49 protein-coding genes and 3 tRNA genes (1 of these 52 only partly in view) are annotated in these 57507 nt (G+C 64.0%); 35 read left to right on the top strand and 17 right to left on the bottom strand.

All coding sequences use genetic code 11. The features are described from left to right. Positions 1-1165, bottom strand: partial view of a chromosomal replication initiator protein DnaA gene (gene dnaA, locus U858_RS0127910; RefSeq protein ID WP_025140408.1) — the 5' portion only. It extends 296 nt beyond the left edge of the window; 1165 of the gene's 1461 nt are visible here — the first part of the coding sequence; the start codon lies at positions 1163-1165; the stop codon falls past the left edge of the window. A gap of 403 nt (positions 1166-1568) precedes the next feature. Between dnaA and rpmH the strand changes: the two genes are divergently transcribed. From rpmH to U858_RS0127885, 5 genes are all read left to right on the top strand, one after another. Beyond that, positions 1569-1703 (top strand): 50S ribosomal protein L34, encoded by a 135-nt coding sequence (gene rpmH / locus U858_RS0127905; RefSeq protein ID WP_006228069.1) that lies wholly within the window; start codon positions 1569-1571, stop codon positions 1701-1703. Positions 1704-1818: 115 nt separating this feature from the next. Continuing rightward, positions 1819-2190, top strand: coding sequence for a ribonuclease P protein component (locus tag U858_RS0127900; protein WP_025140407.1), 372 nt, complete (start codon positions 1819-1821; stop codon positions 2188-2190). Further along, positions 2187-2510, top strand: coding sequence for a membrane protein insertion efficiency factor YidD (yidD, locus tag U858_RS35105; protein WP_081821741.1), 324 nt, complete (start codon positions 2187-2189; stop codon positions 2508-2510). The genes U858_RS0127900 and yidD overlap by 4 nt, the downstream gene beginning before the upstream one ends. Before the next feature lie 48 nt (positions 2511-2558). Next, positions 2559-4247, top strand: coding sequence for a membrane protein insertase YidC (yidC, locus tag U858_RS0127890; RefSeq protein ID WP_025140405.1), 1689 nt, complete (start codon positions 2559-2561; stop codon positions 4245-4247). Positions 4248-4518: 271 nt separating this feature from the next. Then, complete coding sequence (locus U858_RS0127885; RefSeq protein WP_025140404.1) at positions 4519-5967, top strand: catalase; 1449 nt, start codon at positions 4519-4521, stop codon at positions 5965-5967. A gap of 263 nt (positions 5968-6230) precedes the next feature. Here U858_RS0127885 and U858_RS0127880 read toward each other — a convergent pair whose 3' ends face one another. Beyond that, entirely contained in the window at positions 6231-7157 is a 927-nt protein-coding gene (locus U858_RS0127880) for a PLP-dependent cysteine synthase family protein (RefSeq protein ID WP_025140403.1), read from the bottom strand. A 198-nt stretch (positions 7158-7355) separates the two neighbouring features. Here U858_RS0127880 and U858_RS0127875 point away from each other — a divergent pair, with 198 nt between their 5' ends. The 3 genes from U858_RS0127875 to U858_RS0127865 all read left to right on the top strand — a co-directional run bounded on the left by U858_RS0127875 (position 7356) and on the right by U858_RS0127865 (position 11632). After that, entirely contained in the window at positions 7356-7910 is a 555-nt protein-coding gene (locus tag U858_RS0127875) for a sigma-70 family RNA polymerase sigma factor (RefSeq protein WP_025140402.1), read from the top strand. Positions 7911-7914: 4 nt separating this feature from the next. Beyond that, positions 7915-8946 carry a FecR domain-containing protein gene (locus U858_RS0127870; RefSeq protein ID WP_232786614.1) on the top strand — a complete coding sequence of 344 codons (1032 nt, stop codon included), beginning with the start codon at positions 7915-7917 and terminating at the stop codon, positions 8944-8946. A gap of 202 nt (positions 8947-9148) precedes the next feature. After that, entirely contained in the window at positions 9149-11632 is a 2484-nt protein-coding gene (locus U858_RS0127865) for a TonB-dependent siderophore receptor (protein WP_025140400.1), read from the top strand. A 57-nt stretch (positions 11633-11689) separates the two neighbouring features. On the opposite strand, the gene U858_RS36025 is transcribed toward U858_RS0127865, so the two are convergent. The 8 genes from U858_RS36025 to U858_RS0127830 all read right to left on the bottom strand — a co-directional run bounded on the left by U858_RS36025 (position 11690) and on the right by U858_RS0127830 (position 19926). Continuing rightward, a complete protein-coding gene (locus U858_RS36025) occupies positions 11690-11860 on the bottom strand; it encodes a hypothetical protein (RefSeq protein WP_198529763.1) in 171 nt (56 codons plus the stop codon). A gap of 44 nt (positions 11861-11904) precedes the next feature. Further along, on the bottom strand, positions 11905-12813 hold the full coding sequence (locus U858_RS0127860; protein ID WP_025140399.1) for a TauD/TfdA family dioxygenase: 909 nt from the start codon (positions 12811-12813) through the stop codon (positions 11905-11907). Positions 12814-13065: 252 nt separating this feature from the next. Further along, positions 13066-14268 (bottom strand): M20 aminoacylase family protein, encoded by a 1203-nt coding sequence (locus U858_RS0127855; RefSeq protein ID WP_025140398.1) that lies wholly within the window; start codon positions 14266-14268, stop codon positions 13066-13068. Between the two features lie 119 nt (positions 14269-14387). Beyond that, positions 14388-15407, bottom strand: a complete 1020-nt coding sequence (locus tag U858_RS0127850) for an ABC transporter ATP-binding protein (RefSeq protein WP_025140397.1) — start codon at positions 15405-15407, stop codon at positions 14388-14390. Continuing rightward, positions 15404-16414 (bottom strand): ABC transporter ATP-binding protein, encoded by a 1011-nt coding sequence (locus U858_RS0127845; protein ID WP_025140396.1) that lies wholly within the window; start codon positions 16412-16414, stop codon positions 15404-15406. Before U858_RS0127845 ends, U858_RS0127850 begins: the two co-directional genes overlap by 4 nt. A gap of 11 nt (positions 16415-16425) precedes the next feature. Next, positions 16426-17346: an ABC transporter permease gene (locus U858_RS0127840; protein WP_025140395.1), complete on the bottom strand. Its 921-nt coding sequence runs from the start codon at positions 17344-17346 to the stop codon at positions 16426-16428. Beyond that, entirely contained in the window at positions 17343-18317 is a 975-nt protein-coding gene (locus U858_RS0127835) for an ABC transporter permease (protein ID WP_025140394.1), read from the bottom strand. The genes U858_RS0127840 and U858_RS0127835 overlap by 4 nt, the downstream gene beginning before the upstream one ends. Before the next feature lie 22 nt (positions 18318-18339). Further along, the gene (locus U858_RS0127830; RefSeq protein ID WP_025140393.1) at positions 18340-19926 is read right to left on the bottom strand and encodes an ABC transporter substrate-binding protein; all 1587 of its coding nucleotides are present in this window, start codon (positions 19924-19926) and stop codon (positions 18340-18342) included. 115 nt (positions 19927-20041) lie between these two features. Between U858_RS0127830 and mnmE the strand changes: the two genes are divergently transcribed. The 3 genes from mnmE to U858_RS0127815 all read left to right on the top strand — a co-directional run bounded on the left by mnmE (position 20042) and on the right by U858_RS0127815 (position 22533). Continuing rightward, entirely contained in the window at positions 20042-21394 is a 1353-nt protein-coding gene (gene mnmE / locus U858_RS0127825; protein ID WP_025140392.1) for a tRNA uridine-5-carboxymethylaminomethyl(34) synthesis GTPase MnmE, read from the top strand. A 136-nt stretch (positions 21395-21530) separates the two neighbouring features. Beyond that, entirely contained in the window at positions 21531-22016 is a 486-nt protein-coding gene (locus tag U858_RS0127820; protein WP_025140391.1) for a hypothetical protein, read from the top strand. A gap of 43 nt (positions 22017-22059) precedes the next feature. Next, on the top strand, positions 22060-22533 hold the full coding sequence (locus U858_RS0127815; protein ID WP_025140390.1) for a GNAT family N-acetyltransferase: 474 nt from the start codon (positions 22060-22062) through the stop codon (positions 22531-22533). A gap of 228 nt (positions 22534-22761) precedes the next feature. On the opposite strand, the gene U858_RS0127810 is transcribed toward U858_RS0127815, so the two are convergent. Next, complete coding sequence (locus U858_RS0127810; RefSeq protein ID WP_025140389.1) at positions 22762-24153, bottom strand: ClcB-like voltage-gated chloride channel protein; 1392 nt, start codon at positions 24151-24153, stop codon at positions 22762-22764. Positions 24154-24645: 492 nt separating this feature from the next. On the opposite strand from U858_RS0127810, the gene U858_RS0127805 reads away from it, so the two are divergent. The 5 genes from U858_RS0127805 to U858_RS0127785 all read left to right on the top strand — a co-directional run bounded on the left by U858_RS0127805 (position 24646) and on the right by U858_RS0127785 (position 29981). Then, a complete protein-coding gene (locus tag U858_RS0127805; protein ID WP_025140388.1) occupies positions 24646-25323 on the top strand; it encodes a response regulator in 678 nt (225 codons plus the stop codon). A 97-nt stretch (positions 25324-25420) separates the two neighbouring features. Then, positions 25421-26797, top strand: coding sequence for a sensor histidine kinase (locus tag U858_RS0127800; protein WP_051593701.1), 1377 nt, complete (start codon positions 25421-25423; stop codon positions 26795-26797). 110 nt (positions 26798-26907) lie between these two features. After that, positions 26908-27906: a tripartite tricarboxylate transporter substrate binding protein gene (locus U858_RS0127795; RefSeq protein ID WP_025140386.1), complete on the top strand. Its 999-nt coding sequence runs from the start codon at positions 26908-26910 to the stop codon at positions 27904-27906. Positions 27907-28020: 114 nt separating this feature from the next. Continuing rightward, a complete protein-coding gene (locus U858_RS0127790; protein WP_025140385.1) occupies positions 28021-28458 on the top strand; it encodes a tripartite tricarboxylate transporter TctB family protein in 438 nt (145 codons plus the stop codon). Next, a complete protein-coding gene (locus U858_RS0127785; RefSeq protein ID WP_025140384.1) occupies positions 28455-29981 on the top strand; it encodes a tripartite tricarboxylate transporter permease in 1527 nt (508 codons plus the stop codon). Before U858_RS0127790 ends, U858_RS0127785 begins: the two co-directional genes overlap by 4 nt. Before the next feature lie 54 nt (positions 29982-30035). Here U858_RS0127785 and U858_RS0127780 read toward each other — a convergent pair whose 3' ends face one another. Further along, positions 30036-31202 (bottom strand): pyridoxal phosphate-dependent aminotransferase, encoded by a 1167-nt coding sequence (locus U858_RS0127780; protein ID WP_025140383.1) that lies wholly within the window; start codon positions 31200-31202, stop codon positions 30036-30038. 114 nt (positions 31203-31316) lie between these two features. Here U858_RS0127780 and U858_RS0127775 point away from each other — a divergent pair, with 114 nt between their 5' ends. The 8 genes from U858_RS0127775 to U858_RS0127740 all read left to right on the top strand — a co-directional run bounded on the left by U858_RS0127775 (position 31317) and on the right by U858_RS0127740 (position 41721). Beyond that, positions 31317-32351 (top strand): AbrB family transcriptional regulator, encoded by a 1035-nt coding sequence (locus U858_RS0127775; RefSeq protein ID WP_029954370.1) that lies wholly within the window; start codon positions 31317-31319, stop codon positions 32349-32351. 234 nt (positions 32352-32585) lie between these two features. Next, positions 32586-32792, top strand: coding sequence for a cold-shock protein (locus U858_RS0127770; RefSeq protein WP_025140381.1), 207 nt, complete (start codon positions 32586-32588; stop codon positions 32790-32792). A 2736-nt stretch (positions 32793-35528) separates the two neighbouring features. Next, entirely contained in the window at positions 35529-37448 is a 1920-nt protein-coding gene (gene mnmG, locus U858_RS0127765; protein WP_025140380.1) for a tRNA uridine-5-carboxymethylaminomethyl(34) synthesis enzyme MnmG, read from the top strand. Then, positions 37445-38134, top strand: a complete 690-nt coding sequence (gene rsmG, locus U858_RS0127760) for a 16S rRNA (guanine(527)-N(7))-methyltransferase RsmG (protein WP_025140379.1) — start codon at positions 37445-37447, stop codon at positions 38132-38134. The genes mnmG and rsmG overlap by 4 nt, the downstream gene beginning before the upstream one ends. Continuing rightward, on the top strand, positions 38131-38931 hold the full coding sequence (locus tag U858_RS0127755; RefSeq protein WP_025140378.1) for a ParA family protein: 801 nt from the start codon (positions 38131-38133) through the stop codon (positions 38929-38931). The genes rsmG and U858_RS0127755 overlap by 4 nt, the downstream gene beginning before the upstream one ends. A 10-nt stretch (positions 38932-38941) precedes the next feature. Further along, positions 38942-39763 (top strand): GNAT family N-acetyltransferase, encoded by an 822-nt coding sequence (locus tag U858_RS0127750; RefSeq protein ID WP_025140377.1) that lies wholly within the window; start codon positions 38942-38944, stop codon positions 39761-39763. Positions 39764-39806: 43 nt separating this feature from the next. Then, the gene (locus U858_RS0127745) at positions 39807-40724 is read left to right on the top strand and encodes a ParB/RepB/Spo0J family partition protein (protein WP_025140376.1); all 918 of its coding nucleotides are present in this window, start codon (positions 39807-39809) and stop codon (positions 40722-40724) included. After that, positions 40717-41721 carry an asparaginase gene (locus tag U858_RS0127740; protein WP_025140375.1) on the top strand — a complete coding sequence of 335 codons (1005 nt, stop codon included), beginning with the start codon at positions 40717-40719 and terminating at the stop codon, positions 41719-41721. The genes U858_RS0127745 and U858_RS0127740 overlap by 8 nt, the downstream gene beginning before the upstream one ends. On the opposite strand, the gene U858_RS0127735 is transcribed toward U858_RS0127740, so the two are convergent. Continuing rightward, positions 41715-42608 carry a LysR substrate-binding domain-containing protein gene (locus U858_RS0127735; protein WP_025140374.1) on the bottom strand — a complete coding sequence of 298 codons (894 nt, stop codon included), beginning with the start codon at positions 42606-42608 and terminating at the stop codon, positions 41715-41717. The genes U858_RS0127740 and U858_RS0127735 overlap by 7 nt on opposite strands. A 121-nt stretch (positions 42609-42729) precedes the next feature. Between U858_RS0127735 and U858_RS0127730 the strand changes: the two genes are divergently transcribed. The 4 genes from U858_RS0127730 to U858_RS0127715 all read left to right on the top strand — a co-directional run bounded on the left by U858_RS0127730 (position 42730) and on the right by U858_RS0127715 (position 47281). Continuing rightward, positions 42730-43317, top strand: coding sequence for a hypothetical protein (locus tag U858_RS0127730; protein WP_025140373.1), 588 nt, complete (start codon positions 42730-42732; stop codon positions 43315-43317). A gap of 2 nt (positions 43318-43319) precedes the next feature. Further along, positions 43320-44495 (top strand): cystathionine beta-lyase, encoded by a 1176-nt coding sequence (gene metC, locus U858_RS0127725; RefSeq protein WP_025140372.1) that lies wholly within the window; start codon positions 43320-43322, stop codon positions 44493-44495. 41 nt (positions 44496-44536) lie between these two features. Further along, positions 44537-46132: a rhodanese-like domain-containing protein gene (locus U858_RS0127720; protein WP_025140371.1), complete on the top strand. Its 1596-nt coding sequence runs from the start codon at positions 44537-44539 to the stop codon at positions 46130-46132. A gap of 147 nt (positions 46133-46279) precedes the next feature. Next, entirely contained in the window at positions 46280-47281 is a 1002-nt protein-coding gene (locus U858_RS0127715) for a tripartite tricarboxylate transporter substrate binding protein (protein WP_025140370.1), read from the top strand. Between the two features lie 7 nt (positions 47282-47288). Here the strand turns inward: U858_RS0127715 and U858_RS0127710 are convergent, their stop codons facing one another. The 4 genes from U858_RS0127710 to U858_RS0127695 are packed head-to-tail and all read right to left on the bottom strand — an operon-like array spanning position 47289 to position 51853. Further along, the gene (locus U858_RS0127710) at positions 47289-48050 is read right to left on the bottom strand and encodes a DeoR/GlpR family DNA-binding transcription regulator (RefSeq protein WP_025140369.1); all 762 of its coding nucleotides are present in this window, start codon (positions 48048-48050) and stop codon (positions 47289-47291) included. Between the two features lie 17 nt (positions 48051-48067). After that, on the bottom strand, positions 48068-49735 hold the full coding sequence (locus U858_RS0127705) for an ABC transporter permease subunit (RefSeq protein ID WP_029954369.1): 1668 nt from the start codon (positions 49733-49735) through the stop codon (positions 48068-48070). A 52-nt stretch (positions 49736-49787) separates the two neighbouring features. Further along, complete coding sequence (locus U858_RS0127700) at positions 49788-50795, bottom strand: ABC transporter ATP-binding protein (protein WP_025140367.1); 1008 nt, start codon at positions 50793-50795, stop codon at positions 49788-49790. Positions 50796-50842: 47 nt separating this feature from the next. Then, positions 50843-51853, bottom strand: a complete 1011-nt coding sequence (locus tag U858_RS0127695) for an ABC transporter substrate-binding protein (protein ID WP_025140366.1) — start codon at positions 51851-51853, stop codon at positions 50843-50845. Positions 51854-52038: 185 nt separating this feature from the next. Between U858_RS0127695 and hisN the strand changes: the two genes are divergently transcribed. The 7 genes from hisN to U858_RS0127660 all read left to right on the top strand — a co-directional run bounded on the left by hisN (position 52039) and on the right by U858_RS0127660 (position 57430). Then, positions 52039-52845 (top strand): histidinol-phosphatase, encoded by an 807-nt coding sequence (hisN, locus tag U858_RS0127690; protein ID WP_025140365.1) that lies wholly within the window; start codon positions 52039-52041, stop codon positions 52843-52845. 64 nt (positions 52846-52909) lie between these two features. Then, positions 52910-54295 (top strand): glutamine synthetase family protein, encoded by a 1386-nt coding sequence (locus U858_RS0127685; RefSeq protein ID WP_025140364.1) that lies wholly within the window; start codon positions 52910-52912, stop codon positions 54293-54295. A 51-nt stretch (positions 54296-54346) separates the two neighbouring features. Further along, entirely contained in the window at positions 54347-55738 is a 1392-nt protein-coding gene (locus U858_RS0127680; protein WP_025140363.1) for an aldehyde dehydrogenase family protein, read from the top strand. A 22-nt stretch (positions 55739-55760) separates the two neighbouring features. Beyond that, positions 55761-56924: an iron-containing alcohol dehydrogenase gene (locus U858_RS0127675; protein ID WP_025140362.1), complete on the top strand. Its 1164-nt coding sequence runs from the start codon at positions 55761-55763 to the stop codon at positions 56922-56924. 115 nt (positions 56925-57039) lie between these two features. Further along, positions 57040-57126, top strand: a tRNA-Tyr gene (locus tag U858_RS0127670). Between the two features lie 145 nt (positions 57127-57271). Further along, positions 57272-57345: transfer RNA gene (locus U858_RS0127665), tRNA-Gly, on the top strand. 10 nt (positions 57346-57355) lie between these two features. Next, positions 57356-57430: transfer RNA gene (locus tag U858_RS0127660), tRNA-Thr, on the top strand. Positions 57431-57507: the final 77 nt, after the last annotated feature.

Genomic DNA, 57507 nt, shown 5'->3' with positions numbered 1-57507 from the left:
ACACGGACAGCAGATCCTTCAGGGCTTCCTTGCAGACGTCCACCGTCAGCACGTCGCGGCCATGGAAGCGGGCGTAGGCCAGCACCTTGCGCAACGCGCCTTCAAGTTCGCGCACATTGCTGCGCAGGTGCTTGGCGATGAAGAACGCCACTTCCTCGGGCATGGGCACGCCTTCGGACTCGGCCTTGCGCAGCAGGATCGCCACGCGCATCTCGAGTTCAGGCGGCTCGATCGCGACTGTCAGGCCGGAATCGAAGCGCGAGATCAGGCGGCTGTCGATGCCCGACAGTTCCTTCGGGTACGTGTCGCTGGTGATGATGATCTGCTTGCGCTGCGCGACCATCGCCTCGAACGCATAGAAGAATTCTTCCTGCGTGCGGTTCTTGCCGGAGAAGAACTGGATATCGTCGATCAGCAGCAGGTCCAGCGAGTGGTAGTAGCGCTTGAAATCGTCGAACGCCTTGCGCTGGTACGCCTTGACCACGTCGGACACGTATTGGTCGGCATGCACGTAGCGCACACGCACCCCGGTGCCGGCCGCCACCATGGCGTTGCCGATGGCGTGGATCAAGTGGGTCTTGCCGAGGCCCACGCCGCCATACAGGAACAGCGGGTTGTAGGACGTACCCGGGTTCTCGGCCACCTGCAGCGCGGCAGCGCGCGCCAGCTGGTTGGCCTTACCCGTCACGAAGTTCTCGAACGTCAGGTCGGTGTTCAGGCGCGAGCGCTCGTACACGATGTTCGCGGCATCCGCGTTGACGGCAGCCGCGCCCGCACTGGGTGCGGGGGCTGCCGGCGCGGCGGGCTGCGCGGCCATGCCGGGCGGCGGCGCACCGCCTGACGGCGTGGCACCGGACAGTGGCGTATGCGCGGGCTGCTGGGCGCGCACGGGCGCGACAGGCATGCGCGGCGTCGCGCCCTGCGAGGGCAACTCGAACAAAACCTGTACCGGACGCTCGAACCACTCCGCGGCCAACGCTTCGATCTGGTGGGAGAAGTTCTTGCGCACCCAGTCCAGCTTGAACCGGTTGGGGGCGGCAACGCGCAGCACCGCCTGCGTCTCGTCATACGCAAGCGGGACCAGCGGTCGTATCCACGCGCTGATTTGTTGGGGGGGGAGTTCCTGCTCAAGACGACTGACGCAGGTCTGCCAGAATTCTTTCATGTCGCTCTTATTCAAACCTCGATTCTACCTTGCCTGGGCATGGGTTATCCACAGGGTAGGGCATAAGCTTGCACATGCCGCCAGCTTAACTGTTTGACAAGACAGGGAAAACTTGCTGAAATGGTGGGCTTTTCCGAATTCTGTCTGTCAGAAGGTTTCGCAGAAGGCCCAGTATCAACGTGAGCGCTACACTAGCGTTCGCCTGGAATCCTGGCCTTGCTGAATAGGTCGCCCGGGGAATCCCCGGCCCCCAAGCCCCGTCTACAAGTCTGATTTTGCTGGCGTTTTTGCACCTTGGTGCCATGACGCGGCGCAATCGCTTACTAGATACCCGCTTTGGATCCGCGACCAGGAACCCTCCGGGCAGGTCCCTTCTGACTTTTGTTCTTTTTGTGGATCGTCCATGAAACGTACCTACCAACCTTCCGTTACCCGCCGCAAGCGCACCCATGGCTTTCGCGTGCGCATGAAAACCCGCGCTGGCCGCGCCATCCTGAGCGCCCGCCGCGCCAAGGGCCGCAAGCGTCTGGCCGTCTAAGTCCCGCGTTTCCGGTCTTTTGCCGGAAGCCTGACTTTTTTTGCACGGACCGGCCATATTGCAAGACCTCTCGCAATCCCGTCCCGGTTCCGCGCAAACGCCTGACCCGCAGTCCATGCCGCGCTCCACGCTTCCCCCGGAGGCGCGGCTGCATCGCCCCTCCGAGTTCGCCGCCGCCCTCAAAGGCCGGCGTCTTGCCCGAGGGGCGTTTTTCGTTGTGAGCGCCGCTCCCAACGATCTGCCTCCCGGCCAGGACGCCTGTGCCCGCCTGGGCCTGGTGATCGCCAAGCGGTTCGCCGCCCATGCCACCACACGCAACGCCTTGAAGCGGGTCATCCGCGAGGCGTTCCGTCACCGGCGCCTGGCGCTCCCGGCAAAAGACTACGTCGTGCGGCTGCACTGCAAGGTGGCGCCCGCCACGCTCACCGCGCTTAAACGCGCGGCCAGAGCCGAAGCGGACGCTCACTTCGAGCGGATCGCGCGATGAACGGCCCATCCCCCCGGCAGGCAAGCCGTCCGCGACGCGGGCGTTCCGTGGGGGCCGCAATACTCATTGCCCCGATCCGGTTCTACAGGTTCTTCCTGAGCCCCTGGATCGGCCGGCAGTGCCGCTTTACCCCGACCTGCTCGGCGTACGCGATCGAGGCGATCGAACGCCACGGTCCCTGGCGCGGCTTCTGGCTGATGGTCCGGCGCATCGGCCGTTGCCATCCCTGGACGCCTGGCGGCTGGGACCCGGTTCCGCCGGCCAAGGGAACCAACGGCGGCGCTTGCTGCTCCCATGGCCACCGCACCGAGCACGATTGACGCTAAACTGGCGGGCTTTGCTGGCCCGTATTCACTTCAGTAGGCACCATGGATATCCGACGAACCGTCCTCTGGATGATTTTTTCCTTCTCGCTGTTGCTCCTTTGGAACAACTGGCAGATCCATAACGGCAAGCCGTCGTTGTTCGGGGGCCCCACGCCCGCGGCCAGCACGAACGCCAACGGCACGCCGGCCGCCGCGAACAACGCGACGCCTTCGGTGCCCAATGCGCCCACGGCCGCCAGCGCGCCTGCGCCCTCGGCCGTGCCGGGCGCCGCCACGCCGGCCCCGACGCGCTCGGAAGAAGTCGTCATCACCACCGACGTGCTGCGCCTGACGTTCGACACGCTGGGCGCCCAGCTGGTGCGCGCCGAGCTGCTGAAGTACCCGGCCACCGGCCAACCCGACAAGCCCACCGTGCTGCTCGATCGCGCTGCCGGCCTGAACTACGTCGCGCAGACGGGCGTGGTCGGTGCAGGCAACGGCCAGAGCTTCCCGACGCACCAGACGCCTTTCCGCGTCGTCTCGACCGATCGCCAGCTGACCGGCGACAACCTGGACGTGACGTTCGAAGCCGAGTCCGGCGGCGTCAAGGTCACCAAGACCTTCACGCTGCATCGCGGCCGCTACGACATCGACGTGCGCCACGACCTGGCCAACGTCGGCGCCGCCCCCGTGACGCCCGCGCTGTACCTGCAGCTCGAGCGCGACGGCAACGACCCGGCCGATACCTCCAGCTTCTATCACACGTTCACCGGCATGGCCGTCTACTCGGAACAGGACAAGTTCCAGAAGATGACCTTCGCCGACATCGAAAAGAAGAAGGCCAACTACATCAAGCAGACGGACAACGGCTGGATCGCCGTGGTCCAGCACTACTTCGCCACCGCCTGGGTGCCGCCGCAAGGCAAGCCGCGCAGCAACGAAGTGCTGGAAGTGCAGAAGAACCTGTACGCCGCCCGCACCATCGAAGCTGTCGGCGAGATCGCCCCGGGCGCCGCTGCCCGCGTCGATTCACACCTGTGGGTCGGCCCGCAAGACCAGAAGGCCATGGCGGCGCTTGCCCCCGGCCTGGAACTGGTGGTCGACTACGGCTGGCTGACCATCATCGCCAAGCCGCTGTTCACCCTGATGACCTGGCTGCATTCCATCCTGGGCAACTGGGGCTGGACCATCGTCGCCCTGACCGTGCTGATCAAGGCCCTGTTCTACCCCCTGGCCGCCGCCAGCTACCGCTCGATGGCCCGCATGAAGCAGGTCGCCCCGCGCCTGCAGGCCCTGAAGGAAAAGTACGGCGACGACAAGCAGAAGCTCAATGCGGCCATGATGGAGATGTACCGCACCGAAAAGATCAACCCGCTGGGCGGCTGCTTGCCGATGGTGGTGCAGATCCCGGTGTTCATCTCGCTGTACTGGGTGCTGCTGGCCAGCGTGGAAATGCGCGGCGCGCCCTGGATCCTGTGGGTCCACGACCTGTCGATCCGCGACCCGTTCTTCATTCTGCCCGCCATCATGATGGCCACCATGTTCCTGCAGATCAAACTGAACCCGACGCCCCCGGACCCCGTCCAGGCCAAGGTCATGATGATCATGCCGCTGGTGTTCGGCGGGATGATGTTCTTCTTCCCGGCCGGCCTGGTGCTCTACTGGTGCGTCAACAACACCCTGTCGATCGCCCAGCAGTGGTCCATCACCCGCGCCATGCAGCGCAAGGCAGAAGCCGCGGCCAGCCGCTGATTGCTTCGCGCCACGAAAAACCGGCCTCTTGGGGCCGGTTTTTTTTCGCCTGCGTTCCGGGATGGTTGGGCGGCGATGGGCGTCATGTCGCACCATCGATAGTTATTTTTAATCAAATTTACTAGTTCAATCAACTTCACAGTGGAAACATAGACCCCTATGATGTGTCGGAGATATTCCCCGGCCGGCTATGTCCGGGGCGGTATCCATCACGTTGCGCGGCCCGGCCCAGGCGCCGCGCATTCCAGGAATTACGTAGGGAGTGTGTGCCATGACCGACAAGAAGCAGCATCTGACCACCGCCTCTGGCGCCCCGGTGGCCGACAACAACAACACGCTGACCGCGGGCCCTCGCGGTCCCGCGCTGTTGCAGGACTTCTGGCTGATTGAAAAGCTCGCCCATTTCGACCGTGAACGCATCCCCGAACGCGTCGTGCACGCCAAGGGCTCGGGCGCCTACGGTACGTTGACCATCACCCACGACATCTCGCGCTACACCCGCGCCAGCATCTTCTCCAAAGTCGGCAAGCAGACCCCGCTGTTCCTGCGCTTTTCGACCGTGGCCGGCGAACGCGGCGCGGCCGACGCCGAACGCGACGTGCGCGGCTTCGCCATCAAGTTCTACACGGACGAAGGCAACTGGGACCTGGTGGGTAACAACACGCCGGTGTTCTTCATCCGCGACCCGCTCAAGTTCCCCGACTTCATCCACACCCAGAAGCGCGACCCCAAGACCAACCTGCGCAGCGCCACCGCCGCCTGGGACTTCTGGTCGCTCAGCCCCGAATCGCTGCACCAGGTCACCATTCTGATGAGCGACCGCGGCATTCCCGCCAACCTGCGCCAACAGCATGGCTTCGGTTCGCATACCTTCAGCTTCGTCAACGCCAACAACGAACGCTTCTACGTGAAGTTCCACTTCAAGTCGCAGCAGGGCATTGCCTGTCTGAGCGACGAGGAAGCGGCGCAAGTGGTCGCTCACGACCGCGAAAGCTCGCAGCGTGACCTGTTCAACAACATCGAACGGGGCAACTTCCCGAAGTGGTCGCTGAAGGTGCAGATCATGCCCGAGGCCGAAGCCGAGACCTACCACATCAACCCGTTCGACCTCACCAAGGTATGGCCGCATGGCGACTACCCGCTGATCGACGTGGGCGTGCTGGAACTGAACAAGAACCCCGAGAACTACTTCGCCGAAGTCGAGCAGGCCGCCTTCACGCCAGCCAACGTGGTGCCGGGCATCGACTTCTCGCCGGACAAGATGCTGCAGGGCCGCCTGTTCTCGTATGGCGACACGCACCGCTACCGCCTGGGCATCAACCACCACCAGATTCCGGTGAACGCGCCGCGCTGCCCGTTCCACAGCTACCACCGCGATGGCGCATCGCGCGTGGACGGCAATGCCGGCGGCACGCTGAACTACGAGCCCAACAGCGCCGGTGAATGGAAGGAAACCCCGTCGGCCGGCGAACCGCCGCTGGCGCTGGACGGCCAGGCCGCGGCCCGTTGGAACCACCGCGTGGACGACGACTACTACTCGCAGCCGGGCGCCTTGTTCCGCCTGATGACGCCGGCACAGCAAGAGCTGCTGTTCGGCAACATCGGCCGCCACATGGCGGACGTGCCCGAGGAAATCCAGCGCCGCCAGCTGGAACACTTCCGCAAGGCCGACCCGGCCTATGCCGCGGGCGTGGCCAAGGCGCTGGGCCTGAAGCTGTAACGCACCAGCACGAATGCCGCGCGGTATTGACCGCGTGGGCCTGGCGGGCGGCCTTCGGGCCGCCCGTTTTCATTGCGGCCGTGCCCTTTGGTGCCGAAAGACTCCGAAAAGCCCTTCCAGCGACTTATCCCCAGAGGGTGGGATGGAAAGTTATTCTTTTTTATCCACAAGCCTTTCACAGGCAATCCACAGGACTTTCACAGGGATATCCACAGCTTCGCCCGCTTTTGACCCGATTTTGCGTCGGGACGGGTGTCCCGGGCCTAATACTTCAAGCCGGTGTCGCACAACACGGTGGCCACCGTCGCATCCGGCCGCAGCCGCCCGGACTGCAACAGCTTCGCCGCCGCGCACACGTTGGCCGCGGCCGAAAACCCCACGTACAACCCCTCGCGCACGGCCAGCAGGCGGCGCCAGTCCTCGGCCTCGTAGTCGGTTACTGCCAGGCTCAGGTCCATCAGCGTGGCATCCCAGTGGGACGGCACGGCGCCGTAGCTGGTGCCCTGGATCACGTGGCGGGCCTTCATGACGGGCGCGCCGGCCAGCACTTCGCTGCCCTGCGGCTCGACCGCCGCGCACACGGTCGCCGGATTGGCCGCCTTCAATGCGCGCGCCACGCCCATGAATGTGCAGCCCGTGCCTACGGCTGCGACCCAGCCATCCGGCGCACTACCCAATTGATCCAGGATTTCCCGGCCCGTGCCCGCTTCGTGCGCCGCAATGCATTCGACGGCATTGAACTGGTCGACATAGAAGCCGCCGCGTTCGGCGGCGATGCGAGCCGCGACATCAGCGGCGGCCTGCACGTCGGCGCCGGTGACCTGCCCAGGCGCGCCATCCACTTGCGCCACCAGCACCACCTCGGCGCCCAGGCCTTCCAGCATGCGGGCGCGGGCAGGGCTGTTGCCGGCGGACATCGTCACCACCAGCGGATGCCCCAGCGCGGCGCAGGCCACGGCCAGGCCCGCCCCCATGTTGCCGCTGGTCATCTCCACCACCGGCATCCCGGGCCACAGCCGGCCGTCCGCCCTGGCGGCCAGCAGGATCGCGCGGGCAGCGCGGTCTTTGACGCTGCCGCCGGGTTGCAGGAATTCCGCCTTGGCGACGATGCGCCCGGGGCCGTCGTGGATACGGCCGAGCGTCACCAGCGGGGTATTGCCGATCAGGTCGATGGAAGAGGTTGCAAGCATGTCGGTCCAGGAGAGCCCGCCGCGGCAGCCCGGCGGGAATGCCAGACGGCGGGGGAGCAGGCGTCCCGTCATTGTAGGGAGGTGAGGTCGACGCCATTGACAGCGATGGGCGCCGGTATCAATAATGATTACTATTCATTACCCATCGCCTGCTGCCCGTCCGGGCCCAGGGCGCAGCCACCGCCATCGAGCCGGACCGTGAACCCGCAGGGATATCCCTCAACGCCTTCCATCGAAACCCTGTACCAGGACCACCACGGCTGGCTGCGGGGATGGTTGCATCGGCGCCTGGGCAACGCCGCCGACGCAGCCGACCTGGCCCACGATTCCTTCCTGCGCCTGATCCTCAAGCCGGCGCCGCGCGGGTTTGGCAGCCCCGGCGAGGCCCGGGCCTACCTGCGCGCCATGGCGCAGGGCATGTGCATCAACCTGTGGCATCGGCGCGAAATCGAACAAGCCTGGCTCGACACGCTGGCCGCCAGCCCCGAAGCCTGCGCCCCGTCGGCCGAGCGGCAGGCCATCGTGCTGGAAGCCTTGCAGGAGATTGGCGCCTTGCTGCGGGATCTGCCGCCCAAGGCGGCACAGGCATTCCTGATGGCTGCGGTGTGCGACGTGCCCACCTGCGACGTCGCTTCGGAGCTCGGCATCTCGCCCCGCATGGTCCGCAAGTATGTTGCTCAGGTGATGCTGCGCTGCATGCTGACCGAGGCCAGCGCCACCGCTGCCGCCCTGCAAGACCCGTCCTTCGCCTGACGCCATGGCCACCTTGCCTATCGGCGGCGCCCGCCCCCTTGCATCCGCCAGCCTGCCGCATGACGTCATGGAGCAGGCCGCCGAATGGTATGCGCTGTTGATCTCCACGGACGCCGTGGCCGCTGACCGCCAGCGTTGGCATGTCTGGCTGGACGCCCATCCCAGCCACCGCCAGGCCTGGACCTATGTGGAACAGGTCAGCCAACGCATCCTGGCGCCGCTGCGCGACACGCCCGACCCGCGTCTGACCACCGACACCCTGCACGCGGCCGCCCAACGCGTCATGCGGCGCCGCCGCGCCCTGGCGCGCGTGGCCACGCTGGCAGGAGTGGGGCTGTTCGGCTGGCTGGGATGGCGGCAAACGCCGCTGGGCGGACTGGCCGCGGCGTGGCGCGCCGACTATCGCGCAGCCACCGGCGAGATCCGCAGCGCCACACTGTCCGACGGAACCCGCGTCTGGCTCAACACGGCCAGCGGCTTCAACCAGGCTTATCAGCCCGACCTGCGCCGGCTGCAGCTGGTGCAAGGCGAGATCCTGATCGAAACCGGGCCAGATCACTCTCGGCCGTTCGTGGTCGATACCGCCCAAGGGCGCTTGTGCGCGCTGGGCACCCGCTTCACGGTGCGCCAGGAGCAGGGCGCCACCTTGCTGGCGGTGTATCAGGGGGCGGTGGAAATCCGGCCATCCGCCGCCGCGTCGTCGGTCATCATCACAGCCGGCCAGCAGACCCGCTACACCACCACCACGGTGGCGCCTGCCACGGCCGCCGACCCGGCACGCGAAGCCTGGAGCCGCGGCGACCTGGTGGCCGCAGACCTGTCGCTGCAAGAGGTCGTGGATGAGCTGGGCCGCTACACCCTGGGCCATATCGGCGTGGCGCCGGAAATCGCCCAGCGGCGCGTCTTCGGCACCTTCCCGCTGCGCGATGTGGACGCCGCCCTGGCCATGCTGGCGCAAGCGGCCCGGGCGCAAGTGCGACGCCCCTTGCCGTGGTGGACGACGCTGGCCGCCGATGAGCGCGCCCGGCCGCATTGAAACGGGCCGCCAAGGACGCAGCGGGTCCGATCAAGACTGCCGTTACAAATTTTCTGCCGCCAATCGGGGCCGCCAGGTTCCGTTTTCGGCCACTCGATTGATTCAGGAGGTGAAAGCACATGGCATCGATGGCCGACGGCCGGCGGACCCGTCGATGGACATGCGCTGACGACACCCGAACCTCCCGCAAGGATTGAACGCCATGTCCCCCCGCTTGTTCCATTCCCGCTTCGCCGTTGCCGGCGTGCGCCGCGCGCGCCAACCCCGAAGCGGACGGCCCGCCGTGCTGGCCCTGCATATCGCCGTCGCCGCCGCCCTGGCCGGCAGCGCCGCTGCGGTACACGCCCAGGCCGCTTCCGGCCGCGCTGCGCCAGCCCCTGCTGCCCGCAGCTACGACATCCCGGCAGGCCCGCTGCAACCCGCCCTGATTCGGTTCTCGGCCGAGGCGGGCATCTATCTTGCCGGATCCACCGACCTGGCCAGCGGCAAGCGCAGCCCGGGTCTGAAAGGCCGCTTCGGCGCCCCGGAAGGCCTGGCCGCGCTGCTGGCCGGCACGGGGCTGCAAGCGGTAGCCAACGAACAGGGGCAGTACGTGCTGAAAGAAGCGCCTGCGGCCGGCGTCGCCACGTTGCCGGCCATCGCCGTCACCGGCGCCGAGATCGATCCCGTCGCCCAGCGGCTCAATCCGCAGACCAGCGTCGCCTCGAAGATTCCGCTCGCGCAGCGTGAAATCCCGCAGACTGTCAGCGTGGTCACGCAACAGCAGATCCAGGAACAGAACCTGCAATCGCTGGACGAAGCCATGAAGCGCACCCCGGGCGTGATGGTGCTGCAAAGCGACGCCGACCGCGTTCAATACTATGCGCGCGGCTTCCCGATCAGCTCGATGGTGGTGGATGGCTTGCCGGTCGTGATGAATTCCGACATGTCTTCCACCGCCGGCACCAACGCGCCCAGCCTGGCCATGTACGACCGCGTGGAAGTTCTGGATGGCCCCGCCGGCCTGTATGGCGGCTTCGGCAGCGTCGGCGGCGTCATCAGCCTGGTGCGCAAACGCGCGCCGTCGGAATTCTCGACGCAGTTGAGCACCACGGTGGGCACCCGCGACAACTTCGCCGGCCAGGCCGACATCGGCGGCCCGCTGAACGACGCCGGCACGCTGCGCGGACGCTTCGTCGCATCCGCCCAGCGCAAGGACCTGGAACCCGATTCCACCTGGCGCAAGGACCAGTCGTACTACGGCACCCTGGAAGCCGACCTGGCGCCGGGCACGTTGCTGCGCACCGGCGTGAGCTACAGCCAACGCGATTCCAATGTCGGCTGGGCCGACAAGGTGCCGCTCTACGGCGACCTCACGCTGGCGGGTGGCCGGTCGGACTTCTTCGGCGCGCCCTGGAACCACGACCGCTACGCCAACACCAATGTGTTCGCCAGCCTGGAGCACAAGCTGGCCCAGGACTGGAAGGTCACGCTCGCCGGCAGCTTCGACCACAACACCGCGCGGGTGTTGTCAGGCGAAACCTTCGGCAGCGTCGACAAGGCCACCAACGAAGCCACCTTCGGCACCACCAACACCGACTACTACGAAAACAATCAAAGCTACGACTTGAACCTGACCGGCAAATACGCGCTGCTGGGCCGCCAGCACGACCTGGTGATCGGCGCGAACTACAGCCGCATGTACAACGACGGCACCAGCTATTACGGCACCGACGACCTGTTCAATTTCCAGACGGTCAACATCAAGGATTATTCCTACGCCAAACCCACCTGGAGCGGCCTGCCCGAGCACACCTCGAAAGGCGCCGTCGAACAAAGCCAGTACGGCATTTACGGCAACACGCGCTACCACCTGACCGACGCATTGACCGCCATCGTCGGTGCGCGTGTGTCGTGGAGGGATACCCGCTACAAGCAGGACACGACCTACAACCCGTTCAACAACCAGTCCAGCAGCGATACCTACAAGAAGAAGGTCACGCCGTATGCCGGCCTGATCGCCGACATCGACGACGCGCATTCGGTCTATGCCAGCTATTCCACCATCTTCCAGCCGCAGGCCCTGCGCACGCCTTCGGGCGAACTGCTCAAGCCGATGGAAGGCGAGCAATATGAAGTGGGGGTGAAGGGCAGCTACCTGGACGGCAGGCTGCAGACGTCGGCCGCGCTGTACCAGGTCACGCAGACCAACCGCGCGCTGCCCACCGACGATACGTCGCAGTACTTCGAAGCGGCGGGCAAGGCCCGTTCACGCGGACTGGACTTGCGCGCATCGGGTCAGATCACGCCCGGCTGGACCGTGATGGCCGGCTACACCTACAACGACAGCAAGCTGCTGGACGAGGCCAGCCTGGATACCAGCGCGTCCGCGTTCTCGCAGATCGCGCCGCGCCATCTGTTCAGGGTCTGGAGCAACTATCGCTTGCCGGGCGATCTGAGCCGTTGGGAAGTCGGCGGCGGCATCAATGCCACCAGCACGCTGTACGGCGGCACCAATGACGCCAAGATCACGCAGGGCGGCTTCTACACGGCCGATGCGCGGCTGGCCTACAAGATCGACGAACACATGACCGTGGCACTCAATGCCACCAACCTGTTCGACCGGCGCTACATCACGCCGATGACCCAGGGTGCGCTGTTCGGCGAAGGGCGCCGGGTGGCGCTGACGCTGCGCGCCAACTTCTGAGCGTTGGCATTGTCCCGGGCCAGCAGGTTATCCCCAGCCCCGGCCCGGGCAGTCGGATTACTTCGTCACCGATGCGGCGCTGTGCGGTTGCGATGCAACCGCCTGGCCGGCTTGCGCCGCGACGGACGGCGTGGGCGAAGCCAGTGCAACGAGGCCTAGCGCCAATGCCAGGCCAGCACCGGTCGCGGTGCGAACCAGGCGTTCACGTAGTTCAGAGGAAAGACGCATGGCGGTCCTTGTGGATAAGTACGGGGGCGGCGAATGAACCGGCGTCAGACCGGCACATCGCCTTCAATCGTGGTGCGGTAAAGCTTGCGGCGCAGATGGTCGGGCGTGCCGTCGGCCAGGTGGATCAGCGAACGGTTGTCCCAGAACACCAGATCATGCGGCTGCCAACGGTGGCGGTACAGGTGTTCCGGCCGAATGCTGTGTACGAACAGTTCGTCCAGCAACTGGCGGCTTTCGTCTTCCGGCAAGCCTTCGATGCGGGTCGTGAATCCCTCGCTGACGAACAGCGCGCGGCGTCCGTTCTCCGGGTGCGTACGCACCACCGGATGCACCACTTCCTGCACCTGCGCCACCTGCTGCGCGCTCAGGTTGGGGCGCCAGTTGCCTTCCTTCTGCAGCTGGCCGTACTTGGCCAGGTAGGAATGCACCGCGCGCTTGCCTTCAATGGCGCTGCGCAGCGCCGCGGGCAGGGTGTCGTAGGCCAGGTGCATGTTGGCGAACAGCGTGTCGCCGCCTTCGGCGGGCAGCTCCTGCGCATGCAGCAGCGACCCCAGGCTGGGCAGTTCCTTGTACGAGATGTCCGAATGCCAATACTTGCCGGCATCGCCCAGACCGACAGGCTTGCCGTCTTCGACGATGTTGGACACGATCAGGATTTCAGGGTGCCCGGCCAGATGGAACTGGTGCAGCACGTGAATCATCAGGCGGCCAAAGCGACGGCTGAAATCGATGTGCTGCTGCGGCGTGATGCGCTGGTCGCGAAACACCAGCAGATGGTGATCCAGGTGCGCCTGGTGCACCCGCGAGAAGTCGGCCGACGTCAGCTCGCGCGACAGATCCAGGCCGATGATCTCCGCGCCCACCGGGCCGGCCAACGGCTGCAGCTCGAACGTCTGCGATTGGGGGGCGGTGGCGCCAGCCTCCACACGCCGCACGGCATTGCTCTGGGACATCGATCGCTCCGGTTCGCGTGGCGGCAATGCCGCCTGCGCTGGCTCTGCGATCCACCCACGGGCGGATCAGGAATGATCGATTATGGAAAGCGCGCCTTGTATCTCAAACGAAGATATCGGCGTTTGAACAAAGCTTCCCGTCATATAGAAAAGCCGCCCGGGGGAGCCGGGCGGCTTCATGTGCTGCATGCATAAGCTAATAGCGCTTATGACTGAAGGGCGGTGCGAATCCGAGGCCAGAACGCCAAGGAATCACTTCTGCGCGGGCAGGAAGGCCTCGACCAGCTTGACCCAATACGTCGCGCCCACCGGCAGTAACGCATCGTTGAAATCGTAGTTGGGGTTGTGCAGCTGGCACGGCCCCATGCCGTGATAACTTTCCATGCGATGGTCGCCGTCGCCGTTGCCCAGGAACAGGTACGTACCCGGCAACGCTTCCAGGAAGAAGGAAAAATCTTCCGCCCCCATGAACGGCGGCATCTCGCGCACCACGTTCTCGGCGCCAAAGGCGTCTTCGGCCACCTGCGCGGCAAACGCGGTTTCTTTTTCCCAGTTCACCAGCGGCGGATAGGCCCGCACGAAATCCAGCGTGCCAGTGCCGCCATATACCTGCGGCAGCGTCGTGGCGATACGCCGCATGTCGGCTTCGATCTTGTCCAGCACCGCCACCGAATAGGTACGCACGGTGCCGCGCAGCACGGCTTCACCGGGAATCACGTTGTAGGCATCGCCCGCGTGAATCTGCGTGATCGACAGCACGGCCTGCTCCAGCGGGTCTTTGCTGCGCGAGATGACGGTCTGCAGCGCATGCACCATGTCGGCGGCCACGATGATCGGGTCGACCGACGCGTGCGGCTGCGCGGCATGGCCGCCCACACCCTTGATGACGATGTCCCAGCGATTGCTGGACGCCATGGTGGGGCCGGTACGGAAACCGAACTGGTTCACCGGCATGCCCGGCATGTTGTGAATGCCGAACACGGCATCGCACGGGAATCTGTCGAACAGGCCGTCCTGCATCATCGCCCGCGCGCCGGCATTGCCGCCTTCTTCAGCGGGCTGGAAGATGAACACCACCGTGCCGTCGAAATTGCGATGCCTGGACAAGTACTGGGCCGCGCCCAGCAGCATCGTGGTGTGGCCATCGTGGCCACAGCCATGCATGCGGCCGCTGATGGTCGACTTGTGCGCGAAACGGTTGTGTTCGGGCATGGGCAGCGCATCCATGTCGGCGCGCAGGCCCACCGTCTTGTCGCCGTTGCCGCCGCGCAATACGCCGACCACGCCGGTTTTCCCCAGGCCGGTGTGCACTTCCAGCCCCCATTCGCGCAGGCGCTCGGCCACCAGGTTCGACGTACGCGTTTCCTGGAAGGCCAGTTCGGGGTGGGCGTGGATATCGCGGCGCAGGGCGGTCAGATCGCCGTGGGCGCGTTCGATTTCGGCTAGGGTTTTCATGGCTGTGGATAAGCGGTCGGTAGAGGTTCGGATCGAAAAGGCAACGTCTGCATAAACGGACTATCGCAGGAATTCTCGCGCTCGCCACCCGCCGCGTCCAGCCCTGTTACGGATGAAGGTCAGGCCGCGTCGTTCAAATGGCAGGCGCTGAATTGCCCTGGCGCAATCTCGCGCAGCAGTGGCCGCTCGGTCTTGCAGCGCGCCATCGCCTGTGGACAACGCGGGTGAAACGCACAGCCGCTGGGCGGGTCCAGCGGCGACGGCAACTCGCCCTTGATGGGCTGGTAACTGCGACGCCCCGGCGTCAACGTCGGCAGCTCTTTGAGCAGCGCCTGCGTGTACGGATGGTTGGCGCGCTGGAACACCATGTCGGTGGGTGCCAGCTCGACCACGCGCCCCAGGTACATGATGGCGACGCGATCCGAAATATGGCTGACCACGCTCAGGTTGTGGCTGATGAACAGGTACGTCAGGTCCAGATCGTCGCGCAGTTGCTCGAACAGGTTCAGCACCTGCGCCTGGATGGACACATCCAGCGCAGCCACGGCCTCGTCGCAGACGATCACCGATGGCTTGAGCGCCAATGCCCGCGCGATACCGATGCGCTGGCGCTGGCCACCCGAGAATTGATGCGGATAGCGCTGCGCAAAGCTTGGGTCCAGCCCGACCTGGCGCATCAGGCCCGCCACGTACTCGGCCTTGTCGCGGGCCCGTATCAAGCCGTGCGCCACCGGCGCCTCGCCGATGATCTCGCGCACCCGCATGCGCGGATTGAGCGAGGCATACGGGTCCTGGAAGATCATCTGCACGCCCAGCTCGTAGGCGCGTCGCGCGGGCCCCGCCATGGCCTTCACGGCCTGGCCCTGGTAGTGCACTTCGCCGGAAGAGGGCGGCAAGATGCCGGACACGATGCGGCCCAGCGTCGACTTGCCGCAGCCCGATTCGCCAACGATGCCGATGACCTCGCCCGGCTGCACGTCCAGGTCGACGCCGGCCACCGCATGTACCACCTGCGTCTTCAGGCCCGCCCCCAACAGGTTGGCGATGCGGCCGGCCAGGTCCACGGGCTGCGTGAATCGCAACTCCACACCGCGCAGGGACAGGATGGGGGCGGCAACGCCGCGTTCTGCTGCGGTCATTTGATGTCAGGGTCTCCGGCATGCCAGCAACGCACCCATTGCGCCGGGCGGACTTCCACGGGCTGCGGTTCGACCAGACAGGCGTCGGTCGCACGCGGACACCGCCCGCGAAACGCACAGCCTTGCGGCAGGTTCAGCAGCGACGGCGTCATGCCGGGAATCGGCACCAGCGGCCGACCACGCGATTCAGGCGTAGGAATCGACGCGATCAGGCCATGGGTATACGGGTGCATCGGGTGACTGATCACGTCCTGCGTGCTGCCCGTTTCCACCACGCGGCCGGCATACATCACCGACACGCGATCGGCCAGGCCCGCCACCACCGCCAGATCATGCGTGATCCAGATCAGGCCCGTGCCGGTCTCGCGGCACAGCTTCTGCACTTCGAACAGGATCTGCCCCTGGATGGTCACATCCAGCGCCGTGGTGGGCTCGTCGGCAATGATCAGGCGCGGCGAATTCAATAACGCAATGGCGATCGCCACGCGCTGGCGCATGCCGCCGGACAACTGGTGCGGATACGCACGCAGCCGTTCCTGCGGCGACGGAATACCGACCATCGTCAAGGTCTGCAACGCCCGGTCGCGCGCTTGGTCGCGCGACACCTTGTGATGGGCCTGCACCGCCTCGATCATCTGTGTATCGACGCGCAGCACCGGGTTCAGCGTCATCATCGGATCCTGGAAGATCATGGCGATCTCCTGGCCGCGCAACTGGCGCCAGCGCGCGGGCGATGCGCCGCGCAGGTCTTCGCCATTCAAGCGCAATTCACCGTCGACGATGCGGCCCGGTTCGTCCAGCAGGCCCATCAACGAAAAGCCCGTGATGCTCTTGCCCGACCCCGACTCGCCCACCAGCCCCAGGATCTCGCCTTCGGCCAAGGTCAGGTCGACGCCATCCACCGCCTTCACCACGCCGTTGCGCGTGAAGAAGTGCGTCTTCAGTCCGTGCACCTGCAGCACGGGTCCTGGCGTGGCCAGCGGCTTTTCCACAGCTTGGGTCTGCATCGCGTCCGCCCTCAATTCGCGTGGCGCGGGTTGAGCACATCGCGCAGGTGGTCGCCCACCAGGTTGATGGCGATGATGGCCAACGCCAGCGCAATACCGGGAAAGAACGAAATCCAGTATTGGCCCGACAGCAGGTATTCGAAGCCGTTGTAGATCAGCATGCCCAACGACGGCTCGGTCACCGGCACGCCCACCCCCAGGAACGACAGCGTCGCTTCCAGCGCGATGGCGTGCGCCAGGTCGATCGTGGCGATCACGATGAGCGGCGGCATACAGTTGGGCAACACGTGGCGAAACAGCACCCGTCCCCAAGACAAGGACATGCAGCGCGCCGCCTCGACGTATTCCTTGCCGCGCTCGACCAGCGCCGCGCCGCGGGCCGCGCGGGCAAAGTAAGCCCACTGCACCACGATCAGCGCGATGATCACCTTATCCACACCTTTGCCCAGAATCGCCAGCAGCATCAACGCCACCAGGATCGCGGGAAACGACAGCTGGATATCCACAATCCGCATCAGCAGGGCGTCGATGCGGCCGCCAAAGTACGCGGCGATCAGCCCCACCGTGGCGCCGATGCCGAAGGCCGCCAGCACCGACACCGTTGCCACCATCAGGCTGGTGCGCATGCCATACAGAATGGCCGACAGCAGATCGCGCGCCTGGCCATCCGTGCCCAGCCAATAGCGCATGGCGCCATCGCCGCTCTCGCTGCCGGGCTTGAGCTTGGAATCCATGATGTCCAGCGACGCCAGGTCGTACGGATTCTGCGGCGCGATCCACGGCGCCAGCAGCGCCGCGCCGACGATCACCACCAGCATCACCAGGCCCAGCGTGGCCAGCTTGCTGGCAAAGAAGTCCGCCACAAAGCGGCGCCAGGGCGTCTGCTCCTTGGCCGCGGCGGGCGGCGCGCTTGCGGTCGCGGGCGTATTCATCGGCGGCTATCCAGGCGTACGCGGGGGTCCAGCACCGTATAGATGATGTCCACCACGAGGTTCAGCATGACAAGGAAAAACACGATCAACAGCAGATACGCCACCACTACCGGGCGGTCCAGGTTGATGATGGAATCGATCAGCAGCTTGCCCATGCCCGGCCACGAAAAGACGGTCTCGGTCACCACGGCAAACGCCATCACCTGGCCGAATTCCAGGCCTGCCACCGTCACCACGGGAATCAGGATGTTCTTGAGCAGGTGCACGCCCAGCACACGCTTTTCCGACAGCCCCTTGGCGCGCGCGAACTTGATGTAATCCATCGGCAGGGCTTCACGCGTGGCCGCCCGCGTCACGCGGATGATCATGGCGCACTTGGCGAATGCGATGGTGGCCGCCGGCAGCGCCAGGCTCAACCAGCCATTCAGCGTCAGCACGCTCAGTTGCAATGACCCGATGCTGACCGTCTGCCCGCGACCGCCGGCCGGCACCCAGCCCAGCATCACGGCGAACACCATGATCAGCATCAGGCCGACCCAGAAGTTGGGCAAGGAAAAGCCCAGCACCGAACCCGTCATGATGGCGCGTGAGCCCGGCGCCTTGGGCTTGAGCCCGGCCAGGATGCCCAGCGGCACGCCAATCAGCACCGACAGCAGCATGGCCACACAGGCCAGCTCGACGGTGGCCGGCATGCGCTCGAGAATCAAGTGCATGGCCGGCTCGCCAGTCAGGAAGCTATTGCCGAAATCACCGCGCACCGCCTGGCCCATGAAGATCAGGTACTGCCGCCAGAGCGGCAGGTCCAGGCCCAGCGATGCGCGTATCGCGGCGCGTTGCGCTTCGGTGGCCTCCGGACTGGCCAGCATCGATACCGGATCGCCCACCATGTAGATGCCGGCGAAGACCAACGCCGACATCACCAGCATGACGACGATGGTTTGCAGCAGCCTTCGTACGATTGTCGCTAGCACGGGAACCTGCCCAACGACTGCATTACTTCTTCAGCGTCGCGAACTGCGCCAGCGTCACCTGGTCAGGACGGCCCTGGTAGCGGATGTCGTTCTTCATCGCCCACACCGACAGTTCGAAGTGCACCGGCAGCATCGCGTAGTCGTCCATGGCGATATTGCTGGCCTGCGACAGCAGTTCGGCGCGCTTGGCATCATCCATGGTGGACGAGGCTTCCTTCACCAGCTCGTCCATCTTCGGATTCGAATAGCGGCTGCGGTTGGTGGTGCCCAGGCCCGCTTCGGGATTGCGCGTCACCAGCAACGACGTCAACGCATTGGACATCTCGCCGCTGGTCACCGACCAGCCTGCCAAATAGGCCGAGAACGCATAGCTGTCGCGGTTCTTGAAGAACACCGGCGGCGCCATCGCATCCACGCTGGTCTTCACGCCGATGCGCGTCCACATCGACGCAATGGCCTGCGCCACTTTCGAATCGTTGACGTAGCGGCCCGACGGGGAGCCCAGCGTGATCGAGAAGCCGTTGGGATAACCCGCTTCCTTCAGCAGCGCTTTTGCCTTTTCGACGTCAGCCTTGGGCGCCTTGGAATGTTCCTTGCTGGATCCGAACATGGGGTAGGGCAGCAGGTTGCCGGCAGGCAATGCCACGCCCCCCATCACGCGTTCCACCAACGCATCGCGGTTGATCGCCAGGGACAGCGCCTCGCGCACGCGCTTGTCCTTCATTGGATTCTTGTCGGTGCCCTGGATGCCGGGCGAGGGCTCGGCATATTGATCCAGCGCCACGTACACCACGCGCACCGACGGCGTCTCTTCGACGTACAGCTTCTTGTCGCCCTTCAGCTTGGGCAGATCATCGGTGGGGGGATCTTCGATCATGTCGACGTCCCCGGCCAACAGGGCCGCCACGCGCGCCGCGGCATTGCTGATCGGGCGGTAGATCACCTTGTCCCAGGTCGGTTTCTTGCCCCAGTAGTTGTCATTGCGCGCCAGCACGAATTCGGCACCGCGCTTCCACGACACGAACTTGTACGGGCCGGTACCCACCAGGCCATCGCCGCTGTTGAGTTCCGTCGTCGTCTTGCCTTCGGCCGCAGGGCCGGATGCGGCCTTCTTGGACATGATCGGCAATTGCGCCAGGTTCACCAGCAAGTTGGGCGCGACTTCTTTGGTGGTCACGCGCAGCGTCATCGGATCCACGGCTTCCGTCTTGGCGACTGACCCCAGATACAGCGTGAATGGCGACGGGCTGTTCGGTACCTTGGGTACGCGGTCGTACGTGAACACCACGTCTTCGGCGGTGAACGGCGTGCCATCCGAGAATTTCACCCCGGGGCGCAGCTTGAACGTCCACACCTTGCCATCCACGGTCCAGGATTCGGCCAGCGCCGGCACGGGCTTGAGCTGGGCGTCGGTCGCGACCAGCGTATCGAAGATGGTCTGGGAGATCTGCGTATTCGGCGTCAGCGCGTGGTACTGCGGATCCATCGACGACGGCTCGGTTTTCAGGGCAATCACCAGATCGCGCGCCAGCGCCGAACTGAAGGTGCCGAAAGCCAGCATTACCGCGGCCGAACCACAGGCCAACGCACGCGAAAACCGATATGCCATCGTGATCTCCCTGAGCTGTTTTGGGTTTTAAACCTCGGGGCCACCTTAACCAGCAAACAAGCCGCCGCGCAACAGTTATATTCCCCTATTGTTCTCGCTTAGCCTTGTCCCTGATATGTCTGTCCACGCCCCCATCGCCGCCATTGCAACCGCTCCCGGAAGAGGCGGCATCGGCGTCGTGCGCGTTTCTGGTGCGGACCTGTCCGAATTGGTGCGCCGCCTGTTCCAGCGCGACCTCACGCCGCGCCACGCCCACTACCTGCCGTTCAAATCGCAGGACGGCGAACTGCTCGACGAAGGCATCGCGCTGTACTTTCGCGCGCCGCACTCCTATACCGGCGAAGACGTGCTGGAACTGCAGGGCCACGGCGGCCCGGCCGTGCTGCGCCGCGTGCTGGAAAGCTGCCTGGCCGCGGGCCGCGACCTAGGCGCGCGCCTGGCCGAGCCTGGTGAATTCACGCGCCGCGCGTTCCTCAATGACCGCATGGACCTGGCCCAGGCCGAAGCCGTCGCCGATCTGATTGAAGCCTCGTCGGTAGCGGCTGCCCGCGGCGCCATGGCCTCGCTGTCCGGCGAATTCTCGGCCCACGTCAACGATCTGTCCGACCGCATCATCCACCTGCGCATGCTGGTCGAGGCCACGCTGGATTTCCCAGAAGAAGAAATCGACTTCCTCGATAAATACCAGGCCCGGCCCACCCTGGAGAAGCTGGCCGACGACCTGAACCGCCTGATCGCCCAGGCCCGCCAGGGTGTCATCCTGCGCGAAGGCCTGCACGTGGTGCTGGCCGGCCAGCCCAACGTGGGCAAGTCCAGCCTGCTCAACGCCCTGGCCGGCGACGATATCGCCATCGTCACGCCCATTGCCGGCACCACACGCGACAAAGTGGTGCAACAGATCCATATCGACGGCGTGCCGCTGCACATCGTCGACACCGCCGGCCTGCGCGAAACCGACGACACCGTCGAAAGCATCGGCATCGCCCGCACCTGGCAGGAAATCGAGCGCGCCGACGTCATCCTGCACCTTCAGGACGCCACCGCCCCCGGCGACGAACTCGATGCCCAGATCACCGCACGCCTGCCGCCGCGCACGCCGGTGCTGAAGGTTTTCAACAAGGTCGACCTGTTATCCACAGCTTTCGCACCCGGCCCGGGCGAACTTGGCATCTCGGCCAAGCGCGGCGCCGGCCTGGACGCGCTACGCGCCGAACTGCTGCAGATCGCCGGCTGGAACCCCGGCGCCGAATCGCCCTGGCTGGCCCGCGAACGCCATCTGCACGCCCTGCAGGACGCCGCGGAACACCTGGCCCTGGCCGCAGAACATGCCGAGCAAGACGACCGGGTGCTGGACCTGTTCGCAGAAGAATTGCGGCTGGCGCATGACAGCCTGTCGAGCATCACCGGAAAATTCACCAGCGACGATCTGCTGGGGGAGATCTTTTCCAGCTTCTGTATTGGCAAATAGCGCAACAAAAAGTCGCATTTGCCGATTTTTCCTACAGTCGATGAGCCCCGCCGACACGCACAATGCGTGTTTTCGGCGTGATGCAGGGCTGCCTGCATACGTAGGTCTATCTGAACATAGGGCTCATCACCAGACCATGACGCGACCGTCCTTGAAAAGAGCCGAGGCCTTGAGGGCCATCGGCGTGCAAGACGAGATCGTCTACTTATTGTCTCCACAGAAAGACCCCATCATTACGGCATTTCGAGACCACTGGAACAAGCACTGCGACGAGTGGATTCAAGAGATGGATGCGGGCAAAGTGTCTGCCGCGACTTTGACAAGTGGCATGATGCAGTCATTGCGGGAAGGCCCATCCGTTTTCTCCCGGGCTATCCCACCGAAAGATCGCTATTCGTTCAACATGGCGTACAGAGCCATCGTGATCGCTACCTACCCCGATTTTTACGAGCAGGATGAGAGGAAGCTTGATGCGATCATCAAGCGCGGCAAGATCAGGAATGACGATGAGTTCTATCTCGTCGGGTTCTTTTTCGAGCAACAGCAAGAGATCGACCCTGGTAGCCCCGAAAGCGCGGTATTGCGCCGACTCATGGACGATTTCGAGTTCGGTGAGCGCTGAAATTTGCTAGAGTCGATCTGCACGAAAATTGCATGGAGAAATCGTGTCTTCGACGCCCACGACCCGTCAACACCGCATCCGCCAAGCCACTGCTGCCGACCTGGCCGCCATCGAGCGCATCGTCCACGACGCGTATTGCCACTACATTGACCGCATCGGCGCGACGCCGGGCCCGATGCGTGACGACTACCGCCAACGCATCTCGCAAGGCCAGACGCAAGTGCTGGAAGACGACGCCGGCGTACAGGCCGTGCTGGTGTTGGTGCGCGAGCCGGACTGCTTGCTGCTGGACAACGTAGCCGTTTCTCCCGCCGCGCAAGGCAAGGGATATGGACGCGAACTCATGCAGTGGGCCGAGATTCAGGCGCGCCAGGCGGGCTATCGGCAGATACGGCTTTACACGCAGGAATCGATGACCGAGAACATTGGCATCTATCAACGCTATGGCTACGTTGAAACGCATCGCGCCGAAGAGATTGGTTTGAAGCGCGTTTTCATGACTAAGTCTCTGCGATGAGACCCCTTTCAATAAAGTGAGTAATTACTCATTTTATTGAAGATCACGAACGCGCATGAATCATGCGCGCCCCAACGCCATATTCAACTCTGAAATCCAAGAAAAATGGCGATGAATTCGACGATGTCGCTTTCATCATTTCTTGGGCAACAAGAACAATATGAGCTTTTACTCATAAACAATAAAAGGGGATTCCTTATGCAAAACCCCTTTATTCAAGCACTTTTCTCAAGAGCTCCCTGGCTTGTCGGCGTGCAATGACGGCACTGCACGGATCTGCTCCCGCGCGATCCGGTTGCTGGCCAACGACTTGGCATACACCGAATCCGGCCGGATTTTCTGCGCAATGACAAAGCCCGTGATGCAGGCGAGCATCAACGGCAGCATGACCTCGTAGCTCAACGTCATCTCGAAGATCATCAGTATCGACATCAGCGGCGCATACGTCGTGGCAGCGAGCAGCGCCCCCATGCCCACCACGGCGTAGCTGGACACGGCGGACAGGTCACCCGCAGGAAACAGTGCATGCAACCCGCTGCCATAGAGGGCGCCGACCGCCGCCCCCACGAACAGCGTTGGCGTGAACACGCCGCCAATCGCCCCCGAGCCCACGCTGGCGCCGGTTGCCACGATCTTGAACAGCAGCACCGCCGCCACCGCCTGCCAGGCCCACTCGCTGTGCAACATGCTGTTCACCACGCTGTAGCCGTTGCCCCAGACTTCGGGCTTGAACACCGACAACGCCCCCACCACCAGTCCACCTGCCGCCATCCGGGTCCACAATGGCAACGGTATGCGCCGAAACAGTGCCTTCGACGCATCCAGAAAACGCAGGAATTGCGGCGCCACCAGGCCGGCGATCAGCCCCAGACCCAGATAATTGACCACTTCCCAGCCCGATACGAAGTCGAACGGCGGCATATGGAAAACCGCGTCGTAGTGCAGGATCTGGCGGGTCACGATATTGGCGACCACCGACGACACCACCAGCGGAACCAGGGTGGCCGAGGAAATCGCGCCGTAGACGATCTCGGAAATGAACAAGGCGCCGGCAATCGGCGCGTTGTACGCCGCGGTGATCCCGGCCGTGGCGCCGCAGGCCACCAGCAAGCGCAGATGGCGCGGCGGCAACACCAGGTAGCGGCCCGACAATGAAGAGAACATCGCAGCCAGCTGCACCATGGGGCCTTCGCGGCCGATGGATGCGCCGGAACCAATTGAAAACAAAGAAGAAATACTACGTGCCACGGTCTGCCGAAAGCCGATGACACCGCGGCCGATGGAGATCGCTTCCATATAGTCAGCGGCGCCGCGCCTGGGTAGCCGGCTGGCCGCCCATTGCAGGATCAGCCCGGCAATCGCGCCGCCTATTGCCGGCAGCAGGAATCGTTGCCAGGCCGACAGGCCCCGCGCCAGCGAGACCATGCCGTGCGGTTCGTCCGCCCCGGTCAGCAGCATCTGGATTCCGCCCAGCAATTCTCGAAATATCACAGTGGCCAGCGCGCCGGCCAGTCCCATCAATGCCGCCGCGCACAGCGTGACGGGCAAGTTATCGGCCAGCAAACGGCCCCTCAGCCAGGTCGCCCAGGCCGGTTTCTTGATTCTGATTTGTCGTGCCATGGCCGAATTCTACGGCGGAAAGCTGCTCACTTTTTGTTCAGGCAACCGTCAACCGCGGCAGGGATTCCTCCCCTGGCAAGGCCGATTTTCCAAGCGCTTGCAGGACCCTTTGCGGGGCTGGAAAGGGGCGAAAACCAGGGTAGGCAATGGGCGGTTTTTCGGGGTAAAAGTGCCGCTTCCGACCCCGGCTTCCCAAAAAGGGCCTGTGGATAACTCCTAAGGCGGCAGGTTGTGCACATTGTGTGGAGGCAAGTTGAACAAGCGGGGGTTTTGGGCCGAGTCCGAAATCTTGTCCAACTTCAACTTTTTTCCCACACAGAGTTCTTGCACAGCCAAAAACGGCCGCAAGTTCATGAAAAAGCACAGGTTTCCAAGGTTAAGGTAGTTATCCACAGGCCTTATTAATCATTAGTCTTTATATAAAGAGAAATACAGGGAAAAGACAAACATGCTTTCTCCTATCTCCCAGCCACGCCCCCCCGGACTCCGTCCATGCGCATCCTCCTGATAGAAGACGAAGCTGAACTGGCTCGCTGGTTGGCCAGAAGCCTGGCCCGACATGCGGGTTTCGTCGTCGAGTGGGCTGATGACGGACTGGTCGCAGAAAGAAGGCTGGCCGTCGAAGAATTCGATGCGGTCGTGCTTGACCTGGGATTGCCAGGTATGGATGGCCACACTTTGCTGGCGAAGATTCGCGCGCGGGACGATCGAACGCCGGTCCTGGTCCTGACCGCGCGCGATTCACTGGCCGAAAAAATCGGGACACTTCACCAGGGCGCAGACGATTTCCTGCCGAAACCGTTTGTTGTGGAAGAGTTGGAAGCGCGTTTGATTGCTTTGGTGCGACGTAGCCGAGGTCGCGAACACCCGCGACTTGCCCTGGGAAACCTGGTTTTCGAGACGTCCGCGCAGAAATTTTCGGTCTCGGGACAGGCTTTACAGTTATCCCCACGTGAACACGCGGTACTTCGGGTCCTGATCCAGAAAAGCGGCGAACCGATCAACAAGCAGCAGATCCTGGATCGGATCGTGACCGACGATGCCGACATCAACCTCGAGGCCATCGAGGTTCTGGTGCACCGGTTGCGCAAAAAATTGGCGGAAACAGGCGTGCAGATCACCACCATGCGCGGCATGGGCTACTGCCTGGAGAACGCTGTTGACAACTAGTTTTCCGGAAAAAACCCGGTTTTCCAGGAAAAAAAACCGCACCCGTACCCTGAAGACGCAACTTCTCTGGTGGCTGATCCCCACATTAGTTTTAGTAATGATGGGTGCCTTGTGGCTGTCGAACCACCAGTTGCGCAACCAGGTCGACATTGCGTACGACCGCTCGCTTGCCGGCGCGCTGCGCGCGATCGACCACAACATATCCACAGCCAGCGGTGGACTAGCCATGGAGCAGCCGTACCTGATGCTGGAATTTTTCGAGCTGACGGCCAATGGCAGCGTGTTCTACCGAGTGGCGACCGAAGACGGGCTGGCCGAAATCGGCCATCCCGAGCTGCCCATGCCCACTCAGCCGCTGGTGTCCGGCGAACCGCAGTTTTTCTATGCGACGTACCAGGGCATGCCGGTCCGGGTCGCCGCGTTGGCGCGGGCGATGGATCCGCCGCTCTATGCGAACAAAGGGGGACGGGTTATCGTCCAGGTCGCCGAAGGCCTGGAAAGCCGCCAGGCGTTCCTGCACCAGGTGCTGGTGCGGTCGGTAGAGCGTGACCTGGCCGTGATCCTGATCAGCGTCCTGGTGATCATCCTGGGCGTTTTCATGGCCTTGCGGCCCCTGGCGCGGTTGCGGCAAGAACTGGAAAGGCGTCCTGCAGACGATTTAAGCCCCGTCAGCGCGTCCGACCTGCCGGGTGAGGTCCTACCCCTGGTTGGCGCCGTAAACCTCCACATGGCCCGCTACGCGGCCCAGGCGAGGGTCCAGAGCCAGTTCCTGGACGACGCCTCGCACCAACTGCGTACGCCGCTGTCGGTCTTGCGTACCCAGACCGCCTACGCCTTGCGGGAAACATGCCCCCAGGAGGTCCGTACAGCCCTTCTGGCGATGCAAGAGGGGTTGGACAGGGCCGTACGCACCACCAACCAGATGCTGGCTCTGGCGCGCGCTAAAGACGCTTCCCTGGCCGAAGGGGGCTTTGCGCTGGAACCCGTTGACCTGGTCGGGCTGGCCGACGGGGTCATTCGCAGCCTGCTGCCCACGGCCCGTGCCCGGCAGATGGACATCGGGCTGGAAGCCGATCCCGGTCCGGCCATCGTCCCGGGCGCGGAATGGTTGCTGCGCGAAGCGGTCGGCAACCTGGTGGACAACGCGATCCGGTACACCTCGCCCGGCGGAACGATCACCGTGCTGGTACGACGCGAACCGGGGCAACTGCGGCTATCCGTGGAAGACAGCGGTCCCGGCATGTCGGCCGAGGACGTCGCCCGCGCCGGCATCCGCTTTCGCCGTGGCGCCGCCGGCAAGAACAAGCCAGGGGCCGGCCTGGGGCTGGCCATCGTCGGCACGATCGCCGAAGCGCTGGGCGCCCGCCTGGTGCTGGAGAACCGCGCCCCCTTGCCTGGGCTGCGCGCATCCCTGGTGTTTTCCCTGGAATCGCTGGCGGATGTTGCGTCGCACCAGGAAAAACGCGTTTTTTGAAAGGTGTTAGAAAGCTTCGGTTTTGTACGGTTGCATCCGCTGGACCCGCCATGTCGTGCTTCGCCGGGTCGCCAGCCATACCTAGACCTATAAATCACGGAGACACCACAATGCAGACCAGCCTGAAGCTGCGCCTGGCCGCCGTCGCGGCGCTTGGCGCGATGACCTTGTCCCTGGGCACTGCCCTGGCGGCCGACGAACCGCGCCGCCCCGAATGCATCGCGCCGGCCCAGCCCGGTGGCGGATTCGACCTGACCTGCCGGCTGGCCACCGAAGGCCTCAAGCAGAGCGGGGCGCTCAAGAGCGCCATGCGCATCGTGTACATGCCGGGCGGCATCGGCGCCGTGGCCTACAACAACATCGTGGCGCAGCACCCCAACGAACCCGGCACCATCGTGGCCTTCTCGGGCGGTTCGCTGCTGAACCTGGCGCAGGGCAAGTTCGGCAAGTACAACGTCGACGACGTGCGCTGGCTGGCCGCCATCGGCACCGACTACGGCGTGGCCGTGGTGCGCAACGATTCTCCCTATACCGACCTGAAGGGCCTGATGGACGCGTTCAAGCAGGACCCGACCAAGATCGTGCTGGGCGCCGGCGGCACCGTGGGCAGCCAGGACTGGATGAAGGCAGCGTTGACCGCCAAGGCAGCCGGCGTCGATTTCAAGAAGATGCGTTTCGTGGCGTTTGAAGGCGGTGGCGAAGCCGTGACGGCGCTGCGTGGCGGCCACATCCAGGCGTACATGGGCGATGCGGCCGAAGCCTTCACGATGCTCGAGGGCGGCGCCCCCATCCGCGTGCTGGCCGTGTTCAACGACCAACGCCTGCCGGGCAAGCTGGGTACCGTGCCCACCGCCAAGGAACAGGGCTACGACATTGTCTGGCCCATCATCCGCGGCTTCTATGTGGGGCCCAAGGTGTCGGATGCCGACTACCAGTTCTGGGTCACCGCGTTCAATCGCGTCACCAGCGCCCCCGAGTTCTCCAAGCTGCGTGAACAGCAGGGCCTGTTCCCCTTCAACAAGACGGGCGCCGACCTGGATGCCTACGTGAAGCAGCAGGTCAAGCAGTACGCCGAACTGGCCGATTCCTTCGGCCTGGTCAAGAAATAAGCCGCAAGGCATTCCTTACGACCGCGCTTGCAGGCGCACCCCGTTGCCGCCGGCACTGCCAGCGGCCGGGGCGGGCTTGCGCCGCGCGGTCCTGCTACCAACGGAAATCTGATCATGAACGATCGCATCCTGGGCATCGCGGCGCTTGCGCTGGCGGCCTTCATGACATGGGCGGGGTGGGGCATTGAAGCGCCATTCGCCTACGAACCGGTGGGGCCGCGCGCGTTCCCGCTGCTGCTGGCATTGATCATCGGCCTGTGCGGCCTGCGGCTGGCCTACAAGGGCGGCAACGCCGTCGAGGCCAACCCGGCCGGCGCCAATGTGCGCATCGTGATGATGGTCCTGTTCGCCACGGCGTATGCCTTTCTCTTCCAGTGGCTCGGCTTCATCATCGCCACCGCGTTGATGACGGTGTTTGTCGGCCGCCTGTTCGGCGGCGGCTGGGTCAAGTGCGCGATCGGCGGTATCGTCATGAGCGCTTTCTTTTTCGTGCTGTTCGACAAGGTGCTGGACGTGGTCCTGCCCGGCGGGCTGCTGGAGAACCTGATATGAGCGGAATCCTTGATCACCTGTCGATCGGCTTCGGTGTTGCGTTCTCGTGGACCAACATCCTGGTGGCCGCCATCGGCTCATTCTTCGGCACCATGGTGGGGGTGCTGCCGGGCCTGGGGCCGATCAACGGCGTGGCGATGCTGATCCCTATCGCGTTTGCGATGAATCTACCGCCCGAGACCGCGCTGATCCTGCTGGCGGCGGTGTATGTCGGCGCGGAATACGGCGGCCGCATCACCTCGATCCTGATCAACGTGCCGGGCGAAGCCAGCGCCATCATGACGACGCTGGACGGCTATCCGCTGGCGCGCCAGGGCCTGGCCAACGTGGCCTTGTCGCTGTCCGCGTGGTCGGCGTTCTTTGGAGCGTTGGTGTCGGTGGTGGGCGTGGTGCTGCTCGCGCCGACGTTGGCCAAATGGGCATTGGCGTTCGGCCCTGCCGAGTACTTCGTGCTGATGATCTTCGCGTTCTGCTGCCTGACCAGCCTGCTCGGCAAGCAGCCGGTGAAGGGCGTGCTGGCCGCGATGATCGGGTTGTCGATTTCGGTGATCGGTGTGGACGCGAACTCTGGGGTATACCGCTATACCTTCGACTCCGTGCATCTGGCCGACGGCATCGATTTCGTGGTGGTGGTGATTGCCTTGTTCGCGGTCAGCGAAATGCTGGAAATGCTGGAGAAGGTGATGGCCGGGCATAGCGTCGAGGTCAAGCCCAGCGGCCGCAAGATCTTCAATCTGAAAGAGCTGGCCTTCACCTGGTGGAGCGTGGTGCGCAGCGCCTTCGTGGGCTTTGGCGTGGGCGTGTTGCCCGGCGCCGGTGCCAGCGTAGCGGCAGCCGTGGCGTACTCGCAAGAGAAACGCATCATCGAGGCGAAGGATCCGGACGCCAAGTTCGGCCGCGGCGACATGCGCGGCCTGGTGGCGCCGGAAGCGGCGGCCACGGCCTCTGCCATCGGCTCGTTCGTTCCGATGCTGACGCTGGGCGTGCCGGGGTCGGGCACCACCGCGGTGATGATGGGGGCGCTGACGCTCTACAACATCACGCCGGGTCCTGTGTTGTTCGAATCCAAGCCGGAACTGGTGTGGGGATTGATCGCGTCGCTGTTCGTGGCCAATGTGTTGCTGTTCATCATGAACGTGCCGCTGGTGCGCGTGTTCTCGAAGGTGCTGTCAGTGCCGGGTTGGCTGATGGTGCCGGGCATCCTGTGCATCAGCTATATCGGCGTGTACGCCATCAATGCCGGTACGTTCGACCTGTTGCTGGTCGCGGCCATCGGCACGCTGGGCTACCTGTTGCGCAAGTTCGGCGTGCCGATGGCGCCGCTGGTGCTGGGCGTGGTGTTGGGCAACATGATGGAACAGAACCTGCGCCGCGCCTTGTCGATGACCGATGGCAACGTGTCGGTGCTGTTCTCCAGCCCCGTCGCCATTACGTTGTGGGTGGCTGCTGCGGCGGTGGTGGTGGTGCCGCAGATCATGCGGCGGGTGCGCCGCGCGAGGAAGATTGCCGCCGATCCAGTCTGAGCAAAAAGGAAAAGCCCCGCAAGGGGCTTTTTTCTGCACGACGTATTTGGTCGGTCAGACTTGCGCCAGGCGCTCCAGCGCCGCGTCGAGCGTGGCGTCTTTCTTGGCGAAACAGAAGCGCACGATGCGGTGGTTCGATTCCGGTGCATCGGGCTTCTGGTAGAAGGCCGACACCGGGATCACCGTCACACCGTGGCGCACCGTCAGGTCGCGCGCAAAATCGGCTTCGCTCTGTTTGGAGATATCGCTGTAGTCCGCCAGCAGGAAGAAGGTGCCGGGGCTGGGCAGCGGCTTGAAACGCGTCTTGGCCAGGCCTTGGGCCAGGCGGTCGCGCTTGGCCTGGTAGAACGCGGGCAGCTCAAGATAGGGCTTGGAATCGCGCATGAATTCGGCCAGCGCGAATTGCATGGGCGAGGGCACCGTGAACACCATGAACTGATGCACCTTGCGCAGCTCGGCGCTCAGTTGGCGCGGCGCGCAGCAATAGCCTATCTTCCAGCCGGTGGTGTGATACGTCTTGCCGAACGACGAAATGACAAAGGCGTGTTCGGCCAGCAGCGGGCGACGCGCCACGCTGGCGTGCGGCTTGCCGTCGAACACGATGTGTTCGTAGACCTCATCGGACACCAGCAGCACGCCGGTGTCGCGCACAATGGTTTCCAGCGCGTCCAGGTCGCTGTCGTCCAGCACGGCGCCGGTGGGGTTGTGCGGGAAGTTCAGCATCAGCAGGCGCGTCTTGGACGTGATGGCGTCGCGCACGCGCTGCCAGTCGATGCGGTAGTAGGGGTCGTCCGCGGTGGGCGCGCGCAGCGGCACCGGCACGGCCGTGCCGCCGGCCAGGCGAATGGCGGGCAGGTACGAGTCGTAGCAGGGCTCGATGACCACGACTTCGTCGCCGCTGTTCACGGCGGCCAGTACCGTGGCCATCAGGGCCTCGGTGGCGCCGCTGGTGACGGTGATCTCGGTTTCGGGGTCATAGGCGCGGCCGTACAAGGCCTGCGTCTTGGCGGCAATGGCCTCGCGCAGCGGCGCCACGCCAGGCATGTAGGGATACTGGTTATGGCCATCGGCCATGGCCTTGCTGACCAGCGCACACAGCGCCGGGTCGGGATCGAAATCGGGAAAGCCCTGGCCCAGATTGATGGCCTTGTGCTCGATGGCCAGGCGGCTCATGACGGTGAAGATGGTGGTGCCGACGTCGGGAAGTTTGGATCGGATCATGGTGGACGCGAAGGTGAACGCTAGGTATGCACGGGAGTTTTCGTAAGTATCCCACTAACTCATAATTCCGGTTTCTCATGAGCTTATGGCGTGGACGGTGTCGTGGTGCAGAACATGTTGTTGAGAGTCTTCGGCGGATTGGCGATCGCGTTGACGGGGGCCTTGCTGGCGGTGTGGGCGCACATCCCGCTGCCCTGGATGCTGGGGGCGCTGCTGTTGACGGCGGCGGTGCGGATCGGCGGTCTTCGCACGGTCTGCCCGCGGCCGGCGCGCAACGCGGGGCAGTGGGTCATTGGCACCTCGCTGGGCCTGTATTTCACGCCGCAGGTCATCGGGCACATCGGCACCAACGCCGGGCCGATCATCGTCGGCATGCTGTTCGCGTTGGGGCTGGCGTTCATCGGCACCGCGATCCTGCGGCGCTACACCGATGTCGATTTCAAGACGGCGTGGTTCTCCTGCGCGATGGGCGGCGCCAGCGAAATGGCCAGCCTGGCGGAACGGCATGGTGCGCGTATCGATCGCGTGGCAACGGCGCACAGCGTGCGTGTGCTGATGGTGGTGTTGACAGTGCCCTTCATCTTCCAGTGGTGGGGGGTGGCGGGCATCGACCCGACCGTACCAGGGCCTCGTACCGTGCACGGCGCAGGCCTGGCTGCGCTGGTGGGCCTGACCTGCATCGGAGGCCTGTTCTTCATGAAGCTTCGGCTGCCCAATCCGTGGGTGCTGGGGCCGATGTTGGTGGCGATGCTGCTCACCAGCAACCGCATCGAATTGTCGGCGTTGCCGGACTTCGTGCCCAAGATCGGCCAGCTCTTTATCGGGTGGTCGTTGGGGGATCGCTATCGACCTGATTTCTTCCGTGCGGCGCCGCGCTTCATTGCTGCGGTGGCCGTGTTCACGGTCATCGCGTTGGCGTTGGCATTTGGCTTGGGCGCCTTATTGTCGCTGTGGTCCGCGGCGCCGATTCCCACGTTGATTCTGGGCACTACGCCAGGTGGCATTGCAGAGATGGCCATCACCGCGAAAGTGCTGCAGCTAGGGGTTCCCGTGGTCACTGCGTTCCATGTCACGCGCATGGTATTCGTCGTGATCGTGACCGGTCCGATGTACGCGTTGCTGGCGCGTCGGCAGGCTAAGTCCGCGTGACGGGATTGCGTTTCCAGTCAGAAAAATACGACATTGGGGTAAACAACTATATGAGTCTGTAATGTCGGATGAGTATGCTGATTCCGCAGTTGATTCAAGCAGCGCGCGGACTCGTTCTGCTGCTTTTGCGGCATACGAGAACGCAGCAGCAACGCAGGTATCCCTACCGGTCGTTCAGTTCTCACGGCGTCCTTGATTCATTGCATTTCGAGTTAATTACAGGACGCTAGGAAAATGGCTCAGAAGGGCAAAGTTAAGTGGTTCAACGCTGACAAGGGTTACGGTTTCATCACGCCGGACACCGGCGGTACCGATGTTTTCGCACACTTTTCCGCCATCCAGGGCCGCGGCTATCGCAGCCTGAACGAAGGGCAGGAAGTCGAATTCGAAGTCAAGGATGGTCCGAAAGGACCTCAAGCGGCCGAAATTCGCCCGCTCTAAATCGGGAAATCCCAATTTCCCGTCTGCCAGGCCAAGCCTGGCTACAACGCCCCAGAACCTCACGGTCTGGGGCGTTGTTTCATTCCGGCCGAGGTTTGTGCCGCCCCTGACCAGCCCGATGTTAGTGTTCACTAACATATCCTCCAACCTTGGATAAGTTTGTGGATAATTATTTTCGGGCATGAGTATCAGGGTGCTCAGTAATGAAGCAACCGTGAATTTGAAATCACGGTTTTGCACATTTTTCGACACCTCATGAATTGCGTTCTTGACGCCGATAACCATGCTGGCCGCACCAGGCTGCCAGATTGCCGTTCCATGGGAAACTGCGCTTTTCCCTAGGGAAACCATGTGGTTACGCGGCTTTTGCTGATTGTTTTTCTGCGCGGGCCGATCTTTTTTTACGCCGGCGGGCCGAGGCAACGACGGCGTTTTGGGTCGCCTCGGAGGCGGTTGTTCACAAAGATATCCCCATCCCGGTTATGCACAGAATTACGCCTTCAGTGGCCAAATGATGGGTGCTCAACCTGTGGATAGAAATGGGGATAGCAGTCCTCGCGCGTCCACGGTCGGGGGGAATCTGGTGGTCTGATTGGGGCCTGGCCAGCGCCCATGATCGGGCGGCTGTGGATTTCACGTGAAAGGGAAATTCGCGTCGAATTTCCTTCCGTCGACTTTTCCACAGGTGGTTGGCATGCCGCCTCAGCCAAATGGATGATGGCGTTGCCCGTGAGGGGAAGGCAAGATATTTGTTGCATCAAGCGTCCCCGGCAACTTGTGCACAGGGCAGCGCCTGATCGCAGATCTGGATAAGGTTGGGGATAAGTACGACGCGCGTGCGGCAGTCGGATCCAGACAGAGCGGCGATTGGACTTCGCCAGGGATGCGAAGTTCCCGAGCTGATGTGGGCGCATCGAGCATGTTTTTGGCACACGGCCTGGTCAGGTGGTACACCCGCATTGCGGGTAGGCGCATCGAAGATTTTAAGAAAGCCAATGGGTTCGATAGCGCCGACTTATCCACAATTTTTTCCACCGTTTTTCATAGACTGATTCGTGCGTCGCCATGTCATCCAGAAAGGGCGGTGAAGCGATCTAGATGCGCAGCAGCGTACGGGCTCGGAAGACAATTTCCCTGGGAAGGGATTGCCGTTTTGTGCGTTTTGCCAAATCTGGGTATTTGAATTGCCGTCGGTACGTCGTGGCTGATTACGGGGCAATCTCTTCTGTTGAATCGAAGCCTCTTCCCAAGTTATCCCCAAAGTTGTTCCACGTGAAACCGGCCGATTGCAGCCCGAGCGGACTGTGGATTGATATGTTGATAAATCATGGTTGCCCTGGATGCTGGGCGTGGCGACGTTCTCGGTGCGGGATGAAGTTACTGCTGGGGTCCTGCCTTGGTTTGCGGTTGCACTTGAAGTTGGGCCGGATCTCACCCGTACGTAGTCGTGTCGAATTGCGGGGACGCATAAGGGATTGCGCCGATCCCGTGTTGGAGGGGCTGCGGACCCTGGTTACGGACTGCCAGCAGGGTTCGAAATTCTTGCCTTGCTATGTTTCAGTCGGATGACGGGAGATGGTCAACCTGCCTGGTGCTGCGCGTAATCTTCCGTGAGGTTCGTGAATTTTCCGTTGACCGGGATAGGAAGCTTGGACGCGGCTTCGGTCTATGTTTCACGTGAAACCCAAAAACCCACCGTATTTTGGGGTAAGGGGTAGGGTAGGGCTCTGCAAACTGTTTTTTTCGACGTGGAGATGAATGGAATGGGTGCGCGAATGTCTTGATAGAAGGGCGTGTCGTCGTGATCAGGCTCTGACGTCGGCGCCGTTTTGCAACTTTCCCGGCGGATGGTGGCACCGTTATTAGTCCCACGGCCTGATGGATTTGATATGTTTCACGTGAAACGTCACGGCGGGTTCACGCATAAGGTCTGCGAAACTGAAGGTATTGCATGAGCTTTCACGTGTTTCACGTGGAACATTCTCAATATACTGATGAGTGACAGGGATTGGTGGACTCAAATCAGGCGCTCTCGTGTACAGCGGCATTGTTCTTTCGATGCTCAGTGCTACTGCCTCCAGTCAATGTTTCACGTGAAACATTGGCGCCGCATCCGCCCGCTCACCTTATCAAGTAGTGAGGTGTCGCATGCCGCCATACCTCGCGTGCCGCGCTGAAGCTCGGGTCAGTGAGTTATGTTTCACGTGAAACATACGACGATGATCCTCGTCCTCATCATTGGACGGCATCCGAAGCGGTCGTTCATACCCTCATAGCCTGAGCGGTAGATATCAGTACGAAGGCTATGACCGATGTTTCACGTGAAACATACGGCTTGAAGATGACGAAGATCGCTAACCTAGGTGAGGCGTTATCGCTTGTGTTGGGACAAGCGGGGCATGCGGGCCATATGACCGGTCACAGATTGCGCTTGAGGGGAGAGTGATCTTCAGTGTTCTACATGATGACATCACGACCCGAGCGCTGCTGGCGGGCTCATGTTTCACGTGAAACATGCCCGGGTAAGAGCAGGGCGCCGGTGTGTTTCACGTGGAACATCCACTCAACAGAGGCAAATGCCGACATATTTGACCGCACCACTCAGTCACCACGTTGCCTTTTGCACACGAACAAGGGAAGACCTCAGGGCCCATTGCTGCACCGAACCATGTTTCACGTGAAACATGCCCCCCCTGCCTCTATAATGAGCACCGAACGCTCTCTTACCTCCCCATCATGGATTATCCCCGCGAATTCGATGTCATCGTCGTTGGTGGCGGCCACGCCGGCACCGAGGCGGCGCTGGCTGCAGCACGCGCTGGCGCCCAGACGCTGCTGCTCACCCACAACATCGAAACCCTAGGTCAGATGTCTTGCAATCCCTCCATTGGCGGGATCGGCAAAGGCCATCTCGTCAAAGAAGTCGACGCCCTTGGCGGTGCCATGGCACTGGCAACGGACGAGGCGGGGATTCAGTTCCGCATCCTCAACGGCTCGAAGGGGCCGGCCGTACGCGCAACCCGCGCCCAGGCAGACCGGGTGCTGTACCGCCAGGCCATCCGTGGCCGCCTGGAAAACCAGCCCAACCTGTGGCTGTTCCAGCAAGCGGTCGAGGATCTGATGGTGGAAGGCGACCGCGTGGTCGGTGCCGTCACCCAGGTCGGACTCAAGTTCCGAGCCAAGACCGTGGTGCTTACCGCCGGCACGTTCCTCAATGGCTTGATTCACGTGGGCCTGCAGAACTACTCGGGTGGCCGTGCGGGTGATCCCCCCGCCATTTCGCTGGGCCAGCGCCTGAAAGAACTGCAGCTGCCCCAAGGCCGCTTGAAGACCGGCACTCCGCCGCGCATCGACGGTCGCAGCATCAACTACAGCATTCTTGAAGAACAGCCGGGTGATCTCGATCCGATTCCCGTCTTCTCGTACATGGGCAATGTGGCGATGCACCCGCGGCAGCTGCCGTGCTGGATCACGCACACCAACGCCCGTACCCACGACATCATCCGCGGTGGCCTGGATCGCTCGCCGATGTACAGCGGCGTGATCGAAGGGGTGGGGCCGCGCTATTGCCCCTCCATCGAAGACAAGATCCATCGTTTTGCCGACAAGGAATCCCACCAGGTCTTTCTCGAGCCTGAAGGGCTGGACACACACGAGGTCTACCCCAACGGCGTATCGACCAGCCTGCCGTTCGACGTGCAGCTGGACCTGATCCATTCCTTGCCCGGCCTGGAAAACGCACACATCCTGCGCCCGGGCTATGCGATCGAATACGACTACTTCGATCCACGTGGATTGAAGAGCACGCTCGAAACCAAGGCCATCTCCGGCCTGTTCTTCGCTGGCCAGATCAACGGCACCACCGGCTACGAAGAAGCCGCGGCCCAGGGCCTGCTTGCTGGCGTGAACGCCGCGTTGCAATCGTTGGGCCGCGATCCCTGGACGCCACGCCGCGACGAAGCCTATCTGGGCGTGTTGGTCGACGACTTGGTGACGCGCGGCGTCACCGAGCCGTACCGCATGTTCACGTCGCGAGCCGAATACCGTCTGAGCCTGCGTGAAGACAACGCCGATCTGCGCCTGACCGAAATCGGCCGCCAGCTCGGCATCGTCGATGACGCCCGCTGGGAAGCCTTCAACCGCAAACGCGATGCCGTCGCCGCCGAAGTCGAACGCTTGAAATCGTCGTGGGTGAACCCGCGGCTGCTGCCGCTGGAGGTGGCCGAACCGTTGCTGGGCAAGGCGATTGAACGTGAGTACTCACTAGCTGACCTGCTGAAACGCCCGAATGTTTCCTATGAAGCCTTGATGGCCGCCCGCAATGTCGACGGTACGCTCCTGGCCGGCCCCGGTGTCGTGGCCGACGAGGTGCTGGCCGAACAGGTCGAGATCCAGGTGAAGTACGCCGGCTACATTGCCCGCCAGCAAGACGAAGTGCAAAAGCAGATTGCCCACGAACAACAGCCCATCCCGGCGGACGTCGATTACGACGCCGTGACCAGCCTGTCGTTCGAAGTGCGCCAGAAGCTGAAGACGCATCGGCCCGAGACCATCGGCCAGGCCGCCCGCATTTCGGGCGTGACGCCGGCGGCGATCTCGCTGCTGCTCATCCACCTGAAGCGCCTGCATTACGGCTCGCGCAAGCAAGCCGCATGAGCGCCCATCCCAATCCGGCCGGCGCAGACATGGCCGGCCGTCTCTCCCTTGCCTTCGAGCAACTGGGGCTGCAGGCCGATGCCGGCGCAGCCCCCAAGCTGCTCGACTACCTGGCGCAGATGCAGCGCTGGAACCGCACCTATAACCTGACCGCCATCCGCGATCCGCAACAGATGCTGGTGCAGCACCTGTTCGACAGCCTGGCCGCGGTGGGCCCGTTCAGCGAGGCGCTGGGCCAGCCCGGCACGCTGGCCAAGGTCTACGACGTCGGATCCGGTGGCGGCTTGCCTGGCGTCGTCCTGGCCGTCATGCGGCCAGAATGGTCCGTGACCTGCGTCGACGCCGTAGAAAAGAAAACCGCATTCGTTCGGCAGATGAGTGGCGCGCTGGCCTTGCCCAATCTGCAGGCCCGTCACGCACGCATCGAAACGCTGGACCCCGCCGACTGCAACATTGTGACGTCGCGCGCCTTCGCATCCTTGGATGATTTTGCGATGCTCGCGGGCAGGCACGTGGGCAACGATGGTACCCTCGTCGCGATGAAGGGCAAGGTCCCCGACGATGAGATCGCAGCGCTGCACGCGCGCGGGGAATGGCAAGTCGACCATATTCAGCAGCTCCGGGTGCCGGAGCTGCAAGCAGAACGCTGCCTGATCTGGATGCGCCGCAGTCAAGGAACCCTATGAAGAACTTACCCCCCAGCTCGTCCGCCCGTGTTTTCTGCATCGCCAATCAAAAAGGCGGTGTGGGCAAGACGACGACCGCCATCAACCTGGCGGCCGGCCTGGCGACGCACAAGCAACGCGTGCTGCTGGTGGACCTGGACCCGCAAGGCAACGCCACGATGGGCAGCGGCATCGACAAGAATTCGCTCGAGTCGAACCTGTACCAGGTGCTGATCGGTGAATCCACGATCGAGCAGGCGCGCGTGCGCTCGGAATCGGGCGGCTACGACGTGTTGCCCGCCAACCGTGAATTGTCCGGCGCCGAAATCGACCTGGTGCAGATGGACGAACGCGAGCGTCAGCTCAAGGCCGCCATCGACACCGTGGCCAGCCAATACGATTTCGTCCTGATCGACTGCCCGCCCACCTTGTCGCTGCTGACGCTGAACGGCCTGGCGGCCGCGCACGGCGTCATCATCCCGATGCAGTGCGAGTACTTCGCGCTGGAAGGCCTGTCCGACCTGGTCAACACGATCAAGCGTGTACATCGCAACATCAACGACGACCTGCGCGTCATCGGTTTGTTGCGCGTCATGTTCGACCCGCGCATGACGCTGCAGCAGCAAGTATCCGCGCAGCTCGAAGCGCACTTCGGCGACAAGGTCTTCAAGACCGTCGTGCCGCGCAACGTGCGCCTGGCCGAGGCCCCTAGCTATGGCATGCCCGGCGTGGTCTACGATCGCGCCTCGCGCGGCGCACAGGCCTACATCGCCTTCGGCGCCGAAATGATCGAGCGCGTTCGCGACCTGAATAAATAAGCCGTACAACATGTCCGCCGCACCGCGCCATTCTTCGACCCACGCCTTGCCCCACACGCCGCCCGCCGACGTGCGCGATGCGCTGCGCGTGCGTCTCGAAGAAGCCGCGCTCAATGCCACGGCGGTACGCGCGCAACTGCTTTACGACGGCTGGCTGGTGCGTTTCTCGCAGTCGTCCGCCAAACGGGTACGCAGCATCAATGTGCTGGGGTTATCCACACGTCCGCTCGATGAGCGGCTGGCGTATTGTTCAACGTTGTATGCGCGCCATGGCTTGCCCATGGTGCTGCGCATCACCTCCATCGGTCCCGATTTCGCCCTGGACGCCGACCTGGAGTCCCGTGGTTACATCCTCACTGGCGAGACCCGAGTCATGAGCATGCCGCTCGCCCCCAGGCCTGGCGCCCGGGGCGATCTGCTTTTCAAGACAGTGGACGCTGCCCGATTCGCGGCGGCGGTCGGACGCATGCGCGATTCACGTCCGGAACACATCGCCGAGCATCAATCCCGTCTCGAAGGGCTGGCTGTGGATATCTCGCCGGTGCTGGCGCTGGACAGCGCGGGACACTGCGTGGCCGCTGGCATGGCCGTGCGCGATGGCGATGTCGTGGGGATGTTCGATGTGGTGACGGACCCGGGGCAACGGCGCAAGGGGCACGCTGCGATGTTGGTCGAGCATCTGTTGGCACAGGGCGCCGCTGGCGGCGCCACCACGGCTTATCTGCAGGTCGAGCCGGAAAATACCGCGGCGCGCGCCTTGTACGGCCGCTACGGTTTCAAAGACTGTTACGCGTATTGGTACCGCCTGCCCGCCGAGCAGGCGGACGCCTGAGCCTGGCTCGGGATACAAAAACAGAAGGAAAGAGGATTTAACTATGGCCACCAAGAAACCCAAGGGTTTGGGTCGCGGACTTGACGCCTTGCTGGGCGCCGACGCGCCTGCGATCGACAATATCGGCAAGGCTGCGGCCAAGCCCGAGGGTCTGCCGTCCACCTTGCCTGTTTCGAAGATGCGGGCCGGCAAGTATCAGCCGCGCACCCGCATGGACGAGGGCGCGCTGGGCGAGCTGGCCGAATCGATACGCACACAAGGAATCATGCAACCCATTCTTGTGCGCGCGCTGGGCGATGCGCCCGGCCACTACGAGATCATCGCGGGCGAGCGTCGTTTCCGCGCGGCGCAGCTGGCCGGACTGAAAGAAGTGCCGGTGCTGGTGCGCGAAGTCGCCGACGAAAATGCGGCCGTCATGGCGCTGATCGAAAACATCCAGCGCGAAGACCTGAACCCGCTGGAAGAAGCGCATGGCGTGCGCCGCCTGCTCGACGAATTTGGTTTGACGCACGAGCAGGCCGCGCAAGCCATCGGCCGCTCGCGTTCGGCCACCAGCAATCTGCTGCGGCTTTTGAACCTGGCCGCTGCCGTGCAGACCATGCTGTTGGCCGGCGACGTCGACATGGGCCATGCTCGCGCGCTGCTGGCCGTGGATGCCGCCACGCAGATCCAGCTGGCCAACCAGATCATCGCGCGTCGCCTGTCGGTGCGCGAAGCCGAAAAGCTGGTTGCCAAGACCGCCAAGGAAGCCGAGACCGCGGCGTCGCCCAAGAAAAAGACCAACGGCGCGTCGCGCGACCTGACGCGTCTGGAAGAGGCCTTGTCCGACCATCTGGGCACCCGTGTGGCGCTGAAGGTCGGCGCCAAGGAAAAGGGCCAGATCGTGATCGACTTCCACGGTTGGGAACACCTGAATTCGCTGCTCGAGCGCCAAGGCTTGTCCGGAGTGGTCGATGCCTGATCAGGCTTTGCCGGTCATCGCCGTACTCGCCACCGGCGGCACCATTGCCGGCGCCCAGGCCGACGCCACCGCGGCCGGCTACAAAGCCGGTTCGTTCTCGGTCGGCGACCTGCTGGCGGCCGTGCCGCAGTTGGCGGGCCTGGCGGACATCCGCGCCGAGCAGGTGGCCAACGTGGGCAGCCAGAACATGACGCACGACGTCTGGCGCGCGTTGGCGCAGCGCGTGGATGCGCTGTGCGCCGATGCATCGGTGGCCGGCATCGTCATCACCCACGGCACGGATACGCTTGAAGAAACGGCGTACTTTCTCAGCCTGGTGATCCAGCACGACAAACCGGTGGTGCTGGTGGGCGCGATGCGTCCCGCTACCGCGCTGGGCGCCGAAGGCCCTGCGAACCTGTACAACGCGGTGGCGCTGGCGCGGCACCCTGACGCGCGTGGCCGTGGCCCGCTGGTCGTCATGAACGAAGACGTGCACTACGCACGCGAGATCCAGAAGATCGCCAGCGCCGGCATCAGCGCATTCGCCTCGCCCAATCGCGGACGCGCCGGTGTCATGCACGGCGGTGTGCCATGCTTCTATTCGCGCAACACCACGACGCACGCGGCACAAAGCGAGTTTTCACTCGCATTGCTGGAAAAGGCGGGGTGGCCGCGCGTGGATATCGTCTATGCGCACGCCAATCTGCAAGCCGATGTCATCGCATTCATCGCCGGCAAGGCCGACGGCATCGTGCTGGCCGGCGTGGGCGATGGCAACGCCACCGACCTGGCTGTCGAGGCCTTGACCCGTGCCGCTGCCGACGGCGTGGCGGTGGTGCGATCCAGCCGCACCGGCAGTGGCCTGGTGGCGCGCGATGTCGAACTGGACGACGCGGCGCTTGGCTTTGCCGCCGCCCGCGACCTGAACCCGCAAAAGGCCCGCATCCTGTTGATGCTGGCGCTGTGCATCACCCGTGAACCTGCTTCTGTGCAGGGATACTTCGACCGCTATTGAAGGCTTGCGGGGTTGGGGGCGGCATCCGCATGCCGCGCCAACCCCAGGCTGGCCTTGAGCATGTCGTAGACCTGCCGCGTCAGCGGATTGATCAGGTCACGCCTTATCCACAGGAAGTACGTCACGTCCGGCAACGGCGGCAGGCCTTCCTTTTCACCCAGCACCCGCATTTCCGGCGCCAGCAGCTCTACGCTGCGCGCCGTCACGCCCAGGCCCGCCCGCAGCGCGGCCTTGATGCCCACCAGGTTCGGCGCTACATAGTTGGTGTGCCAGCGCACTTGCGCCTGTTCCAGCGCCGTCAACGCCAGGCGGCGGAAGATGCTGGGTTCATCGGCCAGCACCAGCGGCACCGGCGCGGTCACATCGTGCACGTAGTCGGCCGACGCCAGCCAGACGGTGGGCGAGGTGCGCAGCGCCACGCCTTCGAAGTCCTGGTCAAAGCGGGTCGATATGGTCAAGTCGAGTTCACCGGCCCGCAGCGCGTCCATCAGGAACGGGCTGCGATCGGCGCGGATCTCGAGTTTCACGCGCGGCGCCGAGCGCGCGATGTGCGTCAGCAGCGTGGGCAGGATGGTGTCCGCGACGTCCAGCGGCGCGCCCAATCGCAAATCGCCTTCCAGCGGCCCATCCTGCAGTGCGCGCAGCGCCTCGTCGTTGATGGCCAGCATGTGGCGTGCGTATTCGACCAACCGCCGCCCATGGGTGGACAAGGCCTTGTTGCGCCCTTGCTTTTCGAACAGCGGCAGGCCGATGGTGGCCTCCAGGCGCTGCATTTGCTGCGTGACGGCCGATTGCGTCTTGTGCAGCCGGTTGGCCGCTTCGGAAAACGTCTCGTAGCGCGCGATCGCGGTCAGCGTGCGCAGCAGGTCCAGATCCAGATTACGCATGTCGCTTGAAATCTAAAGTATTAGCAATGCTTATGGAATCTTAAGGCAATTTAAATTGTTGCGCCTCGTTCGTGGCGATACAGTGACTGAAATAACTCATGAAACAAGAGGGAAAGTCACTGTGGGCAACGCGCATCCTAATCAGCAGGGCATCGACAGCACCGTTGGAAATATTAAAAATACTTTAGGAAATAAGGGCCTGAACCGCGACAGCCTGAAGGCCGTGCTGGACGAGCTGATCCGGCTGGCCGGCCATACCGACTGGTGGGCCCAGGACCGCTACCCGGCGCCGGAGGAAGGCGAGCGCCAGGCGCGCTACCTGATCAGCGAAGACGCCGACAAGCAATACGCGCTGTACTTGAACGTGATGCGGCCGGGCAAGCAGATCGTGCCGCACAACCACACCACCTGGGCCTGTATCGCGGCCGTGGAAGGGGTGGAATACAACTACGTCTACGACCGCACCGACGACGGGTCGGTGCCGGGCGTGGGGCATCTGGAAAAGACCGGCACCGTCGTGGTTGGCCCGGGCGCCGGCATCGCACTGATGCCTGACGACATCCACGCCGTCGAGATCCAGGGCGACAGCGTCATCCGTCACCTGCATATGTACGGCCGCGCGCTGGAAACGCTGACCGAGCGGCTGGCCTTCGATCTGGCCGCTGGCACCTGCAAAGTCATGCCTATCGGCGTGCTGACCCGTCGCTGATCATGGACAAGCCCTATCGGTCCGCGACGCGGCTGCTGCGCGCCGGGCGCCCGCATGGCGGCTGGGTCAACACCCCGGTCACGCGTGCCAGCACCTATGTGTTCGACAGCGTCGCGGCCTGGCGCGACACGCGGGCGCGCCGCGAACAGGAACGCCTGCCGTCCTACGGCGCGCGCGGCACCGACAGCACGCACGCATTGGAAGACGCGCTGGTCGAACTGGAACAGGGCTTTCGCGCCAAGCTGTTTCCCACGGGGCAGGCGGCCATCGCCACGGTGCTGCTGGCTTATCTGCGCGCCGGCGACCATGTGCTGGTGACTGACGCCGTTTACGAGCCGGTGCGCCGCTTTTGCGCCGAACATCTGTCGCGCCTGGGTATCGAGTTCTCGTATTACCCGCCGGATGGCAACGGCCTGTCCCAGTGGGTGCGTCCGAACACCCGCATGATCTACGCCGAATCGCCGGGTTCACTCACCTATGAAATGCCGGACCTGCGCCGCCTGGCCGAGCTGGCACGGCAACACGATTGCTGGCTGGCTGTGGATAACACCTGGGCTTCCGGATTGCTGTGCCAGCCGCTGTCGCTGGGCGCCGATATCTCGATTCTTGCCGCCACCAAATATCTGGGCGGCCACGCCGACGTGATGATGGGCGCGGTCGTGACCAACTCGCGCACCTGGCGGCCATTGGACCGCGCAGGCATCGACTTCGGCCAGACCGTCGGCGCCGACGACGCCTTCCTGGTGCTGCGCGGCATGCGTTCCCTGCCGTTACGCCTGGCCCAGCATGCCCGCAGCGCGATGCGCGTGGCCGAGTGGCTGCAGGGCAGGGCAGAGGTTGCGCGCGTGCTGTGCCCGGCGCTGCCTGGCGATCCGTCGCATGCCGTCTGGCAGCGTGAATGTTCCGGCACCAACGGCCTGATGACGCTGGAGTTCGCGGCGCCCATCACCGACGCCGACATGGAGCGCGCCATCGATGCACTGCGACTGTTCGGCATCGGCGCTTCGTGGGGCGGCTTCGAAAGCCTGGTGATTCCGGTGCAGCTGGGCAATGCGCGATCGCTGCCGGCACCGCAGGTGCACGGTCCGATGCTGCGCCTGCATATCGGGCTGGAAGACCCGGAAGACCTGATCGCCGACCTCGAACACGCGTTGACCCAGTTGCGGCCTCAGCGCTGATATCCGCCATTCCCCCATTTCCGATTCCAGAGAATTCACTGATGCATCCCCATTCCGACCTGAACACGGCCGACGTCGATTCCCACACGCTCAAGGGCTGGCTGCATGACGGCAGCGAGATTGCGCTGCTGGACGTGCGCGAACATGGTCAATACGGCGAGTCTCACCTGTTCTATGCCGCGCCGGTTCCGTACAGCCGGCTTGAAGCCGACATCGTGCGGCTGGCGCCGCGTCGCGGCGTGCGGGTGGTGGTCTATGACGAGGGCGGCACGGACGACACGGCGGCGCGCGCGGCGCACGCATTGCGCGGATTGGGTTATCCACAGGTGTATCGCTTGGCAGGCGGCATTGCCCAATGGTTGCGCGACGGCTATGCGGCATTCGCCGGCGTCAACGTGCCCAGCAAAACCTTCGGCGAACTGGCCGAAGAAGTTTTCCACACCCCCCGCATCGGTGCCCGTGAACTGGCCGAACGCCAGCGTCGCGGCGACGATCTGATCGTGCTGGATGGCAGGCCCTTTGCCGAATACCAGAAGATGAGCATTCCGGGCGGCATCTGCTGCCCCAACGGCGAACTGGCCTTGCGTGCACACACCCTGGCCAAGGACCCCGCCACCACCATCGTGGTCAATTGCGCCGGGCGCACACGCAGCATCATCGGCGCACAGACGTTGATCAATCTTGGCGTGCCAAACCCTGTCTACGCGCTGGAAAACGGCACTCAAGGCTGGTATCTGGAAGACTTCAAGCTCGACCATGGCGCGCAGCGCCGCTACGCCGATAGCGTGGCGCCCGAAGACCTGCCGGCGCTGGTGCAGCGTTCAGCCAATCTGGCCGAGCGCCATGACGTGCCGCGTGTCGATGCAAGTCAGGTACAGCACTGGCTGAATGACGCCAACCGCAGCACCTTCCTGTGCGATGTCCGCAGCGCCGAAGAATTCGCGCAAGGGTCCTTGCCCGGCGCACAGCACACGCCGGGCGGCCAGCTGATCCAGGCCACCGACCAATATCTGGCTGTGCGCGGCGCGCGCATCGTGGTGTTCGATGCCGAAGGCGTGCGCGCACCGGTCGTGGCCAGCTGGCTGCGCCAGATGGGCTGGGACGCAAGCGTGCTGCAAGAGGGTGTCGCTGCAGCGCTGAATGTCACCGCGGCTTCGGTCGACGTGCCGGCCGTGCCGGTGCTCGACGATACTGCGCTGGCTGCTGCATCGGCCCAAGGGGCGCAACTGGTCGATATTCGCGCCAGCATGCGTTATCGCGCCCACCATATCGCGGGGGCGCAATGGTCGATTCGCCCGCGCTTTGCCGATCTGGCGCTGGATCCCGCGCAACCGGTGGTGCTGCTGGCCGACGAGCTGGCCGTAGCCGCCTGGGCGGCGGCGGATCTGCGGGCGCTGGGTGCGCGCGACGTCAAGGTCAATCTCGGATCGCCCGCCGGCTGGTCGGCCGCAGGCCTGGCCCTGCAAGCCACACCTGACGAGCCCGCCGACCGCGATTGCATCGACTACCTGTTTTTCGTGCACGACCGCCACGACGGCAACAAGGCCGCGGCGCGTCAGTACCTCGCCTGGGAAACCAATCTGGTCAAGCAGATCGACGAGCGCGAACGCGCCGCGTACCGCTTCCCGGCGCAGTAACCCGCGCGCTGCGCAAGCGGCCGCACGACATGCTTCATCCGATCAGCACGCCCCGGCGCCCAGCCGCCGGGGCGCGGACGGTTCATGGCGAACCGAAATGCAACGGACGGCCGAGTATCCGGCCGCCGACAACAAGGGGAAGTACCGATGACAAAGCAACACGTGCTGCAAGCTTGCAGAACCGCGGCGGCCCTGGCCTGCCTGGCATGGGGGGCCAACGCCCACGCCCAGGCGCTCGCGCCGCTGGCCGACTATCCCAAACAGGCAATCACGGTCGTGTCGCCGTTTCCGCCCGGGGGCGGCAACGACGGCGTCGCGCGGCTGATCGCGCAGGAGCTCGGCGCGATCACGGGGCAAAGCGTGGTGGTGGAAAACCGATCCGGTGCCGGTGGCAACGTGGGCACCTCGCAAGTCTCACGCGCCAAGCCGGATGGCTACACGCTGGTGATGTCGCAGACCAGCGTCATGGCCGTCAATCCGCGTCTGTACAAGAACGTAGGCTTCGATCCGGTCAAGGACTTCGTGCCCATCTCGCAGATCACGTCCGCGCCGCTGGTGCTGGTCTCGCGCAGTGAAAGCGCCTACAAGTCGTTGGGTGACTACCTGGACGCCGCGCGCAAGCAACCGGGCGTCATCACCTACGCCACGCCGGGCAATGGCACGATGAGCCACCTGATGGGCGCGCTACTGTCGCAAAAGGCGGGCGTCAAACTGGTGCACGTGCCGTACCGCGGCGCCGCGCCCGCCATCACCGATCTGATGGGCGGCACCGTGGACATGCTGATCACTTCGCCCGCATCGGCCGAGCCCATGGTGGCGGCCGGCAAGCTACGCATCCTGGCACTCAGCCACGACAATGGCATCGGCATCTTCAAGACCGCGCCCACGCTCAAGCAATCGGGCCTGGACGGCATCACCGCCGACGACTGGTATGGTCTGTTCGCACCCGCCGGCACGCCGCCCGACCGCATCGCCTATCTGGCAAAGGCCGTGGCCCAGGCCATGAAGTCGCCCAACGTGATCGCCAAGATTCAGGCGGGCGGCAGCCAACCCGTGGGCAGCGCGCCCGATGCTTTCCAGAAACGCTTGCAGCAAGACACCGTGTACTGGGCAGACATGGTGAAGGTGGCGGGCGTGTCGGTGGATTGACGCGCAGTTATACCGTCAACATCTTGCCCACCGCTGCCTTCAGCGGCGGGAAGGCCGGCATCTTTTCGGCATTGGTGTTGGTGACCAGGTGATCGATGCGGCCCACCTCGCAATACGATACGCGGCTGCACAGGCCGATCTTGCTGAAGTCGGCCAGCAGCACGCGTTGCTTGGCGTTGGCGGCCATGGCGCGGGCGACTTCCGCCTCGCGCAGGTCGTAGCTGGTGGCGCCGCATTCCGCATCCACGCCGACCGGCGAGAGCAGCGCCAGGTCGGCGCGGTAGCGGTGGATTTCGGCGATGGTGATGTCGCCGGCCGTGGCGCACACCGGGCCGCCCACCGAGCCACCCAACATGATCAGTTCGTTGGCACCGTTGCCGGCCGCGCCGACCTTCAGCGCCACGTCGAACGAATTGGTGATGATGGTCAGCCCGGTCAGCTTGGCCAGTTCGTCGGCCAGCACGCTGGTGGTGCTGCCCGCGTCAAGAAACAGCGTCTGTCCGCTGCTGACCAGGCCTGCCGCGGCGCGTGCGATGGCGCGCTTGTATTTGACGCGCGTGTGCACGCGTTCGGTGATGGGCGGCTCGCTGTGCACCGGCACGGCGCCGCCGTGCACGCGGCGCAGTTCGCCCATCGCCTCCAGTTCCAGCAGGTCTCGCCTGACGGTTTCCCGTGATACCCCCAGTTCGCCGACGATACGGTCGGTCGATACCTGCTGCAGGGAAGACAGCAGGGCGCGGATTCTTTGATACCGCTCTTCTTGCCACATATCGGATGCTTCCTAATCTATTTGCGGCGCCGTGCCGCCAGCGCGATCAACGCGCGCATCGCCAGCAGGGAACCGCCCACGACCAGCATGATAAGCGTCGAATAGGCTGCCGCCTGCGAGACGAACCCCGCTTCGTCCAGCCGCAAGACAGAAACCGGCGCTACGCTGACCGAGGGCGTCACCAGGAAAATCACCGCGGACAACGTGACCATGGACCGCATGAACAGGAAAAAGAACACGCCAAGCACCGTGGGGGCGATCTGCGGCAGCACCGCATCGCGCAGTATCTGCCAGGTGCCGCCGCCCAGGCAGCTGACCGCTTCTTCCAGGGCCTGCGGCACTGCGCGCATGCCCGTCATCATCGTCAGGAAACCCTGCGTGTGATAGTGGTAGAAATTGCATAGCGCGATCAACGCGGCGCTGCCATACAGCGCATAGAGCGGCGTGGCCGGCGAGTTGAAGGCGAAGATATAAGACAGGCCCAGCACCAGACCAGGCACGCCCACTGGCAGCACCGACACCAGGTACACCAGCTTGGCCCAGGCCCGCGGAATGCGGCATACGCCGAAGGTCAGGAAGAACAGCAGCAGCACGCCGCCGGACGCGGCGGCCAACGACAGGTACAGCGACGTCCACAGCGGCGCATAGCCACCGCTGACCGTGATGTCGTAGTGCTTCAGCGTCCATTCCATGCGGTAGGGCCACAGCCGCATGAAGCTGGCGAACACCACGGTGGCGACCGTGGCCACGATCGTGCTGGTACACAGCAGCACTCCCACCGTGAAGGCGCGGTCGCGACCGCGCGCCGGCTGCGGCGTCACGCGCAGGCCGCTGGGTGATGCAGCGCCGAACTGGCGCTGCGACGCCACGCGTTCGATCTGCACCGAGATCAACGACGGCAGCAGCAGCAGGATGCCCACCACCGATCCCATGCCGAAGTTCATCTGGCCAGACACCTGGCTGTAGATCTCGGTGGCCAGCACCTTGTAGTTGCCGCCGATCACCGCAGCGTTGCCGAAGTCGGTGATGGTGATGACGAACACGACGAACGCGGCGCTCAGCAATCCGAACTTGCAGTTCGGCAACGTGATGTCGAAGAACTGCCTCGTGCTGGATGCGCCCATGACTTCGGCCGCGTCGTAGTAGCGCGCATCGGTGTTGCGCAGCGCCGCCTGCAGGATCAGCACCGCCTGGGGCAGGGCGTAGAACACATTGGAAATCAACAGGCCCCAGAAGCCATAGATATCGAATTCCCAGCCGGTCCAGCGGTGTACCAGGCCGTTGCGGCCCAGGATGAAGATCAGACCCAGGCCTTGTACCAGCGACGGCGCCAGCAGCGGCAACACCAACGCCAACTTGACGTAGGCCTTGCCGCGCATGCGGCTGCGGTCCAGGCCGTAAGCGATGGCAAAGCCCAGCAGCAGGCTGACGACGGTGGTGGCCGCGCTCATGGTCAGGCTGTTGGCGGTGGCGGTCAGGATGCCGCGGGTCGCGAACACCTCGGCATAGTTGCCCAGGCCGATCCCGCCGTCCTTTTCCACCAGGCTGCGCCAGGCCACGGTTGCCAGCGGAAACAGGAAAAACAGCGCCAGGCCCGCCATCGGTATGCCGACGCAAGTCCACAGCAGCACCCGGTCCAGCGACCAGGGCGCGCGAGCGGCGGGGGCGGATGCGGTCGCGCTCATGCGGGCGGTGTTCACGCGGCGGCTCCCGGCCGCCCTGTCGCGACTGCCGGCGTCATACGCGGACCCAGGCGCATTGTCCCGGCTCCATGTCCAGGCGTACCGGCGCGCCTTGCGACAGTCCGGCCGCGCCCTGTTGTTCCACCAGCAGTTCGCGGCCTTGCCAGTCCACCCGCAAACGCGTCAGGTTGCCCATGAAGGTCATCTCGCGCACGCGTCCGGAGCCTTGGTCGTCGGCGGCGATGCGCAGGCTCTCGGGGCGCAGGCAGGCCTCGAAGCGGTCGCTGGCGCCGTCGGGCCGCGTGGCCAGCAACGCTGGCATCGCCTGGCGTACCCAATCGGTGGGCAGCAGATTGCTCAGCCCCACGAAATTGGCCACGAACCGCGTCTGGGGGCGCAGATACAGGTCGGACGGCGACCCGACTTGCTCCACGCGCCCGTCATTCATGCACACGATCTTGTCGGCCAGCGTCAGGGCTTCTTCCTGGTCGTGGGTCACCATGATGGTGGGAATTCGCAGCCGGCGCTGCACCTCGTGGATTTCCGCGCGCATGTCCGTGCGCACGCGGGCATCCAGCGCCGACAGGGGTTCGTCGAGCAGGATCAGGGCGGGGTCCACCGCCAGCGCGCGGGCCAACGCCACGCGCTGCTGCTGGCCGCCGGAAAGCTGGTGCGGATAGCGCTGTGCGTAATCGGGCAGCTTGATCAGCGCCAGCAGCTCCGTCACGCGCGCCGCGATGCGGTCGCGGCTTTCGCCGCGTATGCGCAGGCCGTAGCCGACGTTCTCGGCCACGGTCATGTTGGGAAAAAGCGAATACGACTGGAACACGATGCCGAAGCCGCGCTTGCGCGCCGGCAGCGTCGACAGATCGTGGCCGCCCAGCATGATGCTGCCCGCATCGAACGGCAGCAGTCCCGCCACGATGCGCAGCAGCGTCGTCTTGCCGCAGCCGCTGGGGCCCAGCAAGCAGACGAATTCGTGTTCACCGACAGACAGGTCGATGCCTTCCAGCGCTACCGCGCCATCGAAGGTCTTGCGTATCCCGCGCAGTTCCAGGTACATGGCTGCTCCAGCTGGGCGCTGCGGCCGGCGGCACCGGCCGCATGCCATCAGCGTTTGATGGTGTCTTGCCAGGTCTTGATGGTGGCGTCGCGCTCGGCGGCCGATTTCTGGAAGTCCACGGGGTACAGCACCGCGGTCAGGTCCCTGGGCAGGCCGGCGGCTTCGGCGGCCTTGTTCGGTGCCGCGCCGGGAATCGTCACCAGTTCCTTGTACTTGCTGTACAGGCCGCCGGCTTGAGCCGACAGCGTCCAGTCCAGGAAGCGCTTGGCGTCCGTCGGGTTCTTGGCGGTCTTCATCAGGCCGGACGCTTCCAGCTCGTAGCCCACCCATTTCGACGGAATCACCATCTTGACGGGGAAGCCTTCCTCGATGGATTGCATGGCAGGGAAGGCGAAGGACACGCCGATCGCATATTCCCCGGCACGCGCCATCTTGCACGGACGCGAGCCGGATGGCGTGTACTGCGCCACGTTCTTGTCCAGGTCCTTCAGGTACGCCCAGCCCTTCTCGGCGCCCAATCCTTGCAGCAGCGCCACGATCTGCAGGTAGCCCGTACCCGACGCCGCAGGGCTGGGGATGACGATTTCACCCTTGTAGACGGGCTTGGCCAGGTCCTCCCACGATGTCGGCATGGGCAGGTTCTTCGATTTGAGCCGATCGGTATTCACACAGAACGCGGCTACATAGCCCGTCGCGGCGAACCACTTGTTGTCGGCGGCCTTGTACTGGGCGGGCAGGGCGTCGATGCCTTTCGCGGCATAGGGTTCCAGCAGCTTCTGCAGCCGCGGGTCCAGCATGTTGCTGACGGCAAAGCCCCAGATCACATCCTGCTGGGGGTTGCCCGCTTCGGCGATCAGGCGTGCACCGAGATCGCCGGTGGACAGGCGCAGCACGTTCACCTTCACGTCCGGCATGGCGGCGTTGGCGGCCTTCAGGTAGGCGGCGATCTCGTCTTCTTCCAGGGCGGAATAGACCGTGATGGCGCCCGCGTGGGCGGCCTGTGCACAACTTAGGGAAATTACTGCAACCACAAGGCTAAGCTTCTTCTTACATTGCATGATGGAACTCCGGAAAGGAATACACGGCAACGGCGGTGAGCTACGGATTGCGGACAGCGGCCTGCTGTAAGACGGTTGGGTTGCTTTTTTAGGTATATTTGCAAATTTGTGGCAACGTGTCTAGACTGGAAAAACCTTAATCGCATGGGTTTTTTTGGCGCTGCGCCACGCCTGGGAGCTCGTCAATGCAAACTTCGCCGCCGCTTACCGCGCAGCAACTGGCCGCTTTTTCCTCGTTCGCCCAATCGCTGGCGGACCAGGTCCGGCCCCTGTCGCGCCAGTGGTTCCGCCACCCGCTGTCGGTGGATACCAAAGCGGATGAAAGTCCCGTCACCCAGGCCGACCGCGAGGTCGAAGCCGCATTGCGCGCGGCCATCGCCGGCCAGTACCCCGATCACGGCATCTTCGGCGAGGAATTCGGCGCCAGCCATGCCGAAGCCGAATGGGTATGGTCGCTGGACCCCATCGATGGCACGCGCGCCTTCATCTCCGGGAATCCGTTGTGGGGCACGTTGTTGGCGCTGCTGCACCGCGGCCGCCCGGTATTGGGGCTGATCGATATCCCGATGCTGGGCGAACGTTGGCTCGGCGCCGCAGACGCCCCTGCGCGCTTGAACGGCGAAGTCTGCCGCGCCAGCGGCTGCACCGAGCTGGGGCAGGCGATTCTCTACGCCACCTCGCCCGATATCTTCGAAGGCACCGATCTGGCCGCGTTTGATACGCTGACCCAGTCGGTGCGCATGCGCCGCTACGGCGGCGATTGCTACAGCTACGGCCTGCTGGCCAGCGGCCACGTCGACCTGGTGGTCGAGGCGGGCCTGCAGCCTTATGACTATCTGGCGCTGATGCCCGTCATCGAAGGGGCGGGCGGCGTCATTACCGATTGGTCGGGGCAGCCGTTAGGCCTCGCGTCGCAGGGCCGCGTGATCGCGGCTGCCACACCGCAACTGCATCGCGAGGCGATGCGGGTGCTGGGGGCGGCCAAGACCTGAAACGCCATGCCCCGCGACCCCGCAAGTCAACGCAACGCTTCAGCCACGGACAAGGTGAACAAGCATGCATGCACTAGGGGTAGCAACGGTGGAAGACGCAGAGCGGCTGGTGCAGGCCAGCACGCTCTCGCATATCAAGGTCGGCCTGTCTGACGTCGATGGCGTCATGCTGGGCAAGTACATCCGGCGCGACAAGTTTCTGTCCGCGCTGCGCGGCGGGCTGGCGTTCTGCGACGTCGTGTTCGGCTGGGACCTGGACGACCAGCTCTACGACAACACCAAATACACCGGCTGGCACACGGCGTATCCGGACGCCAAGCTGCGCATCGTGCCGGCCACCGGCCGCCGGTTGCCGCTGGAACAAGGACCGGGCGGCGAAGACATGCTGCTGTTCCTGGCCGAGTTCGAAGGCCCAGCGGCCGAGATCTGCCCGCGCCGCCTGCTTCACCGCACGCTCGACCGCGCGGCCGACATGGGCTTCGAGGTCTACGCTGCGCTGGAATACGAGTTCTTCATGTTCCGCGAGACACCGCATTCGGTGCGTGCCAAGCACTATCGCGACATGGAGAACTGGACGCCCGGCAACTTCGGCTATTCCATGCTGCGCAGCACGGTGCAGGGCGATTTCTATCGCAAACTGCTGGACATGTGCGAGCGCATGGACATGCCCATCGAAGGCCTGCATACCGAGACGGGCCCGGGCGTGCTCGAAGCCGCCATCGCGGTCGACCAGGCGGCCGCCGCCGGCGACAAGGCGTTTCTCTTCAAGACCTTCACCAAGGCGCTGGCGCAGCAGAACGGCCTGATGGCTACCTTCATGGCCAAGTGGTCGCATGACCATCCCGGCCAGAGCGGCCACATCCATCTATCGCTACGCGAACGCAAGAGCGGCCGCTCGGCCTTCTACGATGAATCGCAGCCCCACGGCATGAGCGCGACGCAGACTGCGTTCATGGCGGGCGTGCAGCGTTACCTGCCGGAATTCATGGCGCTGTACGCGCAGACCATCAACAGCTATTCGCGGCTGGTGCCGGGCTATTGGGCACCGCTGGACGCCACCTGGGGCATGGAAAACCGCACGACTGCGCTGCGGCTCATTCCGGGCAGCGATAAGTCGCAGCGCGTCGAAGTGCGCATCGGCTCGGCCGATGCCAATCCCTACCTGGCGCTGTCCGCCGCTTTGGCATCGGGCCTATACGGCATCGAACAGGGCCTCAAGCCCGAGCCCATGGTGCAAGGCAATGCCTATACCCAGCAGTTTCCCGCGCACCTGCGTTTGCCCATCACCTTGTGGGAAGCGGCGCAACGCCTGCGTGAATCCGAAGCGGCGCGCCACCTCTTCGGCGATGCCTTCGTCGAGCACTACGCCGCCACGCGTGAATGGGAAGAACGCCAATTCCGGCGCCACGTCACCGATTGGGAATTGGCTCGGTACTTCGAAATCATCTGACCACGACGACGCGCACCACACTTATCCACAGCTTGTACGCATAGGGCCGCCATGACGCAGGAACTCATCACCATCAGTCCCATCGACGGCCGCGAAGTCGTGCGTCGTCCCTACGCCAGCGAAGCGCAGATCGCGCAGGCGCTGGCCGACGCGCAGGCCGCGCAAGCGCCATGGCATGCGTTGGGCATCGAACAACGCGCACGCATTCTGTCAGAGGCCGTCACGCGTTTCGTCGCGGCCAAGGCCGAAGCGGCGCGCGCGATCACGATTCAGATGGGGCGGCCGCTGCGCTACACGCCCGGCGAAGTGGATGGCTTCGAGGCGCGTGCACGGCACATGATCGGCATCGCCGCCGCGGCGCTCGCACCGATACGCGTTCCCGAGCTGGCCGGCTTCACGCGTTTCATCAGCCGCGAGCCCATCGGCGTGGCGTTGACGATCGCGCCCTGGAACTATCCGCTGCTCACCGCCGTCAACAGCATCGTGCCGGCCTTGATGGCGGGCAACACCGTCATCCTCAAACACTCCGACCAGACTCCCCTGTGCGCCGAACTGATCGGCCGCGCGTTCAACGAGGCAGGCGTGCCGCCGGGTGTGTTCCAGTACCTGCATGCCAACCACGACATTGCGCAGCGGTTGATTCGTGCGCCGGAAATCGGCTACGTGTCGTTCACCGGCTCGGTGCGTGGGGGGCGCAGTGTGGAACAGGCTGCCGCCGGCCGCTTCATCGGCGTAGGCCTGGAACTGGGCGGCAACGATCCGGCCTATGTGCGGGCGGACGCCAAGCTCGACCACGCCGTCGAAACCCTGGTGGATGGCGCGTTCTTCAATTCGGGCCAGTCTTGCTGCGGCATCCAGCGCATCTATGTGGCGCGCTCCTGCTACCAGGAGTTCATCGACCGCGCGGCGAGCCTCACGAACGACTACGTGCTGGGCGATCCCCTGCGCGCCGAAACGACCTTGGGTCCCGTGGTGCGCACGCGGGCTGCCGATGAGGTGCGGGAAGTGATCGACGAAGCCCTGTCGCGCGGTGCCCGCAATCTGGTCGACGCCAACCGCTTCGAGGCCGCTCGTGCCGGCACGCCTTATGTGGCGCCCGCACTGCTCACGCAGGTCGACCACCACATGCGCATCATGAACGACGAGTGCTTCGGACCCGTGGTCGGCGTGATGCCGGTGGACAGCGACGAAGAGGCCGTCGCGTTGATGAACGACAGTCCCTACGGCCTGACCGCGGCCGTGTTCACGCAGGACGAAGACGCCGCATTGCATCTGGGGCGCCAGGTGCGCACCGGCACGTTCTTCATGAATCGCTGCGACTACCTGGACCCCGCGCTGGCATGGACTGGCGTCAAGCACACCGGCCGCGGCGTATCGCTGTCGCAGGTCGGCTACGAACAACTCACCCAAGCCAAATCCTTTCATCTGCGCAGCGTGGCTTAAGGCCGCGCGACCAGGAGCCGACATGACTGTCCCCAGCGTCAACTGGAACTATCCCACCGCCATCAAGGCGGGCCCCGGCCGCATCAAGGAACTGTCGCATTGGTGCCGCGAACTCGGCATGGCAAGACCCTTGCTGGTCACCGACCCGGGCCTGGCGGCATTGCCCATGATTGGCGAGGCCGTGCGTGCATGCCGGCAGGCGGGCCTGGAATGCGGCCTGTTCCACGAAGTGAAGGGCAATCCGACCGGGCGCAATGTCGACGACGGCGTGGCGCGTTATCGCGAAGGCCGCCATGATGGCGTGATCGCGTTCGGCGGCGGCTCGGCGCTGGATGCTGCCAAGGCCATTGCGCTGATGGCGGGCCAGAACCGTCCGCTCTGGGACTTCGAAGACGTGGGCGACAACTACCTGCGCGTCAATGTCGCGGGCATGGCGCCGGTGGTGGCGGTGCCGACAACGGCGGGCACCGGTTCGGAAGTGGGCCGCGCCTCGGTCATCACCGACGAGGCCGCGCACGTCAAACGCATCATCTTCCACGCGCGCATGCTGCCCGCCATCGTCATTCTTGATCCGGAACTCACCACGGGCCTGCCGCCGAAGATCACCGCGGCCACCGGCATGGATGCGCTGTCGCACAACCTGGAAGCCTACTGTTCGCCGTTCTTTCATCCCATGGCCGCCGGCATCGCGCTGGAAGGCATGCGCATCATCAAGGAATACCTGCCGCAAGCGGTTGCCGACGGCGCCGATCTGCAGGCGCGCCAGCAGATGCTGGTGGCTTCCAGCATGGGCGCCACCGCGTTCCAGCGCGGCCTTGGCGCGATGCATGCGCTGGCGCATCCGCTGGGTGCGTTGTACGACGCGCACCACGGCATGCTCAACGCCATTCTCATGCCGTATGTGCTCAAGGCCAACCAGCATGCCGTCGCACCGCGGCTGCAGGCGCTGGCTCGCTACCTGGCGCTGCCGGACGACAACCCGGGTGCGGTGCTGGACTGGGTGCTGGCCTTGCGCGAAACCGTGGGCATCCCTCATACCCTGGCCGACATCGGTATCAACGACTCCGAAGCTGAGCGGGTAGGGCGCATGGCCAGCGAGGATCCGTCGGGTGGAACCAACCCCGTGACCTACACGCCAGACCAGTACGCTGAACTTTTCCGTGCAGCCGTTCGCGGAATCTTGTAAGCTTCGCCCCCTCTGCGCGGAAACGCGGCGGAGGTAGAACAAAAGATTTGAATATTTTTCGTCCCAGGCGTTTGACAGCGGATTTGAAAGTGTTCATAATCTCAAGTTCTCCGCTGGAGGGGTGCCCGAGTGGTTAAAGGGGGCAGACTGTAAATCTGTTGACCTTGCGTCTACGTTGGTTCGAATCCAACCTCCTCCACCAGAGACCCATACCTGAATCCAGGCGATGTTTGCCTGGATTTTAAAATGTAGGCCTAGGGAACTGGGCGGCCTTCGCAACGAAGGTTGGAAAGTTCCCCGGGCCTTGATTTTGAAAGTCTGGGATAGAGATGGTGAAAGGGTAGCCCGCGGGTGTAGCTCAATGGTAGAGCAGAAGCCTTCCAAGCTTACGACGAGGGTTCGATTCCCTTCACCCGCTCCAAGATTTACATGCCCATGTGGCTCAGTGGTAGAGCACTCCCTTGGTAAGGGAGAGGTCGCGCGTTCGATCCGCGCCATGGGCACCATTAATTTCCAAAGTTCTTTTCTTCAGTCAGAAGCGCAATCCAGGTCAGGAGTCAGCCATGGCAAAAGGCAAGTTTGA

The sequence above is a fragment of the Achromobacter sp. DH1f genome (assembly GCF_000633435.1).
Taxonomy (GTDB): domain Bacteria; phylum Pseudomonadota; class Gammaproteobacteria; order Burkholderiales; family Burkholderiaceae_B; genus Achromobacter; species Achromobacter deleyi.
This window is presented reverse-complemented; position numbering and strand designations above follow the sequence as displayed.

What these genes read in the sequence shown, in the direction of transcription:
- U858_RS0127845 (WP_025140396.1), bottom strand. Translation starts at nt 16,414, where the DNA reads ATGCAGACCCAAGCTGTGGAAAAGCCGCTGGCCACGCCAGGACCCGTG.
- U858_RS0127750 (WP_025140377.1), top strand. Translation starts at nt 38,942, where the DNA reads ATGTCCGCCGCACCGCGCCATTCTTCGACCCACGCCTTGCCCCACACG.
- rpmH (WP_006228069.1), top strand. Translation starts at nt 1,569, where the DNA reads ATGAAACGTACCTACCAACCTTCCGTTACCCGCCGCAAGCGCACCCAT.
- U858_RS0127715 (WP_025140370.1), top strand. Translation starts at nt 46,280, where the DNA reads ATGACAAAGCAACACGTGCTGCAAGCTTGCAGAACCGCGGCGGCCCTG.
- U858_RS0127705 (WP_029954369.1), bottom strand. Translation starts at nt 49,735, where the DNA reads ATGAGCGCGACCGCATCCGCCCCCGCCGCTCGCGCGCCCTGGTCGCTG.
- metC (WP_025140372.1), top strand. Translation starts at nt 43,320, where the DNA reads ATGGACAAGCCCTATCGGTCCGCGACGCGGCTGCTGCGCGCCGGGCGC.
- U858_RS0127695 (WP_025140366.1), bottom strand. Translation starts at nt 51,853, where the DNA reads ATGCAATGTAAGAAGAAGCTTAGCCTTGTGGTTGCAGTAATTTCCCTA.
- U858_RS0127880 (WP_025140403.1), bottom strand. Translation starts at nt 7,157, where the DNA reads ATGCTTGCAACCTCTTCCATCGACCTGATCGGCAATACCCCGCTGGTG.
- U858_RS0127885 (WP_025140404.1), top strand. Translation starts at nt 4,519, where the DNA reads ATGACCGACAAGAAGCAGCATCTGACCACCGCCTCTGGCGCCCCGGTG.
- rsmG (WP_025140379.1), top strand. Translation starts at nt 37,445, where the DNA reads ATGAGCGCCCATCCCAATCCGGCCGGCGCAGACATGGCCGGCCGTCTC.
- U858_RS0127850 (WP_025140397.1), bottom strand. Translation starts at nt 15,407, where the DNA reads ATGACCGCAGCAGAACGCGGCGTTGCCGCCCCCATCCTGTCCCTGCGC.
- U858_RS0127855 (WP_025140398.1), bottom strand. Translation starts at nt 14,268, where the DNA reads ATGAAAACCCTAGCCGAAATCGAACGCGCCCACGGCGATCTGACCGCC.
- U858_RS0127810 (WP_025140389.1), bottom strand. Translation starts at nt 24,153, where the DNA reads ATGGCACGACAAATCAGAATCAAGAAACCGGCCTGGGCGACCTGGCTG.
- U858_RS0127830 (WP_025140393.1), bottom strand. Translation starts at nt 19,926, where the DNA reads ATGGCATATCGGTTTTCGCGTGCGTTGGCCTGTGGTTCGGCCGCGGTA.
- U858_RS0127675 (WP_025140362.1), top strand. Translation starts at nt 55,761, where the DNA reads ATGACTGTCCCCAGCGTCAACTGGAACTATCCCACCGCCATCAAGGCG.
- U858_RS0127860 (WP_025140399.1), bottom strand. Translation starts at nt 12,813, where the DNA reads ATGTCCCAGAGCAATGCCGTGCGGCGTGTGGAGGCTGGCGCCACCGCC.
- U858_RS0127740 (WP_025140375.1), top strand. Translation starts at nt 40,717, where the DNA reads ATGCCTGATCAGGCTTTGCCGGTCATCGCCGTACTCGCCACCGGCGGC.
- U858_RS0127780 (WP_025140383.1), bottom strand. Translation starts at nt 31,202, where the DNA reads ATGATCCGATCCAAACTTCCCGACGTCGGCACCACCATCTTCACCGTC.
- U858_RS0127865 (WP_025140400.1), top strand. Translation starts at nt 9,149, where the DNA reads ATGTCCCCCCGCTTGTTCCATTCCCGCTTCGCCGTTGCCGGCGTGCGC.
- U858_RS0127790 (WP_025140385.1), top strand. Translation starts at nt 28,021, where the DNA reads ATGAACGATCGCATCCTGGGCATCGCGGCGCTTGCGCTGGCGGCCTTC.
- U858_RS0127785 (WP_025140384.1), top strand. Translation starts at nt 28,455, where the DNA reads ATGAGCGGAATCCTTGATCACCTGTCGATCGGCTTCGGTGTTGCGTTC.
- mnmG (WP_025140380.1), top strand. Translation starts at nt 35,529, where the DNA reads ATGGATTATCCCCGCGAATTCGATGTCATCGTCGTTGGTGGCGGCCAC.
- U858_RS36025 (WP_198529763.1), bottom strand. Translation starts at nt 11,860, where the DNA reads ATGCGTCTTTCCTCTGAACTACGTGAACGCCTGGTTCGCACCGCGACC.
- yidD (WP_081821741.1), top strand. Translation starts at nt 2,187, where the DNA reads ATGAACGGCCCATCCCCCCGGCAGGCAAGCCGTCCGCGACGCGGGCGT.
- U858_RS0127745 (WP_025140376.1), top strand. Translation starts at nt 39,807, where the DNA reads ATGGCCACCAAGAAACCCAAGGGTTTGGGTCGCGGACTTGACGCCTTG.
- U858_RS0127680 (WP_025140363.1), top strand. Translation starts at nt 54,347, where the DNA reads ATGACGCAGGAACTCATCACCATCAGTCCCATCGACGGCCGCGAAGTC.
- mnmE (WP_025140392.1), top strand. Translation starts at nt 20,042, where the DNA reads ATGTCTGTCCACGCCCCCATCGCCGCCATTGCAACCGCTCCCGGAAGA.
- U858_RS0127755 (WP_025140378.1), top strand. Translation starts at nt 38,131, where the DNA reads ATGAAGAACTTACCCCCCAGCTCGTCCGCCCGTGTTTTCTGCATCGCC.
- U858_RS0127770 (WP_025140381.1), top strand. Translation starts at nt 32,586, where the DNA reads ATGGCTCAGAAGGGCAAAGTTAAGTGGTTCAACGCTGACAAGGGTTAC.
- U858_RS0127735 (WP_025140374.1), bottom strand. Translation starts at nt 42,608, where the DNA reads ATGCGTAATCTGGATCTGGACCTGCTGCGCACGCTGACCGCGATCGCG.
- U858_RS0127795 (WP_025140386.1), top strand. Translation starts at nt 26,908, where the DNA reads ATGCAGACCAGCCTGAAGCTGCGCCTGGCCGCCGTCGCGGCGCTTGGC.
- U858_RS0127900 (WP_025140407.1), top strand. Translation starts at nt 1,819, where the DNA reads ATGCCGCGCTCCACGCTTCCCCCGGAGGCGCGGCTGCATCGCCCCTCC.
- U858_RS0127700 (WP_025140367.1), bottom strand. Translation starts at nt 50,795, where the DNA reads ATGTACCTGGAACTGCGCGGGATACGCAAGACCTTCGATGGCGCGGTA.
- U858_RS0127720 (WP_025140371.1), top strand. Translation starts at nt 44,537, where the DNA reads ATGCATCCCCATTCCGACCTGAACACGGCCGACGTCGATTCCCACACG.
- U858_RS0127840 (WP_025140395.1), bottom strand. Translation starts at nt 17,346, where the DNA reads ATGAATACGCCCGCGACCGCAAGCGCGCCGCCCGCCGCGGCCAAGGAG.
- U858_RS0127685 (WP_025140364.1), top strand. Translation starts at nt 52,910, where the DNA reads ATGCATGCACTAGGGGTAGCAACGGTGGAAGACGCAGAGCGGCTGGTG.
- U858_RS0127820 (WP_025140391.1), top strand. Translation starts at nt 21,531, where the DNA reads ATGACGCGACCGTCCTTGAAAAGAGCCGAGGCCTTGAGGGCCATCGGC.
- U858_RS0127800 (WP_051593701.1), top strand. Translation starts at nt 25,421, where the DNA reads ATGATGGGTGCCTTGTGGCTGTCGAACCACCAGTTGCGCAACCAGGTC.
- U858_RS0127805 (WP_025140388.1), top strand. Translation starts at nt 24,646, where the DNA reads ATGCGCATCCTCCTGATAGAAGACGAAGCTGAACTGGCTCGCTGGTTG.
- yidC (WP_025140405.1), top strand. Translation starts at nt 2,559, where the DNA reads ATGGATATCCGACGAACCGTCCTCTGGATGATTTTTTCCTTCTCGCTG.
- U858_RS0127710 (WP_025140369.1), bottom strand. Translation starts at nt 48,050, where the DNA reads ATGTGGCAAGAAGAGCGGTATCAAAGAATCCGCGCCCTGCTGTCTTCC.
- U858_RS0127775 (WP_029954370.1), top strand. Translation starts at nt 31,317, where the DNA reads ATGTTGTTGAGAGTCTTCGGCGGATTGGCGATCGCGTTGACGGGGGCC.
- U858_RS0127870 (WP_232786614.1), top strand. Translation starts at nt 7,915, where the DNA reads ATGGCCACCTTGCCTATCGGCGGCGCCCGCCCCCTTGCATCCGCCAGC.
- hisN (WP_025140365.1), top strand. Translation starts at nt 52,039, where the DNA reads ATGCAAACTTCGCCGCCGCTTACCGCGCAGCAACTGGCCGCTTTTTCC.